General features: G+C 55.6%; 52 protein-coding genes (2 of these 52 running past the window's edge). 30 read left to right on the plus strand and 22 right to left on the minus strand.

What is annotated here, in order from left to right:
• The 6 genes from hisS to G523_RS20330 all read left to right on the plus strand — a co-directional run.
• Positions 1–425: the final stretch of a histidine--tRNA ligase gene (gene hisS, locus G523_RS0109525; RefSeq protein ID WP_407674750.1), read on the plus strand. Its footprint begins 1,048 nt before the window's first position; 425 of the gene's 1,473 nt are visible here — the last part of the coding sequence; its start codon lies off the left edge, out of view; it ends in the stop codon at positions 423–425.
• Entirely contained in the window at positions 422–1,534 is a 1,113-nt protein-coding gene (locus G523_RS0109530) for an ATP phosphoribosyltransferase regulatory subunit (protein ID WP_022694828.1), read from the plus strand. The genes hisS and G523_RS0109530 overlap by 4 nt, the downstream gene beginning before the upstream one ends.
• On the plus strand, positions 1,531–2,478 hold the full coding sequence (gene hisG / locus G523_RS0109535; protein WP_022694829.1) for an ATP phosphoribosyltransferase: 948 nt from the start codon (positions 1,531–1,533) through the stop codon (positions 2,476–2,478). Before G523_RS0109530 ends, hisG begins: the two co-directional genes overlap by 4 nt.
• 1,039 nt (positions 2,479–3,517) lie before the next feature.
• Positions 3,518–4,033: a hypothetical protein gene (locus G523_RS0109540; protein ID WP_022694830.1), complete on the plus strand. Its 516-nt coding sequence runs from the start codon at positions 3,518–3,520 to the stop codon at positions 4,031–4,033.
• Between the two features lie 39 nt (positions 4,034–4,072).
• Positions 4,073–6,046, plus strand: coding sequence for a TonB-dependent receptor plug domain-containing protein (locus G523_RS18840; RefSeq protein WP_022694831.1), 1,974 nt, complete (start codon positions 4,073–4,075; stop codon positions 6,044–6,046).
• A 108-nt stretch (positions 6,047–6,154) separates the two neighbouring features.
• Positions 6,155–7,858, plus strand: a complete 1,704-nt coding sequence (locus G523_RS20330) for a methyl-accepting chemotaxis protein (RefSeq protein ID WP_022694832.1) — start codon at positions 6,155–6,157, stop codon at positions 7,856–7,858.
• A gap of 74 nt (positions 7,859–7,932) precedes the next feature.
• Here the strand turns inward: G523_RS20330 and G523_RS0109555 are convergent, their stop codons facing one another.
• The 5 genes from G523_RS0109555 to G523_RS0109575 all read right to left on the minus strand — a co-directional run bounded on the left by G523_RS0109555 (position 7,933) and on the right by G523_RS0109575 (position 13,630).
• The gene (locus G523_RS0109555; RefSeq protein WP_022694833.1) at positions 7,933–8,694 is read right to left on the minus strand and encodes a hypothetical protein; all 762 of its coding nucleotides are present in this window, start codon (positions 8,692–8,694) and stop codon (positions 7,933–7,935) included.
• A gap of 111 nt (positions 8,695–8,805) precedes the next feature.
• Positions 8,806–10,458, minus strand: a complete 1,653-nt coding sequence (gene groL, locus G523_RS0109560) for a chaperonin GroEL (protein ID WP_022694834.1) — start codon at positions 10,456–10,458, stop codon at positions 8,806–8,808.
• 53 nt (positions 10,459–10,511) lie between these two features.
• Entirely contained in the window at positions 10,512–10,802 is a 291-nt protein-coding gene (gene groES / locus G523_RS0109565; RefSeq protein WP_022694835.1) for a co-chaperone GroES, read from the minus strand.
• Between the two features lie 319 nt (positions 10,803–11,121).
• Positions 11,122–11,889, minus strand: coding sequence for an SDR family NAD(P)-dependent oxidoreductase (locus G523_RS0109570; protein ID WP_022694836.1), 768 nt, complete (start codon positions 11,887–11,889; stop codon positions 11,122–11,124).
• Between the two features lie 79 nt (positions 11,890–11,968).
• Positions 11,969–13,630, minus strand: a complete 1,662-nt coding sequence (locus G523_RS0109575; protein ID WP_022694837.1) for a DUF262 domain-containing protein — start codon at positions 13,628–13,630, stop codon at positions 11,969–11,971.
• A 116-nt stretch (positions 13,631–13,746) separates the two neighbouring features.
• On the opposite strand from G523_RS0109575, the gene G523_RS0109580 reads away from it, so the two are divergent.
• From G523_RS0109580 to G523_RS0109595, 4 genes are all read left to right on the plus strand, one after another.
• Entirely contained in the window at positions 13,747–14,574 is an 828-nt protein-coding gene (locus G523_RS0109580) for a fumarylacetoacetate hydrolase family protein (RefSeq protein WP_233347281.1), read from the plus strand.
• A gap of 4 nt (positions 14,575–14,578) precedes the next feature.
• On the plus strand, positions 14,579–15,532 hold the full coding sequence (locus tag G523_RS0109585) for a hypothetical protein (protein ID WP_022694839.1): 954 nt from the start codon (positions 14,579–14,581) through the stop codon (positions 15,530–15,532).
• A 423-nt stretch (positions 15,533–15,955) separates the two neighbouring features.
• On the plus strand, positions 15,956–17,212 hold the full coding sequence (locus tag G523_RS0109590; protein ID WP_022694840.1) for an EAL domain-containing protein: 1,257 nt from the start codon (positions 15,956–15,958) through the stop codon (positions 17,210–17,212).
• A gap of 49 nt (positions 17,213–17,261) precedes the next feature.
• Entirely contained in the window at positions 17,262–18,122 is an 861-nt protein-coding gene (locus tag G523_RS0109595; protein WP_022694841.1) for a TIGR01459 family HAD-type hydrolase, read from the plus strand.
• 60 nt (positions 18,123–18,182) lie between these two features.
• On the opposite strand, the gene G523_RS0109600 is transcribed toward G523_RS0109595, so the two are convergent.
• Both G523_RS0109600 and G523_RS0109605 read right to left on the minus strand, forming a co-directional pair.
• Positions 18,183–18,911 carry a protein phosphatase CheZ gene (locus G523_RS0109600; protein ID WP_022694842.1) on the minus strand — a complete coding sequence of 243 codons (729 nt, stop codon included), beginning with the start codon at positions 18,909–18,911 and terminating at the stop codon, positions 18,183–18,185.
• Positions 18,912–19,008: 97 nt separating this feature from the next.
• Entirely contained in the window at positions 19,009–19,401 is a 393-nt protein-coding gene (locus G523_RS0109605) for a response regulator (protein WP_022694843.1), read from the minus strand.
• A 157-nt stretch (positions 19,402–19,558) separates the two neighbouring features.
• Here G523_RS0109605 and G523_RS0109610 point away from each other — a divergent pair, with 157 nt between their 5' ends.
• The 5 genes from G523_RS0109610 to G523_RS0109630 all read left to right on the plus strand — a co-directional run bounded on the left by G523_RS0109610 (position 19,559) and on the right by G523_RS0109630 (position 24,021).
• Positions 19,559–19,945 (plus strand): MaoC family dehydratase, encoded by a 387-nt coding sequence (locus G523_RS0109610; protein WP_051134767.1) that lies wholly within the window; start codon positions 19,559–19,561, stop codon positions 19,943–19,945.
• A 6-nt stretch (positions 19,946–19,951) separates the two neighbouring features.
• Positions 19,952–20,926 (plus strand): bifunctional riboflavin kinase/FAD synthetase, encoded by a 975-nt coding sequence (locus G523_RS0109615; RefSeq protein WP_022694845.1) that lies wholly within the window; start codon positions 19,952–19,954, stop codon positions 20,924–20,926.
• Between the two features lie 106 nt (positions 20,927–21,032).
• Positions 21,033–21,821 (plus strand): SDR family oxidoreductase, encoded by a 789-nt coding sequence (locus G523_RS0109620; protein ID WP_022694846.1) that lies wholly within the window; start codon positions 21,033–21,035, stop codon positions 21,819–21,821.
• A 19-nt stretch (positions 21,822–21,840) separates the two neighbouring features.
• Entirely contained in the window at positions 21,841–22,863 is a 1,023-nt protein-coding gene (locus G523_RS18850; RefSeq protein WP_022694847.1) for an alpha/beta hydrolase, read from the plus strand.
• Positions 22,864–22,869: 6 nt separating this feature from the next.
• Positions 22,870–24,021: an AAA family ATPase gene (locus G523_RS0109630; protein ID WP_022694848.1), complete on the plus strand. Its 1,152-nt coding sequence runs from the start codon at positions 22,870–22,872 to the stop codon at positions 24,019–24,021.
• A 193-nt stretch (positions 24,022–24,214) separates the two neighbouring features.
• Here G523_RS0109630 and G523_RS20335 read toward each other — a convergent pair whose 3' ends face one another.
• Positions 24,215–25,060, minus strand: a complete 846-nt coding sequence (locus tag G523_RS20335) for a hypothetical protein (protein ID WP_022694849.1) — start codon at positions 25,058–25,060, stop codon at positions 24,215–24,217.
• Between the two features lie 254 nt (positions 25,061–25,314).
• Here G523_RS20335 and ileS point away from each other — a divergent pair, with 254 nt between their 5' ends.
• The 9 genes from ileS to G523_RS0109680 all read left to right on the plus strand — a co-directional run bounded on the left by ileS (position 25,315) and on the right by G523_RS0109680 (position 39,767).
• Positions 25,315–28,272, plus strand: coding sequence for an isoleucine--tRNA ligase (gene ileS, locus G523_RS0109640; RefSeq protein ID WP_022694850.1), 2,958 nt, complete (start codon positions 25,315–25,317; stop codon positions 28,270–28,272).
• Positions 28,265–28,879: a signal peptidase II gene (gene lspA / locus G523_RS0109645; RefSeq protein WP_022694851.1), complete on the plus strand. Its 615-nt coding sequence runs from the start codon at positions 28,265–28,267 to the stop codon at positions 28,877–28,879. Before ileS ends, lspA begins: the two co-directional genes overlap by 8 nt.
• A gap of 53 nt (positions 28,880–28,932) precedes the next feature.
• Positions 28,933–29,490: a DUF3035 domain-containing protein gene (locus G523_RS0109650; protein WP_027441600.1), complete on the plus strand. Its 558-nt coding sequence runs from the start codon at positions 28,933–28,935 to the stop codon at positions 29,488–29,490.
• A gap of 39 nt (positions 29,491–29,529) precedes the next feature.
• Positions 29,530–30,900, plus strand: coding sequence for a M16 family metallopeptidase (locus G523_RS0109655; protein WP_022694853.1), 1,371 nt, complete (start codon positions 29,530–29,532; stop codon positions 30,898–30,900).
• A gap of 1 nt (position 30,901) precedes the next feature.
• Entirely contained in the window at positions 30,902–32,359 is a 1,458-nt protein-coding gene (locus tag G523_RS18860; protein WP_022694854.1) for a M16 family metallopeptidase, read from the plus strand.
• An 82-nt stretch (positions 32,360–32,441) separates the two neighbouring features.
• Entirely contained in the window at positions 32,442–34,406 is a 1,965-nt protein-coding gene (gene mutL, locus G523_RS0109665) for a DNA mismatch repair endonuclease MutL (protein WP_022694855.1), read from the plus strand.
• Between the two features lie 51 nt (positions 34,407–34,457).
• A complete protein-coding gene (locus tag G523_RS18865; RefSeq protein WP_051134823.1) occupies positions 34,458–35,264 on the plus strand; it encodes a pseudouridine synthase in 807 nt (268 codons plus the stop codon).
• Positions 35,265–35,386: 122 nt separating this feature from the next.
• Positions 35,387–38,665: a S41 family peptidase gene (locus G523_RS0109675; RefSeq protein ID WP_022694857.1), complete on the plus strand. Its 3,279-nt coding sequence runs from the start codon at positions 35,387–35,389 to the stop codon at positions 38,663–38,665.
• An 85-nt stretch (positions 38,666–38,750) separates the two neighbouring features.
• On the plus strand, positions 38,751–39,767 hold the full coding sequence (locus tag G523_RS0109680) for a zinc transporter ZntB (RefSeq protein ID WP_027441604.1): 1,017 nt from the start codon (positions 38,751–38,753) through the stop codon (positions 39,765–39,767).
• Here the strand turns inward: G523_RS0109680 and rnhB are convergent.
• Positions 39,764–40,348 (minus strand): ribonuclease HII, encoded by a 585-nt coding sequence (gene rnhB, locus G523_RS0109685; protein WP_027441605.1) that lies wholly within the window; start codon positions 40,346–40,348, stop codon positions 39,764–39,766. The two genes, G523_RS0109680 and rnhB, sit on opposite strands and share 4 nt — an antisense overlap.
• A 35-nt stretch (positions 40,349–40,383) precedes the next feature.
• Here rnhB and G523_RS0109690 point away from each other — a divergent pair, with 35 nt between their 5' ends.
• Positions 40,384–41,358: a quinone oxidoreductase family protein gene (locus G523_RS0109690; protein ID WP_022694858.1), complete on the plus strand. Its 975-nt coding sequence runs from the start codon at positions 40,384–40,386 to the stop codon at positions 41,356–41,358.
• On the opposite strand, the gene G523_RS18870 is transcribed toward G523_RS0109690, so the two are convergent.
• The 3 genes from G523_RS18870 to G523_RS20340 are packed head-to-tail and all read right to left on the minus strand — an operon-like array spanning position 41,355 to position 43,245.
• Complete coding sequence (locus G523_RS18870; RefSeq protein ID WP_022694859.1) at positions 41,355–42,257, minus strand: M23 family metallopeptidase; 903 nt, start codon at positions 42,255–42,257, stop codon at positions 41,355–41,357. The genes G523_RS0109690 and G523_RS18870 overlap by 4 nt on opposite strands.
• Before the next feature lie 5 nt (positions 42,258–42,262).
• On the minus strand, positions 42,263–42,481 hold the full coding sequence (locus tag G523_RS0109700) for a DUF2093 domain-containing protein (protein ID WP_022694860.1): 219 nt from the start codon (positions 42,479–42,481) through the stop codon (positions 42,263–42,265).
• Between the two features lie 14 nt (positions 42,482–42,495).
• On the minus strand, positions 42,496–43,245 hold the full coding sequence (locus G523_RS20340; RefSeq protein WP_022694861.1) for a CDP-alcohol phosphatidyltransferase family protein: 750 nt from the start codon (positions 43,243–43,245) through the stop codon (positions 42,496–42,498).
• A 197-nt stretch (positions 43,246–43,442) separates the two neighbouring features.
• On the opposite strand from G523_RS20340, the gene G523_RS0109710 reads away from it, so the two are divergent.
• Entirely contained in the window at positions 43,443–44,450 is a 1,008-nt protein-coding gene (locus G523_RS0109710) for an aldo/keto reductase (RefSeq protein WP_022694862.1), read from the plus strand.
• On the opposite strand, the gene G523_RS20680 is transcribed toward G523_RS0109710, so the two are convergent.
• A complete protein-coding gene (locus G523_RS20680) occupies positions 44,416–44,682 on the minus strand; it encodes a hypothetical protein (protein ID WP_233347282.1) in 267 nt (88 codons plus the stop codon). The genes G523_RS0109710 and G523_RS20680 overlap by 35 nt on opposite strands.
• Before the next feature lie 22 nt (positions 44,683–44,704).
• Positions 44,705–45,583, minus strand: coding sequence for a pirin family protein (locus G523_RS0109720; RefSeq protein ID WP_022694864.1), 879 nt, complete (start codon positions 45,581–45,583; stop codon positions 44,705–44,707).
• A 93-nt stretch (positions 45,584–45,676) separates the two neighbouring features.
• On the opposite strand from G523_RS0109720, the gene G523_RS0109725 reads away from it, so the two are divergent.
• A complete protein-coding gene (locus G523_RS0109725; protein ID WP_022694865.1) occupies positions 45,677–46,603 on the plus strand; it encodes a LysR substrate-binding domain-containing protein in 927 nt (308 codons plus the stop codon).
• A gap of 371 nt (positions 46,604–46,974) precedes the next feature.
• Here the strand turns inward: G523_RS0109725 and G523_RS0109730 are convergent, their stop codons facing one another.
• From G523_RS0109730 to uvrC, 5 genes are all read right to left on the minus strand, one after another.
• Entirely contained in the window at positions 46,975–47,997 is a 1,023-nt protein-coding gene (locus tag G523_RS0109730) for a hypothetical protein (RefSeq protein ID WP_022694866.1), read from the minus strand.
• A gap of 274 nt (positions 47,998–48,271) precedes the next feature.
• A complete protein-coding gene (locus G523_RS0109735; RefSeq protein ID WP_022694867.1) occupies positions 48,272–48,760 on the minus strand; it encodes a hypothetical protein in 489 nt (162 codons plus the stop codon).
• Positions 48,761–48,762: 2 nt separating this feature from the next.
• Entirely contained in the window at positions 48,763–49,137 is a 375-nt protein-coding gene (locus tag G523_RS0109740) for a helix-turn-helix domain-containing protein (protein WP_022694868.1), read from the minus strand.
• A 10-nt stretch (positions 49,138–49,147) separates the two neighbouring features.
• Positions 49,148–49,567 (minus strand): hypothetical protein, encoded by a 420-nt coding sequence (locus G523_RS0109745; RefSeq protein WP_027441606.1) that lies wholly within the window; start codon positions 49,565–49,567, stop codon positions 49,148–49,150.
• Positions 49,568–49,765: 198 nt separating this feature from the next.
• Complete coding sequence (uvrC, locus tag G523_RS0109750) at positions 49,766–51,907, minus strand: excinuclease ABC subunit UvrC (RefSeq protein ID WP_022694870.1); 2,142 nt, start codon at positions 51,905–51,907, stop codon at positions 49,766–49,768.
• A gap of 106 nt (positions 51,908–52,013) precedes the next feature.
• On the opposite strand from uvrC, the gene G523_RS0109755 reads away from it, so the two are divergent.
• Positions 52,014–52,286 carry a hypothetical protein gene (locus G523_RS0109755; RefSeq protein ID WP_022694871.1) on the plus strand — a complete coding sequence of 91 codons (273 nt, stop codon included), beginning with the start codon at positions 52,014–52,016 and terminating at the stop codon, positions 52,284–52,286.
• Here G523_RS0109755 and G523_RS0109760 read toward each other — a convergent pair.
• Entirely contained in the window at positions 52,280–53,005 is a 726-nt protein-coding gene (locus G523_RS0109760; protein WP_022694872.1) for a hypothetical protein, read from the minus strand. The genes G523_RS0109755 and G523_RS0109760 overlap by 7 nt on opposite strands.
• A gap of 275 nt (positions 53,006–53,280) precedes the next feature.
• Here G523_RS0109760 and G523_RS0109765 point away from each other — a divergent pair, with 275 nt between their 5' ends.
• The gene (locus G523_RS0109765; protein WP_022694873.1) at positions 53,281–54,489 is read left to right on the plus strand and encodes a pyridoxal phosphate-dependent aminotransferase; all 1,209 of its coding nucleotides are present in this window, start codon (positions 53,281–53,283) and stop codon (positions 54,487–54,489) included.
• 165 nt (positions 54,490–54,654) lie between these two features.
• Complete coding sequence (locus tag G523_RS0109770) at positions 54,655–55,119, plus strand: Dps family protein (protein WP_022694874.1); 465 nt, start codon at positions 54,655–54,657, stop codon at positions 55,117–55,119.
• 377 nt (positions 55,120–55,496) lie between these two features.
• Here the strand turns inward: G523_RS0109770 and G523_RS0109775 are convergent, their stop codons facing one another.
• A complete protein-coding gene (locus G523_RS0109775; protein ID WP_022694875.1) occupies positions 55,497–56,396 on the minus strand; it encodes a LysR family transcriptional regulator in 900 nt (299 codons plus the stop codon).
• A 93-nt stretch (positions 56,397–56,489) separates the two neighbouring features.
• A protein-coding gene (locus tag G523_RS0109780) for a TonB-dependent receptor (RefSeq protein WP_022694876.1) crosses the window boundary here: on the minus strand, positions 56,490–57,671 show its 3' portion. The gene runs 1,368 nt beyond the window's last position; only the last 1,182 of its 2,550 coding nucleotides appear in the window; the start codon falls outside the window, past its right edge; the stop codon is at positions 56,490–56,492.

The raw sequence follows: 57,671 nt of genomic DNA on the forward strand, positions 1-57,671 counted from the left end.
CTGCAACAGGTTTCTCTCTGGGCATTTCCCGCCTTGCAGCCGCTATGTCGCTGACGGGTGAGCTGGATGCGCTCTCTGGTCCTGTGGTCGTTCTGGTGCTTGATCGCGAGCATGTGGCTGACAGCCATGTGCTGGCGCATCAGCTGCGTGCGGCGGGTATTCGCTCTGAAGTGTATATGGGCAGCTCCGGCATGCGCCCGCAGATGAAATATGCAGACCGCCGCGGCGCGCCTGCTGTTGTCATCGTTGGCGAAGACGAGCGCCAGAAGGGGACAGTCACGATCAAGGATCTGATCGTGGGTGCCCAGAAGGCAAAAGCGATCAAAGACAATACAGAATGGCGTGAATCCCGTCCGGGGCAGGTTGAAGTCTCGCGCGACGAAATGGTTCAGACCATTAAAAGTATGCTGGAGGCAGACAATTGACCTCATTTCAGTTTGAAGCGATTGGCGGAGACTGGGTTGATCCGCCTCTGCTGATCCCTGCAGCTCTGCCGCTTGAGCTTTCAGGCGAGAGCATTCGGTCCCGCCTGATCACCAGCTCTGATACGCCGGGCGAGGAACTGGCGCTGCGTCCGGACCTGACACTGCCGGTCGCCAACCAGTATCTGGCGGAAGCAGGTGGCGAGCCGGTATCTTATCGCTATTTCGGCCGTGCGTTCCGTCAGGCACGTACAGAAGGCGAGCCGGTCGAGTTCAATCAGACAGGCTTTGAGAATTTCGGACACACCGACCGCCTCGAACGGGACGTGGCAACACTCACGACAATCTGTTCAGAGATCGCAGGCGCAGGCATCCGCAATGCGCAGCTTAATCTCGGCGATGTGTCTATCTTCCACGCTGTCGTAGACGCGCTGGCGCTCTCTGATCACTGGGACGCTCGCATCCGCCGCGCTAATAAGCGCCGTGAGGGCGTAGAGGCCGTTCTGGCGAGTGCTGAAGGCGAGACTGTGAAAGCATCTTCTGCGCTGGCCCAGACGCTTGCCAAGCTGCCTGCGGACGATGCGCGTGACCTGCTTGATGAAGTCATGTCGATTTCCGGCACAGAAGTCGTTGGCGGCCGCACGAAGGAAGAAATTCTGGAACGCCTTCAGGCCCGCGCTGAAGCGGCTAACGCCGGCGCGATGCCGGATAAGGCGCGCGCTGTGCTCGGGGCGCTCAAAGGCGTGTCTGGAACGCCTGACGTGTTCCTTGAAAAACTTCGCGCTCTCGCAAGCGAATATGCGCTGAACCTGTCATCCGTTCTTGAATACACTGAGAAACTCTTCTCGGCGCTTTCGGATCGCGACATGCCGTTCTGGGCGAATGCTTATGTCTCTGTGCAGTTCGGGCGTCGTTTCGATTATTATGACGGTCTCGTATTCGAGCTTTATCACGCCGGTTTAACGCGCGAGAAGCCGCTGGCGCTCGGTGGCCGTTATGATGGCCTCGTCTCCTGGCTTAGCAAAGGCGCGATGAACGTGCCCGCTGTTGGCGGCGTTGTGCGCCCTGATCGTGTAGACGCAGCACTTAGCCTCGAAGGAGGTGCAGCATGACACAGCTTATGCTGGCGATCCCGTCCAAAGGGCGCCTGAAAGAACAGACCGAAGCGTTCTTTGCGGACTGCGGGCTGAAGCTGAAACAGGTCGGCGGCGAGCGGGGCTATTCTGCCGTGCTTGAAGGCGCGCCTGGTATTCAGATCATGCTGCTTTCGGCGTCAGAGATTGCCAAAGGCCTTCTGGACGGCACGCTACACCTTGGTGTGACGGGCGAAGACCTGCTGCGTGAGCATGCTGACAATTTTGATTCGCAGGTTCATCTGCTCCGCGCGCTCGGCTTTGGTTATGCGGATATGGTCGTCGCCGTGCCGCAGAGCTGGGTGGATGTCGATACGATCGAAGATCTGGAAGATGTGGGCCACGCTTTCCGCGCGCGCCACGGACGCCGTATGCGTGTTGCAACCAAATATTTGCGTAGCAGCCGCCGCTTCTTCGCTGAGCGTGGACTGACACAGTATCGCCTGATCGATTCTGCGGGCGCTACAGAGGCAGCACCGGCGTCCGGTACAGCAGAGCTTATCGTCGATATCACAACAACGGGTGCGACGCTGAAGGCCAACAATCTGAAAATCCTCAGTGATGGTGTCATGCTGAAATCTCAGGCGCAGTTATCTGCGTCTTTGAATGCTGACTGGAATGAGGACGCGCTGGCAGCGATCAAGAATCTGCTGGATATTTTTGAGGCACGCCGAGTCGCGCGGGACGTCTCTGTCCTGACTGGCGGCAAGTCTCTACGGTCCGCAGCTGCATCAATTAGTGATGAGGTCACTCTACTTGGTGATTCTGTCGTTCTTTCGCGCGAAAAGGCAAAATCTGTCGCAAACGCACTGTCTGGGGCGGGCTTTGGACCGGTATCCGTAGTGAATCCGGAGTTTCTGTTTCTTGAAGACAACGTAGTCTTCGGAGAATTTTCCCGCGCGATTACGCGAAATGCCCAGTAATTTAGCAGCAAGCGCTCAGTTTGTTCCCAAATCCGGTTTTTTCTTGTTGACACTTTGATGAAGCTCGGGCCTTATCTTCTTGCAGTTCGGGAGGAAACGTCCTGCTTTATAAAGAACAAACGGCGTGGCTTATAGCTGCGCCGTTTATAATTTAAGCCTACTTCATCTAAATCAAAGTAATTGCGCGCGCTTTAGTCTTGTTTATCTTGCATCGCATTCAACAAGCGTTGAAAATTTGTGCAGGTATATTGATCTAAATTTGCTGCGCGCCTGTCCGGCGAATTTTGCCGCGTCTCACGCCCTCCGCCGTCCGACATCGTGTATCTCCTTCAAACGCAAAGAGCAGGTCCGAAGACCTGCTCTCGTGCCCTGGGGAGGCAAACGTGAAAGGGACAATGAGAGGCCGCCAGCAGCTCGGGGGTAGGGGGCAGTGATGAATTGCCAGCGACCTTTGTTGTTCCTTGTTGATAAACAATAAGGATTATCTGATAAACGTCAAGTGAAATTATCGTTATTCGATGAAGTTTCTGTAACGGGCATAGAATCATCCCATATTTCGGTGTCGTTGGGTTGATATTTCATGTTTCGCAGAAATGTTGGACGGTTTGCGCACTTTAGTGCGGATGTTGACTTGGCTGCGGCAGCACGCCGCAGAAATAATTACAGCGCCAGGTGCAAAATATTTCTACCGGGGCGAGCTATTATGGCTTGGTAAATGTAGAAGCTGTGCGTTCGCTGAAGCGAAAACTTTGGGTCCGTTAATCCTTTGATCTGGTCATGAAAGCAATTCGCTTGAAAAGGCGTGAGCGCCGGCGGGCTAGAGTTCTGATTCCACGAAGATTTGGAGTTTATTCAGGAAAAAATGAATAAAGATTTCAGTAAATCTATTAATGTTGAGTTGGGCTAAGAATTGTCTGGATCTGTGTTTCTTAAATGAATAACGGATGTCAGCTTTATTTTAACTCAACTGTTGTTTCTTTTGCCAAATATCAACGCCCTTAAAGAATGTAAGGGTATGAATGGACAAAGGAACTAACGGATGAGAAAGTCTCTTACGGCACTTTCAATCATTGCAGCTTCGATGCTGGCGACCGTACCTGCCCATGCGGCGGGTGAGCGCGATCTCCAGCTTATCGGTCGTGCGCTTAGCTTTGTAGAAGGCGGCGCGACGGGCAATGTGACGCTTGCGATTGTATACGCAGACGATGTTGCCGGATCACAGGCGGAAGCAGAAAGCATTTCCGCAATTCTTGGTTCTGGGCTCAGCGCCGGTCAAGTTACTCTGCAGCCCCAGCTTATTTCAATTTCAGATGTTTCGGGCATTGGCTCGGACGCTGCACTCTTCGTGCCGTCTGGCATGTCGGCGCACTATTCTGCGATCTCTTCAGCACCGTCCATCACGGTCAGTACTGATCGCGCGTGTGCAGACGCCGGTGCCTGTGTGGTTGCCGTTCAAAGCCAGCCAAGTGTCGAGATCTATGTGAGCCGCTCTGCGGCTGACGCGCGCTCTGTGAGCTTTGCGTCCGCGTTCCGCATGATGATCAACGAACTCTGATTACTCCAAGAAATTTCTCGTTCAGGAAAGAACAGACTGATGTCTAAATTTAATAAGAAATCATCTATCTTTGCACTGTCTGCTATTGCGATGTTCGGCCTGCCGGCAATGGCGCAGTCTATTGATTACGGCTCTCTCGAAATGTTGTTTGACGAGCCTGTCACTACGTCCGCGACGGGCGCGCCGCAGCGCTCTACAGATGCGCCGGTGACAATGGAGATCATCTCCGCAGACGAAATCCGCAACTCTGGCGCCGTCAACATTCCGACATTGCTCTCCCGGCTCGCTGGCGTTGAGGTTCAGCAGTATGGTCGTAACTTCCACGATGTTGCGATCCGCGGCTATAACCAGAACAAGACGCCTCGTCTGCTGGTTCTGGTAAACGGCCGTCAGGTCTTCCAGGATTATTACGGGTTCACGGACTGGGATGTTATTCCAGTGCAGCTGGACGAAATCCGTCAGATCGAGATCGTGAAAGGCCCGAATACAGCGCTGTTTGGCTTTAACGCGGTCGGTGGTGTGGTGAACATCATCACTTTCAATCCGCTGTATACGGAAACCAATACTCTGCGCGGCGGTGTGGACTTCAATGATGGCGTTCGTGGGTCTGGCGTGGCGACATTCCGTCCGTTCGAAAATACCGCTATTCGAATGTCAGCGGGTGGCCAGCAGGCACAGGAATTCGAAGACCTTCCATTCGAACTGCGTGGTGACCCGCAGAACGAGCAATGGGCCTTCGCTGCAGAGGCTGGCATTCAGGCGACATCCAACACACAGGTTTTCCTCGAAGGTACGGTGTCCAGTTCTATCCGCATGGAGCGTTTGCCATCGGGCGCGAACATTGTTCGTGACGGCGAGACAACCAGCCTGCGCGCCACTGTTACGCATGATGGCGACTGGGGGCTTATCAACGCAACAGCTTACCGCAATACGCAGGAATACCTGACAAACCCATTCGCGCCGACGCCAAGCTTTGATGTCGAAGCCGGTCTGACCGTTTTCAAAGTTGAAGACCTTTTCAAAGTGGGCGCGGATCATACTTTCCGGGTAGCTGGTGAGTATCGTGAAAACACGCTGGACCTGATCCTGTTTGGCAACAGCTCTTCCAACGAATACAATGTGTTCTCGGTTGGCGGCATGTGGAACTGGGCCATCAATGACCAGCTCTCTTCCACTATTGCTGTTCGTTCCGACACGATGAACTTCGAAGGTGAGACTATTTTCTCGACTAACTTTGGTGCACCTGAAGCCGAGCGTGAAATCAGCGAGATCAGCTATAACGCCGGTCTTGTGTACACGCCGACACCGCGTGATCTGTTCCGTTTTCAGATTGCTCGCGGCATCCAGACACCTAGCCTCGTTCAGCTTTTCTTCTCTCCGGATGTCGATCCGAGCATCGTGAACAATTACGCGATCGACTACGACCGTCAGATCAGTGAACTTAACGGCAAGATGCGCATCAGCGTTTTCTATCAGGACAATCAGGACCTGTTCACTGTTGCCAATGCGGCATTCGCTCCCGGTGTGAACATTCCAACTGGCGAGAACCTTGGCGACTCCGAACTTTTTGGTGTGGAACTGTCGTTCGAAGGTCGTATCGGTAACCACATTGACTGGTACGCGTCCTACGCGATCAATGACACGACAGACGGTGATTTTGCTCAGGTTGCTTCATATGACGGTCTTCGCGACATTCTGGACTTCGAGGAATCCAACCTCGGTGACCAGCTGAAAGCCGGTGCTGTTTATGACGATGGCAAATGGGTATTCGGTGCACATGCGCGCGTTGTCCCATCCCGTCAGGTCTTCGATTCATTCGATCCGGGCGACTATCAGTACCAGCGTGTAACTGTGGATAGCTATGTCGCGCTGGATATGAACCTTTCTTATCGTCTCAATGATGATGTCACGCTGTCACTTGATGCGTTTGACCTCACCAATGATGACGATGTGCAGGTTCCAGGTGGCGACATCGACTCACGCGTCTGGGCGTCTGTCCGCTTCACATTCTGACGCTAAACCAATGAAATCGGGCGCTTTATTGCGCCTGATTTTCGCCGCCGCATTAAATGAATTGCAATGCGTGCAGGCTATAATGACGAAAAGTTCTGAGGGTGCGTCATGAAGTATTCCAATATCTCCAACTGGCCGTTTACCGCCAAATTCGCAGTCCCGTCTGCTCTGTCTCTGGGAATGATCTGCGTTGTGGCAGGCGTCAGCCATTTTGCGCTGAGCGCGCAGGTGAACCGTACGACCGAGATCGTGGACGTGAACTTCCACAACGCGCTTGAGCTGGTTCAGGCCAACAGCGCCGTGCAGGATGTGAACGGGCAACTTTACCAGACACTGACCAATCAGGCCGCTAACGTGGTAGACTCATCGGCGGCTGCGTCTGAGGTGATGGCGCTGCAGGGCAGTGTCGACCAGATTGTTGCATCCCTTGAGATTTACCGTGCGAGCACGACAAGCGCTGAAGAGTCTGCGGCCGTTCAGAACATCATCGAACAGCTGACCACGTATAAAGAAACCATCGAAGTCGTTGCGACGATGATGGAAATCGACTTCGCATCAGCCGTAGCCTTCGCAGAACCGTTCGCGGAGAACTATACCGTACTCCAGACGCAGTTCCAGGAACTGGTCGACGAGGTTGTAGCCTCATCTGAAGCAAGCGCGGCTGCCGGCCAGGTTGCGGCAGGTCAGGCGAAACTGATCCTTCTGCTTGTGGCGCTGTTCGCTCTTCTCGCAGCAGGTGCGATTGCCGCTGTCGTGGCACGTTCTACGACACGCTCCATCCGCGAGATTGCGGGTGCGACTGACCGTCTGGCATCAGGTGATCTTGATACCAACATCGATGGCCTCAGCCGTGGTGACGAGCTGCAGTCTATCGTCGAGTCGCTCTCTACCTTCCGCTACAACGCAATCGAGCGTAACCGTCTCGCCGAGCGCGAGCGTGAAGAAGCGCGCCTGCGTGAAGAGCGCACAGATCGTATGGAGAAGCTTATTGCTTCGTTCGAGGCTGATAGCCGTGATCTGCTTGGTCTTGTGGCTGGTGCGTCTGATCAGCTGCGCTCAACAGCGGAGCATATGCGTGGCACGGCGGGCGAAACCACCAGCCAGTCCCAGAATGCGTCGCGTTCTGTAGATCAGGCGGCAAATGACGTCCGCTCAGTGGCGGCGGCCTCTGAAGAGCTTTCTGCCTCTATCATGGAGATTGCAGGCTCTGTTGAGGATTCTGTCACGGCGATCAATCAGGCAGCTCAGAACGCTATGAGCGCGAATGAGACCATGGCAGATCTCGCATCTGCTGCGGACCAGATTAAAGAGGTTGTCGGTCTCATCAACGATATTGCTGAGCAGACAAACCTTCTGGCGCTGAATGCGACGATTGAGGCTGCGCGTGCAGGTGAGGCGGGCAAAGGCTTCGCGGTTGTTGCGACGGAAGTCAAAACGCTCGCAAATCAGACGTCTCAGGCGACAAGCCGCGTTGCTGAAAGCGTAGCGGACATTCAACGCGTGAGCGATACGGTTGCCGGTGCGATGGGCTCTATCAACGACTCCATCAGCAAGGTCACCGAGATTTCTGCGCGTATTTCCCAGTCCATGCAGCAGCAGGGCGGGGCAACACAGGAAATCGCATCCAGCATTTCGCGCGTGTCCAGCGAAACAGAGAATGTGACCAGCTCCATGGTCAGCGTGCAGACGTCAGCGTCCGACACAGACAGCTCTGCTAATGATGTTCTGGATGCCGCATCTACGCTGCAAAAGCAGGCCGAACAAATGCAGACAAGCGTCCAGCGCTTCCTTGAAGGCATTCGTGCAGCCTGATCAGCAGGCTCAATACAAATTCAGAAAAGCGGTGCCTTACGGTGCCGCTTTTTTGTATTTGGAACGGACGCGCGTTACGAGCGGGCCTCGATATGGATGTGGTCATCGTGCCGTGCTGCGCGGCATCCTTGAAAGCGTATGACCTCATGAGTAAGCCCCAAGCGCGCTTTCAAATGCGGTTCGATGAAAATTCTGCGCACTCTCTCGTCCGCTGACAGCAGCTCCAGCGTCCTTCGTGTGCGTTCCTCTTCCAGCTGCCAGTCGGGCCATGCTGCTTGCAACCAGTCAAAATCCCAACGCAGTGACAACTGCGATGGAGCACAATCTGTCGGCCCTTCTTCAAAAGCGAAGTAACCTATTGGCGAACGCGTCCGACCGGGAAGATAGGTGCCGGTTCCATCTTCATAGAATAGAGCGATGTCCGCCTTCCTGCCATCGTGATGAGATAGATGGGGCAATAATGGAAAGTCGTTGATGTAGGGGAAACCTGCATCGAGCACGCGCAGTTTAGCATCGGGAAAGTGGGTCGTGAGGGATGCTGCGGTGTCTTGTAAGACCGCTTTCAGTTCGGGCGTTACGTAATGGCGATTAAGCGTGCAAAATAACGGAGACTGAACGCTGGCCGTGTTCGGTGATGCCCAGCAATTCAAGGGGATCCTTCCAAACTGCGGGGCGATCCAAATACTTGCAACCGAGAGCGCAGCGTAAATCCCGATGAAGGTGAGAAGCCGCCGCTTGAAGCGTAGAGCAACCAGCCAGGCAAGGCCACCGAGCTGCGTGAGCACCGTCAGGATGATCACGATCAGAATATGGCCGCCTGCTTTAATGAACTTCATCGTCGTGCACGTCCCGAGTTATCACTTTAGTCGATACGGACGTTGAAACAAAAAAACGGCGATCCGAAGACCGCCGTTCTCTTTAAGCCGTAAGGGCGAGTGAAGCGAGGCTTAGAAGCCCATGCCACCCATGCCGCCCATTCCGCCCATGCCGCCCATATCAGGCATTGCAGGTGCAGCGTCGTCTTTTGGTGCGTCTGCGATAGCAGCCTCAGTTGTGATGAGGAGACCAGCAACAGAAGCAGCGTTCTGGAGAGAAGAACGAACAACTTTAACCGGGTCGATGACACCGAAGTTGAACATGTCGCCATATTCTTCAGTCTGAGCGTTGAAGCCGAATGCGGCGTCAGAAGATTCAAGGATCTTGCCGACAACGATTGAGCCTTCAACACCAGCGTTTTCAACGATTTGGCGAACTGGTGCTTCGAGAGCTTTACGAACGATGTCGATACCAGCTTGCTCGTCAGCGTTCAGGCCAGTCACAGTGATCGCAGCAGCCGCTTTCAGGAGCGCTGTACCGCCACCAGTAACGATGCCTTCTTCAACAGCAGCGCGTGTTGCGTTCAGAGCGTCATCGACGCGGTCTTTACGCTCTTTCACTTCGACTTCTGTTGCGCCGCCAACTTTGATGACAGCTACGCCGCCAGCCAGTTTCGCGAGACGTTCCTGAAGCTTCTCTTTGTCGTACTCTGAAGTTGTTTCTTCGATCTGACGTTTGATCTGACCAACGCGGTCTTCAATGTCAGATTTCTCACCAACGCCATCAACGATTGTTGTATCGTCTTTAGTGATAGAAACGCGCTTAGCAGAACCGAGCATGTCTATTGAAACGTTCTCGAGCTTGATGCCGAGGTCTTCGGAAACAACCGTACCGCCTGTGAGGATCGCGATGTCTTCGAGCATAGCTTTACGACGATCGCCGAAGCCAGGTGCTTTAACAGCTGCGATTTTCAGGCCGCCACGCAGCTTGTTCACAACGAGTGTTGCGAGTGCTTCGCCTTCAACATCTTCAGCGATGATGAGGAGTGGACGGTTAGACTGAACAGCTGATTCCAGGATTGGAAGCATTGGCTGCAGAGAAGAAAGCTTCTTCTCGTGAAGCAGGATCAGAGGCTCTTCCATCTCAACCAGCATCTTGTCAGCATTTGTGACGAAGTATGGAGAGAGGTAGCCACGGTCGAACTGCATGCCTTCAACGACTTCGAGTTCTGTTTCGAGGGATTTAGCTTCCTCAACCGTGATGACGCCTTCATTGCCGACTTTTTCCATTGCTTTCGCAATCATGTCGCCAATTTCACGCTCGCCGTTTGCAGAGATTGTACCGACCTGAGCGATTTGCTCAGATGTGTCGACCGGCTTAGCAGAAGATTTGATCGTGTTGACGACTTCAACAACAGCTTTTTCGACGCCGCGACGCAGGTCCATCGGATTCATGCCAGCAGCAACGCGTTTCATGCCTTCGCGAACGATAGCCTGAGCGAGAACTGTAGCAGTTGTTGTACCGTCACCAGCAACGTCGTTAGCTTTAGATGCAACTTCGCGAAGCATCTGAGCGCCCATATTCTGGAACTTGTCTTCCAGTTCGATTTCTTTTGCGACTGTTACGCCGTCTTTCGTTGTGCGCGGAGCACCGAAAGATTTTTCGATAACAACGTTACGACCTTTAGGGCCGAGTGTTACCTTTACCGCGTTCGCGAGGACGTCGACGCCCTTCATCATACGTTCGCGAGCGTCAGCGGAGAATTTCACATCCTTAGCAGCCATGTGTATTTTCCTTGTTCAGAATGAATTTAAAAAAACGACCAGTGCGGTGAAGCTTATGCTTCAACAACGCCCAGAATGTCGGACTCTTTCATGATGAGGAGCTCTTCCCCACCAACGTTGACTTCTGTGCCAGACCATTTGCCGAACAGGACGCGGTCGCCAGCTTTGACGTCGAGCGCTACGAGGGAACCGTCGTCGCCGCGCACGCCTGTGCCGACTGCAACAACTTCACCTTCCTGTGGCTTTTCTTTCGCCGTATCGGGAATGATGATCCCGCCTTTGGTTTTTTCTTCTTCCTGTACGCGGCGTACAAGCACGCGGTCGTGAAGCGGACGGAATTTCATTGAATGCCCTCTCTCCAGATTGGGTTGATACAAAGAGTTTTGCCTGTTTAGCACTCACCGGAGGAGAGTGCTAACAGAGGGGCAATTAAGAACAGGGGGAGTTACCGTCAAGGGGCAAAAAACAAGATTTATTCTGTTTGTGCTGCGCCTTCTTCACTTATCCCACCGCAAAGCGTTGTGCGGAGAATTATACGAGAAATGAGGACGGTATTCGCAAATACAACCGCGCCCCGGTGAAACCGCGATTGGAATGCGCAGATAAAAAAGAAACCGGCGCGATCGAGGCGCCGGCTTCGTGAATTGGAATTCGGGCGGGTGATCAGGTGATCGTTTGACCGCCGTCAATCACCATCATCTGGCCATTCATGTAAGACCCGGCTTTAGATGCGAGGAATACCGCAGCACCTGCAATTTCTTCCGGCTCGCCGATACGCTGCATCGGCGTGTAAGCGAGGGAGCGTTTGAGGGTTTCAGGATTCTCCCAGAGTGCGCGGGCAAAGTCGGTGCGGATCAGACCCGGTGCGATGCAATTCACGCGGATATTGTCTTTGCCGTATTCCACGCAAAGGTTTCGCGCTAGCTGGAAGTCAGCGGCTTTGGAGATGTTGTAAGCACCGATAACCGGTGAGCCCTTGAGGCCGCCGATAGATGAAATGATCACGACCGCGCCATCTTTGCGCTCGCGCATTTGCGGCGCACACATCTGGATCAGCCAGTTGTTGGAGATGATGTTGTTCGAAAGAATTTTCTGGAACTGGTCGTCGTTAATGTCACCGAGAGATCCGTAGAATGGGTTCGATGCCGCGTTGCACACGACGATGTCTACTTTGCCGAACGCAGCATTTGTTTCGTCCACAAGGTTCTGAAGCTCTTCCTTGGAAGAAATGTTCGCCGGCACGGCAATCGCAGTGCCAACGCCAAAACGCTCGTTGATCTCATGCGCTGTTTCTTCGCACGGCTCTGGCTTGCGTGATGAAATCACGACGCGCGCGCCCTGTTCAGCCATAGCAATCGCGATTGCTTTACCGATGCCGCGGCTGGAGCCTGTGATAATTGCCGATTTTCCGGACAGATCAAAAAGTGACATATGTTTCTCCCTCTGGACGCTTTTGTCTTCTGATTACGATCAGATGTAGCGCCCTGAAACCAGCGAGTACAGACGCTTATTAGCCGACCGGAAGGTCCAGCTTCCATTCGCGGATGAGAAGCTTTGCCAGCCGCGCCGTCCGCTCGCGAACGATAGCGGGCGTCCATTCTTCGTATGTCGCCGCGTCACGTGTCAGAGCATATCGGCCGCCTCGCGAAGGGCGACGGAAGAACTCGTCACGCTTTTGAAGAAAATCCAGACGGTCTGCGCGCTGATTATCTCTCTGTGTCAGCAGGCAGAAATTCCCGAGCGACTCACAGATTTCCCGACGCTCAGACAGGTCCGGCCAGACGTCATACCATTCAGACCCCGGTTCCGGATTGCGTGGAAGGACATGCTCGACGGTGGCGTCGCTTGTGTCGGGTGAGGTCTCGCCGTCATCCAGAAGACTGTTGAGCTTGATGGCCAGCGCGCGTCGCTGGGTGACGGAACCAAACCGGCCATACAGTCGCTGCGTCAGCTTTTCCCGCTCCTCGCCAGTCAGCGACAATGCGCCTGATGGTGAAAAGAGTTTCTGGTCCGACATGACTTCTTCTGAAATCCGTCTGTAACGGAGGGCGCGCGTATCGCGGTCTGTAATGACGAGCTGCATGGCAAAGCCGAGGCGCTCCAGATCACAGAAGAATTCTCGCGCGGTATCCGCATCGCGTGGATGATAGACGAGGAATTGCAGGGCAGGGGCACGCCAGCCTGCATGGTCCAGTGAAATCAGGCGTGCCAGATGCTCATTGACTGCTGGCATAGGGCGCGAGAGCTGCACATCACCCTGTTTGAGTTCCAGATAGGCCTCAACAAAGCGCGGCAGTTCTTCTTCGAGAAAGCTGCGCGGCGAGGTGCCCTGAAGCACTGAGTTGCAGAAGCCGGTGACGAAATCGCCGCGTATCTGACGGTCATGCAGCGAACGTATCTGTCGCAGAAGATCGTCAAAATCCTTCGCGCCAAGGCGTGCCTCATGCAGCGTCCATGCACGGGCCAGCTGGTCAGCATCCTGAGACGACAGGTTTGCCCGCTCAAACAGTTCTGTTTTCAGAATGTCATGCGCGGTGGGTTGTCGTCCGCGCGTGTTGAGCACCTGAAAGACTTTATAACCCGCATCCCGGTTTTCGACGCAGACATGCACGATCGGGCATTGGTGAAGAATGAAATCTGCCAGCGTGTCGCGATCGGCTTCGGAGAGCAGTTTAACCTCCTCGCGAATGGCGATGAGATTGTCGATCAGCATGCTCTGCTCGGAAGTCTCCGGCACAACATTCTCTGCGTTGAAAGTTGAACCGGGCCGTTGGGCCAGCGCGCGGAACACCGGTGCATCGACATGATTGAGCGTGAGCCGCCATTCACCGAGGCGCAGATCATCGGCCAGATAGCTGTGTAGCTCGTTGCGGCGTTTCTTATCCGCCATGGCGTCACGAAGACAGGCTATAAGAAGAGAGATGGTTGTGATGCGCTGCTGCCCGTCGACAATTTCGCAGAGATCAGGAAAGCCGGTCTCGCAGGTGACGACTGCGCCAAGGAAGTGAGAGCGTTCTTCGTCCATTGCCTGAACGAGGTCGGTCAGAAGTCCATTCGCATCAGATACCTGCCAGGAGTAACTCCGCTGGTAACTCGGTATGCGATAGCTGGTGCCAGACTTCAGCAGCTCAGCGATTGATCTCGCCTCGGCTGTAACTCCCAACAAACTCATTACTTCTTCCGGTACGCGTAAAAACACTTTATCGCTGCAGTGACGGGACACGGAAAGCAAGAGGTGGCGTGATGAAGTTCGGACGGATCACAAGATTTGGGCAAGATTTTTCGGTTGTGTTTCAAAATAACCATGCCTACCGGCTGCAGTCCGAGGTGGCAGGTGAAGACAAATCGATTGAGGCCTGGCTCGCAGATCCCGAAGCGCTTGCAGAAGCCGGTAAGGCCGCTATCGCTGGCGGCGAGGCCATCGAGTTCACCGAAGACGAACTTCTCGCGCCCGTGAAAGCGCCGCGCAAAATCCTCGCTATTGCGCTCAATTATCTTGATCACGCCCGCGAAACGGGCCGCGAACCGCCAGAGCGTCAGACCTGGTTTGTAAAGCAGGTCACGGCACTGAACGCGCCTTATGGCACGATTGACATGCCGAAGGTGTCAGACCGTCTCGACTATGAAGCCGAGCTCGTCGTCGTAATCGGGCGCGGTGGTCGCCATATTCCGACAGAACGCGCTGATGAAGTGATCGCAGGCTATATGTGCGGCAATGACGTGTCCGTTCGTGACTGGCAGCGCGCAACGCCGACCATGATCATGGGCAAGGGCTTTGATACGCATGCGCCTGTTGGCCCTTGGATCGTAACGCCGGATGAAATCGGCGATGCCAATACACTTGGTGTACGAACTCTGCTCAATGGCGAAGTCCGTCAGAACGGAACCACAGCAGATCTAATTCACAAAATTCCTGACATGATCGCGCATCTGAGCGCGGCCTTCATGTTGGAGCCGGGCGATCTCATCTTTACGGGGACTCCGGCTGGGGTGGCCGTTGCTTATGATCCACCGAGGTTTATGAAAACCGGCGACCGTGTCCGTGTAGAGATTGATCGAATCGGACATATTGAGCACGTGATCGCTGACGAAGCAGGATTGACGCGCATCGGATAGTCGAGTGACGAAGAAGACAGCTCTCATTGCCCTGATTGCAGGTGCCGCGGTCGGCGCTGGGGGGCTTAGCCTGTTCGGACTTTTGGAGCCCGAAGACAGGGCTGGCGCTGAGACGCTGGTGCCGTCCCCGTTCATGGCGGAACCATGGTCCTTCATGGTAAGCTCTTGCGCAGAAAACACGAGCGCTATTGCACCCTGCGTGCTTGTGCAGGCGGGTGGCAAACGGCTGGTCTTCGGTGCGCCGCTTCATAATAACTGGCGGGGGATCGGGCCTCTGGACGCTATCTTTCTTATGGACGGGAAGCCTGAGTCTTCGGCTGGCGTGATGGGGCTTCGCTATGAAACGTGGGTTTCCGGGCGTTCCTACAGGCAGGCTCTGGTTACGGGCGAGCTCTATCTGGAAACGCTTCAGGCGCTTGATGAGGCTATGCTGATCCCTGACGCGCTGGTGCAGATGGATAGCGCCAATACGCTGGACTCGCGGCAGGCAGGCTTCTCCGTTCGGCCTGTGCCGAGTAGCGCCGAGCGCTTTTCCGTCTTTAATACGGGTGATTTGCAGGTGCTGGCGCACTCAAGGCTCAATGATCGCGGAGATCAGATCATCGCCTATCGTGTGACCTATGAAGGGCGGGCGCTGGACATTTATTCCTGTGAGGGAATGGACGCGCCGATAACGGGACTATCGCCTGATGGCGTTTTTGTGCCTGTAGTTGACCGGGTACAGCTTTCTGAAATGCGCCGTTACGCCGAACGTGAAGACCTGGTGGCGCGGCGGCGCGAAATTCTATCTGCCGGTCTGAACTGTCCGTCACTCACCGAAGCGCGGGATTACGCGCAGGAGCGTAGCGCGAGCGCCCTGATTACAGTCGGTATGGCAAATCCGGATGTGCGGCCGAATTTTCAGTCAGCAGGCCTTAGCTGGCAGCCGGTCGATACAGAGCCTGCTCTGCTGGATTAACTCTGACTGCAGGAAAAAGGGCTCTTGAAAGACGACGGGGCCCGGTGTGAACACCAGACCCCGTACTCCCCAGATCGCCCCCGTCCGGCCATCAGGCCGCGGACTTGAGCTGCCAGATGAATGCCATGTGAATGTTTTCTGGTCCAGACGCTTTTCTGCATCGAAATCAACGAGGTTCAGCTGCGTTGCGCATTTGCCACTCCTGAGGGCAACGCGATCCGGTTTTTAAGCAGAAGCTGTGAGCGCGGAGAATGAGGGAGAGGGGATAGCACAAGATCTTGTGCATCGGGCGCCGGTCTTCCCCATGAATTTGGGGGCGTGAGATTGCCATCAGCACTGAATCATAGACAATCAATGTGTTAACCAAAACAGTGTATTAATGCGATAACTGAAGTTACAACATACTGATCGCAAAGGCCCTTCATGCCAGCATTCGCGCATATTCTGATTGCTGCCTCCTACGTCGTCGTAGGTGTGTTTCTGGGTATTTGCTTTTTTCAGTTCACGTCTTACTCCTTTGAAATTGCAGTAATATCAGCTCTTGCGACAGTATCTGTGTCTGGGCTTGTGCATGTCATGGCGGTGAGCCGCGAGCGCGCGAAACTGCTGGAATCCCGCCTGCTTTCCATGCGCAATGAGCTGCGCAAAGCGCACCAGAAATCTGAAGTTCTGGAAGCGCGTATGGGGGTGATGGAAGAATCACTGCAGCGCGAAGTGTCGGAGCGTCGCCAGACGCTCGTGGCTGAAATGCGCGAGCTTGAAGACCTTATTCAGCGTCTCGGTAAAAGCTTTGAAGCCAAAATGGAGAGCGCCAGGCGCAATCCGCGCCTCGGTTCCAGCAGCGGAAAGCCGGGGGAAAGGTCGCCGGAAGAAGCGCTTCAGGCAGTTCAGGATGCGCTCGACTCCAACCGCGTTGACCTACATTTGCAGCCAATCGTCAGCCTGCCACAGCGCCGTGTCTGTTTCTATGAAGGTTTCACCCGTCTGCGTGACGAAAACGACCAGCTCATCATGCCGGGCGAATTCCTTGGCGCGGCGAAAGAGGCGGGGCTTCTTGGTGTCATCGACAATATGCTGCTCTTTCGCTGCGTACAGATTGTCCGTCGCCTCAGCGAGAAAGACCGCCGTATCGGCGTATTCTGCAACGTTGCGATTTCGTCTCTGGAAGATGAGGCTTTCTTCCCGCAATTTCTTGAATTCATCAAAGAAAACCGCGATCTTGCTGGCTCCCTGATTTTCGAGATTTCAGCGCAGGATTTTGCGCGTCGTTCGCCAACGACTGCCCGCCATATGGCGCGCCTCTCCGATCTTGGATTCCGCTTCTCGCTCGATAAGGCCGATGGCATTGATGTGAACCTGCCGGAAATGCAGGCCGAGCAGGTGAAATTCCTTAAAGTCGAAGGCAGTAAGCTTCTTGAGCAGCTCGTTGACGGCGGACCACGCCCGATTTCAGCTGTGACGCGTTCAACGGCGCCGCAGGATGTGCCGGCTGTTTTCATGCGCTATGGCGTCGATCTGATCGCGGAAAAGGTCGAAACCGAGAAAGAAGTCGTCGAAATTCTCGACTTCGATATTCCTTTTGGTCAGGGCTATGTCTTCGGCGAAGCACGTCCGATCAAAGAGAGCCTGATGGAAGAAACGGCGCCGCCAACCGATTTCATGCACCGCAACGCAATCTAAGGCGTTCAGACCCTTTTCTTGATCTGTCGATTAGGCTAACGCCTAGGCCATGACAGCACCGCTTTTTCCTGCCGGACTTTCCGAAATTCACGACCGATATGACGCCATTCTTTGCGATGTATGGGGGGTCATTCATAACGGGCGCGAAGCCTTTCATGATGCCTGCGATGCGCTTGCAGCCTTCAGGAAAGAGGGCAAGCCCGTTATTCTGGTGACGAATGCGCCTGTTCAGGCTCGCGAGGTTGAAGCGCTGTTTCCGGGTTTTGGCGTTCGCCGCGACTGCTATAACGCGATTGCCTCATCAGGAGATGCGACACGTCTGGTGATCGACGAGCGTGCACCGGGACCTGCCTATCGTCTCGGAACCGACAATTCATGGGAGCGGGATAACACGCTGTTTGTCGGGTCCGGCCTTGAGTTTTCAGAGCCTGAAGATGCCGCATTTATCGTCGCCATGGGCATGCGTGATCAGGCGAATGAGCATCCTGAAGACTATCGCGAAGAGCTGCGTCCGCTGGCAAAGCGCGGGCTGGAAATGATCTGCGCCAATCCGGATATTCAGGTGCGTGTCGGCAATACGCTGCAATGGTGCGCGGGTGCAATCGCACGCATTTATGAAGAAGAGGGCGGCCCTGTTATCTATCCGGGGAAGCCACATGATGCGATTTACGATCTCGCCGAACAGCATCTGGCGCGCCTTGGCTTCCCGGACATTCCGCGCTCTCGCCTGCTGGCAATTGGTGACGGGCCGATCACGGACATGAAAGGCGCCAACCATCGCGGTATGGACTGTATTTATGTTGGTACGGGCCTTAACCAGTCGGCCAGCAATTTCGAGGCGAGCACGACAGAGCTATTGGAGCGTAGTGGCGTGACAGCGACCTACGCCATGACCGGGCTGTATTGGTGACATTAAAAAACCCGGCCACATGGACCGGGTTTTCTGTGATTTAGGCGTTTCCTCGAAATCTTAGTCGAATAGAGCGTCGATATCGTCCTGGGAGACCTCTTCGTCTTCGGCATCATCGCCAGAAAAGAGGGCATCGATATCGTCCTGACCAGCAGGGCCTTCAGCAAACATCGCATCGATGTCGTCCTGAGCGGTTTCCGGGCCACCAATAGCCGGACCATTCAGAAGGAGATCGCGGCGACGCTGTTCTTCAGGCGTGACTTCGACTTCGTCTTCGTCCACACCCATTACTTCAGCGAAGCGTGAGATACGGTCTTCGATCTGTTTCAGAGTGTTGACGACCTTAGACACACGCTGACCAGTGAGATCCTGGAACGAGCAGGCTTCAATGATGACAAGCATCTTGTCCTGAATCTGCATTCCGAAATCTTCGGTGCTGTCGGGATCCATGGCCAGAACGTCTTCCGCCGTCTGCATGATCTTGTCCGTAGCGATTTCTGTATCGGCTACGATCGCTTCCAGCTCTTCGCCGGCGCTAGGGATCCGGTTGGTTTTGATGTCTTTCGGACGAAGGTCACCGATTTCATTACGGGCTTTCTTGATAAAGCCTGCAATATCAATGAACTCGTCTTTGATTGTTTCATCAAGTGCACTGAAGAAGTGACCCATCGCATCAGTCAGGACGCCCGAAAGCTCGAGGACGTCAACCAGCTGACGATCCTTCACATTCTGGGATTTCAGGTGGCTAATCGCCTCCTTCACCCTTAGTGCTGCATCATTCGCACCCATGTTGTTTTCCTTTTTTATTGGCACGTTCCGGTCTGACGAGGCGGGCGGTCCGTGCACTTATGTCCACATGAGCAGACGGCAAAACGAACTGCGGGATTTAGAAATCACCGATTACAGCGGCGATTTTTGACTTCAGCGTAGCAGCGTTAAACGGCTTAACGATGTAGTTGTTTACGCCGGCGCGTTTCGCGGCGACTACGTTTTCCGTTTTGGATTCTGCTGTCACCATAATGAATGGCGTCGCTTTGAGGCCGTCGTCGGCACGGACTTCGCGGAGAAGTTCGTAGCCAGTCATCGGCTCCATGTTCCAGTCTGAAATAACGAGACCGAATTTCTGGTCAGCGTTTTTCATTTTTTCCAGCGCTTCCTGACCGTCAGCTGCATCTTCGACATTCTCGAAGCCAAGCTGCTTAAGCAGGTTGCGAATAATACGTATCATGGTCTTGTAGTCATCAACTACGAGTACCGGCATAGACAGATCAACAGCCATTCTTTTTTACCCCAGGATCATCCAAATCCAATTTGTTATGTCCTAGGACTAGCGCATTGCCGCAAATAAACGGTAAACCGCGACGGTCAGATTTTTAACGTGGAGTTCAAAGGTGACTAAATACGAGGGAAAATGTTTCGAAGATCTCGAAATTGGAATGAGTCACGAGACTCATCACACGATTTCTGAAGAAGACATTGAGATGTTCGCAACAGTTTCAGGGGACAGAAATCCACTACATATGGATGAAGAGTTCGCGCAGGGCACAATCTTCAAAGGTCGTATTGCGCACGGTGCTCTGTCAGCGTCTTATATTTCAGGTATTCTTGGTAATGACCTGCCAGGCCCCGGCGCTATCTTTACCGACCTCGCGCTTCAGTTCAAACGTCCGGTTCGCATCGGCGATGAAGTGACTGCTCGTGCAGAGGTTTCGGAGATGTTTGAAAAAGGCAATCGCGTCACACTGAAAGTTCAGTGTTCGGTCAATGGCCGCAAGGTTGTTGCAGGCGAAGCCAAGGTCATGGTTCCTAGCCGCGATAAATAATTCCCGATGGCGGTGATCTCAGATTTCAGAAATGTACCGGAAGAGGCACAGGGCGCAGCAGTCGCTCTCGGCAACTTTGATGGTGTGCATGAAGGCCATGTCGCGGTGATCGACAGTGCGGGCGAAATCGCGCGCGCTAAAGATGTACCGCTTGGTGTTCTGATTTTTGAACCACCGCCGCGGATGTATTTTCAGCCGGAAGGTACGCCCTTCCGGATCATGACGCCCGAAACACGCCGCGACGCGCTGCGCGAACACGGCGTCGACATTATTTATGAGCTCCCGTTTAATAAAGAGATGTCTCAGATGTCACCTGAGGCTTTTGTGCGCGACGTGCTCGTCGAAGGCCTGAAGCTGACACATCTCTCCGTCGGCTTTGATTTCCGTTTTGGTCGTGGGCGCGAAGGCGATGTGAATACGCTTGCCACGCTCGCCAAAACCTATGGCTTCTCTTTCTCTGTGCAGGAACGGATTACAGACGGTTTCACCAAGATATCGTCGACTGCGATCCGCACAGCGCTGCAGGAAGGCAAACCGGAAACGGCGGGTCATTTGCTTGGCCGTTATTGGCGGGCAACCGGTACGGTTGAAATGGGCGAACAGCGCGGCCGTACGATTTCCTTCCCGACCGCGAATATGCGCCTCGGCGATCTCATCCAGCCAATGCACGGCGTTTATGCCGTCTGGGCGCAGATTGAGGGCGAGGACAAATGGCGGGCCGGTGTCGCCAATTTCGGTCGTACGCCAACAACAGGCCTGCGCGATCCGCTTCTCGAAACGCATTTATTCGATTTCGACGAAGAGATTTACGGCAAGCAGATGACTGTCGCGCTCGTCGATTTCCTGCGTCGTGAAAAGAAGTTCGACAGCTTTGAAGCGCTGACCCTGCAGATTGCTGCTGATGCGGCCGATGCCAAACAAAGCCTCAAAGCCATGTCGGGCGGCTCTCTATCTGTCTCGGCTCTGCCAAAGCCGGAATAAATTTCGCCTTATATGGCCCTCTCTATATATAAGGTGTCTGTTCTTCCCCGCTGCGCCGACTTAAAGATAGGCGCGCTAACATAATATCGCTCGCGGGGAGACAATCATGAGCCTGACAGTTCCAAACGTATTCAATGTAAATGGCAAAGTTGCGCTGGTCACAGGCGGTGGCCGCGGCCTTGGCAAATCTATCGCTGAGGGCTTTCTCGCAGCGGGCGCGGCCAAAGTGTATATTGCATCGCGTGACGCTGAGGCACTTGAGGCAACAGCGAAAGAACTCTCTCCTGAAGGCAAATGTATCGCTATTCCGGCAAACCTTGCGACGGTTGAGGGCGTCAAAGCGCTGGCAGACGAGATCAAGGCGCGCGCAGACAAGCTGCACATCCTCGTCAACAATTCCGGCGCGGCATGGGGCGGACCTCTGACCGGCTTTCCTGAGAAGGGCTGGGACAAGGTATTCGACCTGAATGTCAAAACACCTTTCTATCTGACAGGTGAGCTGGTTGAGCTGATGGATGCTGCTGGCACACATGAAGATCCTGCGCGCCTGATAAATATCGGCTCCATTGCTGGCGAAGTCTGCTCGACGCTTGGCGCATACCCGTATGGCCTGTCCAAAGGCGCGGTGCATCAGTTCACGCAGATGATGGCGCTGGAACTTGCGCCGAAGAACATCACGTCCAACGCTATCGCGCCGGGTCGCTTCCCGTCCAAAATGACCGAGTACGTTCAGAACGATAAAGAGCGGTATGACGCAGAGGTTCAGGCTATTCCTCTTAAGCGCTGGGGCAAAGACGAAGATATTGCTGGAACGGCGCTTTTCCTTGCTGGTCCGTCAGGGGCCTTCATCACGGGCGCGATCATCCCGGTCGATGGCGGCGCGCGTTTGCGATAAACAACTCGGGAGTATGAACATGAAGCGTTCTGCGTGTCTGAATACCTTGGCTCTGGCCGCGCTAGGTATGGCGTCCACGTTTTCCGCGAGTGCGCAGGACGCTATTCCGCTCATGGATTTTTACACGGTCGATCAGCGCTATTATCGCAATGTGGAAACCCATCCGGAGATTGAATGGCCGACGCTCACCTTCGCGCCCGGTCAGACCGTGAGTTTCGACCGCCTCTATAAAGAAGAGGATGGACGAAAACTGCATGTCGATGTGTTCGGGCCCCCTGAAGAGGCTCGAAACGCGCAGGCAGTGATCCTCGTGCATGGAGGTGCCTGGCGGTCTGGAAACAAGTCTCACATGTTTCTGCTGGCAAACCTTCTTGCGCAGCGCGGCTACACCATCTTCACGCCGGAATATCGCCTCTCTGCTGAAGCGCCTTATCCGACCGGGCTTGTCGATCTTAATGATCTGATCGTCTGGGTGAAGGACAATGCAGAGGAATTTCTCATAGACCCAGCTGCGGTCTCCATTGCGGGCGGCTCATCTGGCGGTCATATGGCCGCGCTACTCGGATTTTCGTCAGGCGAAACCCTTTTCCGATCTGACGCGGGCGACGATACCAGCCTTGCCGCTATTATCGATATGGATGGGGTGCTGGATTTTCGAACGGATCTCGCCCTCCAATATGAAAACCGTGCTGGAGCAAACTCGGGCGTAGCCCTCTGGGTAGGCGGGGCATACGAAACCGCAACGGACCTCTGGGTCGAGGCAAGCCCGGTTGTGCATCTCTCGGAGGACGCGCCACCAACGCTCATCATATCCAGCGGAAATCCACGTTTCACCGAAGGGCATCTCTCAGTCGAGGCATGGCTCACCGCGCGGGATATTCCCTACGAGTTCTACAGCTATGAAGATATGTTCCATACCTTCTGGCTGTTTGAACCTTATGCCTCTGAGGTCGCTGACCGGATTGATGGTTTCCTGGAACGCGCGGTCACAGCGGCTACGGAACAACGCGTGGTGCAACCGTCACGTTTCTGCTTTAGATAGTAAGCCATGCTGACCTCGTTTGCCGTTAAAGACTATCGCTCGCTGCGCAATATCAGGCTCCCTCTGGAGCGCCTGAATGTCATTACCGGCCCAAATGGCAGTGGTAAGTCCAGCCTGTATCGCTCACTTCAGCTCCTGGCGTCGGTCGGGCAGGGGCGGGTGATTAGCGCGCTCGCCAATGAGGGCGGCCTAAGCTCCACGATATGGGCTGGTCCTGAATCAATTGCTCAGTCAGTGAGACGCGGTGAGCATGAACTGGAAGGAACGGTTCGCAAGCAAACCATTTCGCTCAAACTCGGGTTTGCCAGCGAAGACTTTGGCTATGCCATCGATCTTGGCGTGCCGATAGGCGGAGGAACCGTTTTCCTTAGCGATCCTGACATAAAGACTGAAGTTGTCTGGGCGGGACCCGTTCTGCGCCGCGCAAATGTGCTGGCACAACGAAATGGCCCTCTGGTGACCGCGCTCGGCAGTCGTGGGGAGCGGGTCTCCATCAAGACCGATCTTGCCTCCTACGACAGTATGCTGACCTACGCCGCTGATGCTTCAACTACGCCGGAACTTATTGAGCTCCGCGAACGTATGCGTGGCTGGCGCTTCTATGATCAGCTTCGCACCGACAAATATGCGCCATGTCGGACGCCCCATGTCGGAACGCGTACTTTCGCCCTGGCAGAAGACGGATCAGACCTTGCCGCAGCTATCGCGACGATCCGGGAAATTGGCGATGGTGCTGCGTTTGAACACGCGATTGAAGATGCATTTCCGGGAAGTCGCGTAGAAATTCTCCAGCAGGGCGGTCTGTTTGACATCGTTCTGAAACAGCCCGGAATGCTGCGCTCACTTCGAACGGCAGAGTTGTCTGATGGCACGCTGCGATTTCTTCTGCTGGCAGCTGCCTTGCTCACGCCGCGTCCGCCTCAGCTTATGGTGCTGAACGAACCGGAAACCAGCTTGCATTCAGAGCTGATATCAGCACTTGGCAGGCTGATCCTGAGAGCGTCTGAGGACTGCCAGATGATTGTGGTGAGTCATAATGCCCACCTCGTCGAAATCCTTGCCGGTGAAGGCGGTCAGTTGTTGGAACTGTCTAAGGATTGGGGCGAAACGCAGGTTGAAGGCGCTGACCCTGTGACCTTCAACTGGCCATCACGCTAAAGGCGCGCGTTTGCTGTAGTTCAATACGATCTTCCTGCGTGTCCTCTACCCTCTTCAGGGAGGGGCACGGGGCACTGCAGTTTGTGGCGCCCCTGCTTTAGAGGGGGAGGGCTCGGGCAGACCGGAAACGCATGTGTCCTTGCATGCAATGTAGAGTAAGCAGTAGAGCTGACGATGCGTGCTAACGACGTCATTACGAGTCCTTGAGCGCGTTAAAGTGCGCTTGGTGATTGGGATCGGGCTTAAAGTCCGAGTATAAGTTGAGCTTTTTATAATTTGACCGTAGTTCTGTGAACTCTGGGTCGAAGCCGATGTAAAAGACTAGCATCTTTTCCTCCGGTGAAAGCATATCAAGAAGGGTGCGAGTGAGGAGTTTGCATTCCGGTGGTTCAGCGATGTCGCCAGTGTTGTTCCAGTGGAAAATGATGTGAGAGAGTAAGAGATTGAGATAATTCATGGTTACGCGGACACGGCAGCGTTGTGTTCCACCGCCGTTGTCCAAAGTTGATTTTATTATTTCCAATCGTTTTGTATTGTCTTTGGCACCCTTAAGGCGATCTTCCAATTCCTGGAGGAGACCAGAATAAGTGCTCATTTGGGTTACATGCTTTTTTCGTTCTGTCTGCAATTCTTTGAATATGTTGAAAAAAACTTGAATGAAAATGTCTTTTTCAGCTTTTCGGTTTTGCTCTTCTAGCGCCCGTTTTGAACCGGCGAGTTCACTTCTAGTGTAGCGAAGTTCCTGACGAGAGATCCTTAGCTCATTTAGTTGTAATTTTATGGTGAATAGCAGCGCTATCAAAGCCAAAAAAGACAAAATTGGATTCAGGGTTCCACCTAAATAATCTCCGAACGTTCCCCAGTCGGCTGTGGATGAACTGATAGTTTGCCCCGCAGAAAAGAAAAAGCTGACATAGATTAGGACAATGCCAACACACGCAATTGCGCCTATGACAGTAAGAATGGTGAGCAAGCGAGGCGGTTTGTTTTCTTCTATTTCGACGGTTTCGTCCCGCGCGCCGTTTGTCGAATTTTCCATGTATTTCCCCCGAAGTTCTGGAAGCAAAGCTTTATCGGCGTGATTTAGTGAGCTTGCAACGCTTGCTGCCCCAAACACCGTCGACAACCCCGACTAACCCTGCTAACGCATCGCCCATGCAATGCGCCGCTCTGATATATGTCATTCGAATTAGCGGCCCGGCCGTCAGCTGAACCACAGCTCGCGGTCGGGGTATTTGTTTTTGCTCCCAATTTTCAAAGAACAACCTGCTGCTGATTGAAGACAACCGAACTATGGCTGATACAGACAACACCTCCGAAGGCGGACGCGATTACCGCGAGACGCTGTTCCTTCCGAAAACCGAATTTCCGATGCGTGCGGGCCTTCCAAAGGCCGAGCCTCAGTGGATCGAGAAATGGGATGAGCTGAAGCTTTACGAGCGCCTGCGCGAAGAGAGCAAGGACCGCCCGAAATTCGTCTATCATGATGGCCCTCCATACGCGAATGGCGATATCCACCTCGGCACCGCGATGAACAAAATCCTGAAAGATATTGTCTGCCGCTCACACCAGATGTCCGGCTATGACGCTGGCTTCATTCCGGGTTGGGACTGTCACGGTCTGCCAATCGAGTGGAAGGTGGAAGAACAGTTCCGCGCTAAAGGCAAAACCAAAGAGCAGGTGACCGGTTCAGAATTCCGCGCGGCCTGCCGTGAATATGCTGCGCACTGGATCGATGTTCAGCGCGAGCAGTTCCGTCGTCTCGGCGTGAACGCGGAATGGTATGAAAAAGACGGTGATCCGAACACCGGACCATACCTGACCATGCGTTTTGAATCCGAAGCGAAGATCGTTTCTGAATTCCTGACGATCGCAATGTCTGGTCTTCTGTATCGCGGCGCGAAACCGATCATGTGGTCTCCGGTGGAGCAAACCGCGCTCGCTGAAGCCGAGGTCGAGTATCACGACCGCAAGGCGACAACGATCTGGGTGAAATTCCCTGTCGTGGGCGAAGACTTCCCGGTGGTCATCTGGACGACGACGCCATGGACCATTCCTGCGAACCAGGCGGTCAGTTTCAACCCGAAGATCAGCTATGGCCTCTATGAGGTGAAAGCTGTGATGTCCGAGGAAGAGCTCGGCTTCAAGCCGTTCGCAGAAGTCGGCGATCGTCTTGCGGTGGCAGACAATCTCGCAGCAGATGTCTTCGGCGCGGCGAAGGTGTCTGAATATACGCGCGTCAGCGACGTCGATCCGACAGGCTGGATGCTGAAGCACCCGTTCAACGGCGCTGAGTTCGGCGAAGGCTTCTGGGATCATGAAGTGCCAATGCTGGCTGGTGACCACGTAACTGATGACGCGGGTACAGGCTTCGTTCATACCGCGCCTGCGCACGGTGATGATGACTATATTGTCTTTCTGGGATCTGGTCGTACGGCCAAGGAAATCCGCGATATCGTTGATCCGGAAGGCGCTTACCGTCCGGACGTGCCGCGCTTTGCAGGCCTCGATATCATCCGCACATCTGGCAAGAAGCGTGGACAGGACGGCAAAGCCGGTCCTGAAGTGCTGAAAGCCCTTACTGAAGTTGGCGCTCTGCTCGGCCGTGGCATGACCACGCTGCGAGATGCGCACTCATGGCGCTCCAAAGCGCCGGTTATCCGCCGCGCGACGCCGCAATGGTTCATCGCGATGGATAAAGCCGACCGTGATGGTAAAACCCTGCGTAACAAAGCGCTGGCCGGTATCGATCAGACAGATTTTGTGCCGGCTGCTGGCCGCAATCGCATCCGCTCCATGGTGGAAGGTCGCCCGGACTGGCTGATTTCCCGTCAGCGTAACTGGGGTGTGCCGCTTACGCTGTTCGTGAATGCCGATGGCGAGCCACATACGGTTCTGCCGCAAGCCTCTGAAATCAACGACCGCATCCTCGAGACTATCCGTAATGGTGGTGTCGACGCATGGTTCACCGCTGAGAAAGCCGATCTGCTTGGCCCGGGCGTGAATGTCCATGAATGGGAGAAGGTGACAGACGTTCTGGACGTCTGGTTCGACTCCGGGACCACCCACGCCTTCACCCTGCGCGAGCGCGGTATCATTGATGACGCGACCGGTCAGGCCGACGTGTATCTGGAAGGTTCTGACCAGCACCGTGGCTGGTTCCAGTCGTCACTTCTGGAAAGCTGTGCAACACGTGGCATCGCACCGTACAAAACGGTCGTCACGCACGGCTTCATCGTGGACGGCGAAGGCCGCAAAATGTCGAAGTCTATCGGCAACACGGTGAACCCGCTCGACGTTGCCCAGAAGAACGGCATCGAAATCCTGCGCCTCTGGACGGCGACGTCTGACTTCACGGAAGATCTGCGTATCTCTGACGAGATCCTGAAGGCGAATGTGGAAAGCTATCGCCGCCTGCGGAATACGTTCCGCTATCTGCTCGGCGCGCTCGACGGCTATTCAGAAGACGAAAACGTGCCGCTGGAAGACATGCCGGGTCTGGAGCGCTGGGTGCTGCATCGCATCTCCGAGCTCGATGTTCTGGTGAAGTCGGCTTACGAGAAATTTGACTATAAGCGGATCATGTCTGCGTTGATCAATTTCTGCGGTGTGGACCTTTCTGCGGTATACTTCGATATCCGTAAGGATGCGCTCTACTGTGATCCGATCAGCTCTACGCGTCGCCGTGCGAATCGTATGGTGATGAATGAACTGCTGAAGCGCCTTTGCCTCTGGCTGGCGCCGGTTATGCCGTTCACAACTGAAGAAGCGTTCCAGACAAGCCACCTGGCTGGCATGTCCGACAGTGTGCACCTTCTGACATTCGAAGATGTGCCTGCAGACTGGAAGAATGATGAACTCGCTGAAAAGTGGGCGAAAATCTTCAAAGTCCGCCGTGTCGTGACCGGCGCGCTGGAAGTTGAACGCCGTGAAAAACGCATCGGTTCGTCGCTTGAGGCGGCTCCGGTGGTCCACATTGACGACGCTGACCTGCTTGGTGCTTTCGATGGCGAAGATGCAGCTGATCTCTTCATCACGTCCAAGGCAATTCTAACCGACGCACCAGCGCCGGGCGTTGCCTTCCGTATGGAAGACGTGCCGGGTGTTGCGGTTGTGCCGGGAATGGCCGAAGGTCGCAAATGTGCTCGCAGCTGGAAGTATTTCGATCCTGCCGAAGCGCTGGATGACTTCCCTGACATCACACCGCGTGATGCCGCGGCAGTGATGGAATGGGACCAGTCGAATGGCTAAAATGAATGTATCCCGCGTAGTCTGGGCGATTGCGGTTGCTGGCGTGATCTTTTTTCTCGACCAGCTGACCAAGCACCTTGTGCTGCGCGAGGATGTATTCAATGCGCTGGCGTGCCTCGATCGCACCCAGCCTTGCGGCAAGATCGAGATTTCCTCTGTGATGGATTTCTCAATGGTCTGGAACCGCGGTTTCAGTTTTGGCATGGCCCAGTCTGAAGGCTGGGCGCGCTGGGCGCTCGTGGCGCTCCAGTTTGGTGTGTCTGCCCTGTTCCTCGGTTGGCTGCTTCAGGCGAAGCACCGCGTCACCGCACTGTCGCTTGCAATGGTGATTGGCGGCGCGCTGGGCAATGTGATCGACCGCATCCGTTTTGGCGCTGTGGTCGATTTCTTCGACTTTTCAGGGCCATGGTTCGGGATCGAATTCACCCTTCCTGGCTTCATGGCTGGATTGGAAAGCATATTTACGCCAGAGCACCTGCTTGACGGCAGGCTCGGGCTGGGCTTTCCCTATGTGTTCAATATTGCAGATGCAGGGATTACCGTCGGCGCGATTCTGTTGCTCATCGATCAATTCTTACTGAAGCGTCATGATGTAGACGCTAGATGAGCTGGAAAATCCGCGCTAGGAAGACGTAAACCGGAATGAAAGAGGCAGGTTCGATGAAATCAAAGGCGTTCGCAGTGTGTGGTGTCGCGATAGCCGCAGTTGGTCTGGCAGGCTGTAGCTCGCTTGGTCAGTCTTCAGGGTTTTCCCGCACAACTCCTGACGAGTTCAACGTTGTGACAAAGCCGCCTCTGGTTGTTCCACCAGAATATGCGCTGCGTCCTCCGGCTGTTGGTGCCGTTCTGCCAGCTGAGCTGCAGAATCAGGGCAATCCGGGCCGCACAATTCTGTTCGGACAGGATCTGGGACAGGGCGCATCCGCAGGTGAGCGCGCTCTAGTGACCGCAGCTGGCGCAGCCGCAGCAGACCCGACAGTTCGCACTCAGGTTGATTTCGAAAGCGCACAAATCATGCGTAAGCCGAACACAATCGTCGGCCAGATCTTTGACTTTGTTCCACTGAACAACACTTCTACAGATGCAGACGGCAATCCGCTGGACGCTGACGCAGAAGCGGCGCGCTTGCGCCAGATTGATTCTGTAAACAGCGCAACCGGCGGTGGTGCTGTTGTAATTGAATACGGAGAGGCAGGTTTCAAACTGCCGGGCACTTAGGCCCATTAGACATCATCAGACAGGGAGGCCCCTTACCCGATGCGATTGATCCGTTCACTGGCCCTCGCAGGGGCCTTGTCCTGCGCTGCCCCGATGGCGCTACTCGCGCCGCAGGCTGTCGCTTCAAGCGAAACTGAAGCCTGGGCACCAGAAACCTTCACCCTCGAAAATGGTATGGAAGTTATCGTGCTTCCTGATCACCGTGCGCCGGTTGTGACGCATATGGTGTGGTACCGTGTTGGCGCAGCGGATGAGCTGCCTGGCAAATCCGGTATTGCTCACCTGTTCGAGCACCTCATGTTCAAAGCGACTGACGACATTCCTGCGGGCGAATTTTCTAAAATCGTCGCCCGTAATGGCGGTCAGGACAACGCGTTCACAAGCTGGGACTACACAGCATATTATCAGCGCGTCGCCGTCGACCGTCTTGAGACGATGATGGAAATGGAAGCGGAGCGCATGACCGACCTCATCCTCTCTGAGGATCAGGTTCTGCCAGAGCGCGACGTTGTTGTTGAAGAGCGCCGCCAGCGCATCGAGAACAATCCGGGCGCGATCCTGTTCGAAATGATGATGGATGAGCTGTTCGAAGGCCATCCGTACGAAATTCCGATCATCGGCTATATGGACGAAGTCACACAGCTGACCCTTCAGGACGCGAATGATTTCTACGGCTATTGGTATGGCCCGCAGAACGCAATTCTCGTCGTCGCAGGTGACATCACAGCTGCAGAGCTGCGCCCGCTTGCCGAAGACATTTATGGTTCAATCGAGCCAACAGCTGATCTGGAAGAGCGCGTCTGGCCGGAAGTTCAGCCACTCGCTGAGTCCATGACGCTCACACACTCTGACCCGAAAGTGCGTCAGGAAGAGTGGGATCAGTACTGGCAGTCCACGTCTTACAGCGTGAACACAGAAACGCTTGAACCGCACGCGCTTGATCTTGCTGCGCAAATCCTTGGCGGTGGCCGCACAAGCCGTCTCTACCAGGAGCTGGTTGAAGAGCAGGGCGTTGCTGTCAGCGCTTATGCATTCAGCTGGACTGACCTGCGTGCAACCGGCCTGTTTGGCATGGGTGCGTCGCCTGCAATGGGTGTGGACCTTGAAACGGTGTCCGAAGCTGCACACGCAGTTCTGGCTGATTTCATTGAGAACGGCCCAACTGAAGAAGAACTGGCGCGTGCTCAATCCAGCATGATCGCAAGCTCTATCTTCCAGCGCGACAACCAGGCGAGCATGGCTCAACTTTACGGTAGCGCTGCAGCGCGTGGTGACGACCTCGATCGTATTGCGACATGGCCACAGGAAATCGAGTCTGTGACACCAGAAATGGTTCGCGAAGCGCTTGCGCGTTACATCGCTGACCAACCGTCTATTCAAACCCAGTTGCTGGTTCCGGAGGAAAGCTAACATGAATTTGAAACCGCTTTCTCTTGGCGTTGCAGGTGCAGCGCTTCTGTCAGCCTGTGCGACAAGCACGCCTGTAAACGAGCCGGCTCCGGTTTCTGTTGCGACACCGCCTCCGGTTGTTGAGACAGTTGAAGAAGAAGCCAAAACAGGTCTTTCCAACATTCAGGTAGTTGAAGCCTCCGGTGGTTATTCTGCATGGCTGGTCAGCGAACCAGCTATTCCTATCGTGTCCATCAATATGGCATGGAGCGGCGGTGAAACGTCTGACCCTGAAGGTCTGACCGGTGCAACCGGCCTGATGACCTATATGATGAACGAAGGCGCTGGCGAACTCGACTCCAATGCGTATGCGACGCGCATGGAAGAGCTGAACATGTCCTTCGGGTGTACGTCTGGCGATGACTGGACGTCTTGCTCCATGTCCACGCTGTCTGAAAACTTCGAAGAAGCCATGGACATGGTCCGCATGGGCCTGACAGAGACACGCTTTGATGCGGCGCCGTTCGAGCGTTCCATCGAAGAAACTCTGATCGCCCTTCAGCGCGCTGAAACCAATCCGGGCACACTCGCGCGTCGTGCGCTTTATGAGACGATCTATCCTGAAGGTCACCCTTATGCGCGCTACGCGACACCGGACACAGTTCAGGCTGTAACCATCGACGATCTGCGTACACAGCGTGACAACATCATGGTTCAGGACACGCTTCTGATCACGGCTGTTGGCGACATTTCAGAAGAGCGTCTTCTGGCTGCTATGGAGTCAACTTTCTCCGGTCTGCCAATGAGCGGCACGACTGCAGTTGTTGAAGATGTCGTTCTTCGTGACGCACCTACAGAACCTGTTGTTCGTGATCTGCCTCAGCCGCAGTCTCTGGTCGCCTTCACAGCGCCTGGCGTCGACCGCGATGATCCGGACTTCTTCGCAGCTTATGTTGCGAACTACATCCTTGGCGGCGGTGGTTTCTCTGCCCGTCTCATGGATGAAATTCGCGAAAAGCGTGGCCTGACTTACGGCATTTACACGTCTCTTTCCTCTCAGGATCACCTGTCTCGCTGGAGCGGGTCGTCCCAGACGATGAACGAGCGTGCTGGCGAGCTGATCGGTCGTACACAGGCTGAGCTTTACCGCCTCGCAACCGAAGGTCCGACGGAAGCTGAACTCGAAGATGCGAAGTCCTATCTGACGGGTGCATACCCGCTCGGCTTTGACTCCAACGCGAAGATTGCCGGCCAGATGATGGGCGTGCGTCAGGACGACCTCGGCATCGACTATTTCGAGCGTCGCAATGAACTCGTGAATGCTGTGACGATTGAAGAAGTCCGCAGCGTGGCAGCAGAATATCTGATGCCTGAGAACTTCACGTTTGTTGTTGTCGGTCAGCCGGAAGAGCTCGACATGATTGGTGAGTACTTTCAAGACTCACTGGCGCCTTCTGCTGAAGAAGAAGCTGCTGAATAGCCCTGATTTCGGCTGAAACAGCTGTTAAGAGTCTACGGCCTGCCCATATCGGGCGGGCCGTATTTCTTTTAAACTAGCCGCTATGCCTGATGATTCGTCTCTCCATACGCCAGAACAATCCCGCCTGAACCGCGCGGGTGGTATTCGTCTGCTGCCACCTGATGCAGTGAACCGGATCGCTGCTGGTGAAGTGGTGGAACGCCCGGCTGCGGCCATCAAGGAACTCGTTGAGAACGCACTGGATGCGGGCGCACGCCATATTACTATTGAAGCCGAGGAAGGTGGATGTACTTTCTTCCGCGTGAGCGATGACGGTTGCGGCATGGATGCGGACGAGCTGACGCTAGCTGTGGAACGCCATGCGACATCCAAGCTCCAGTCTGACGAAAACGGCCGTGTAGACCTTCTCAACATTTCGACGCTTGGCTTTCGCGGTGAGGCTTTGCCATCCATCGGCTCGGTTGCGCGTATGACACTGCTCTCGCGGTCTGAAAGCTCTGATGATGCATTCGAGCTGAGAGTCGAGGCAGGTCGTAAGAGCGATCCGAAACCTGCCGCCTGGAAAGGGCTTCTCCCACACGGCACCAGCATCACGGTTGAAGACCTTTTCTACGCGACGCCTGCGCGCCTGAAGTTTATGAAATCCTCGCGCGCCGAAGCGATGGCCGTCTCTGACACCTGTCGCCGGCTCGCCATGTCTCGCTCCGATGTTGGCTTCGAGCTCACGCAGAACGGACGCTCTGTCTTCCGCCTGAAAGCCGAGGGCGGTAAGCCGGAAGAATCTCGTCTGGCCCGTCTCGGCGCGATTATGGGCCGTGAGTTCCGCGAAAACGCGATGCAGATCGACGCTGAAAAAGAAGGCGTGCGTATTTCCGGTTTCGCAGGGCTGCCAACCCTCAATCGTGGCAATAACCAGCATCAATATCTCTTCGTAAACGGCCGTCCCGTGAAGGACAAACTGCTCACGGGTGTTATCCGCGCGGCGTATCAGGACTTCCTCGCGCGAGACCGTCATCCGATGGCGGCTCTGTTCGTCGATCTCGATCCCGAGGCCGTGGACGTGAACGTGCATCCGGCAAAAACCGAGGTGCGCTTTCGGGATGCCGGTCTGGTGCGCGGCCTGTTGATTGGCGCGCTGCGTCATGCGCTGGCAGATGCAGGCCACCGCGCGTCTACAACAGTAGCAGGTCAGGCGCTCGGCAAAGTAAATGTCGAGCAGGAGCGCCCCACCGCAAGCCTTTGGCGCGCATCCAGCTTGCATGCCGAACCGGCGCAGCGTCCGGTCATGCCGCAACGCCCTTGGGGAGGCGATTTCGAGGCTCAACCGGTTCAGCAGGACCCATCTGTCAATTTCCGCTCTGATGCGCCGGTTCCAATGCCGGAAGGTTTTCGCGAGCCAGCGCGGACCATGGACGATCCAATGTCTGTGCGCGTTGAGCAGGACAGGTCTGCCCCCGAAGTTGAAGCGCTTCCGCTTGGCCTCGCCAAAGCCCAGCTGCACGAAACTTATGTCATCGCGCAGACCAGAGACGGTATTGTCATCGTCGATCAGCACGCAGCCCATGAGCGTCTCGTCTATGAGCGCATGAAAGCGGATATGGCCGAGAGCGGCGTGAAGCGTCAGGCGCTGCTTATCCCCGAAGTTGTCGAGCTTTCAGAAGATGAGGCAGAACGCGTTCTGTCACGTGCGCCGGAACTTGAGGCGATGGGCCTTGAGATTGAACCCTTTGGCGGCGGTGCGATTTGTGTGCGGGCGACACCGGCGCTGTTTGGCAATATGAATGTCCACGGTCTGATACAGGATCTGGCCGATGACTTCGTTGAGTATGACGCCGGCCTCTCGCTGAAGGAGCGTTTTGAAGAGGTAATGGGCAATATGGCCTGTCGCGGCTCCGTGCGGGCAGGGCGCAGACTGACCTCTGAAGAGATGAATTCCCTGCTTCGTCAAATGGAAGCGACACCGTATTCCGGTCAGTGCAATCACGGGCGTCCGACCTATGTGGAACTCAAGCTCGCTGATATTGAACGCCTGTTCGGGCGACGCTGACACGAAGCGAGATTGCTTGATCTTGGACCGGCAAGCTCGTATCGCACACTCATGAGTGATTTTGAGAAAACCTTCGACGGCGAAGAGCCGGTCCGCGTCAATAAATGGCTGGCCCAGTCCGGCGTTTGTTCGCGCCGTGAAGCCGAAGGTCTCATCACATCTGGCACGGTCTTTATAGATGGTGAAAAGGTTGAAGATGCGGGCCGCAAAATCCTTCCGGGCCAGACGCTGACGCTGAACCGAAAGGGCGCAGAAACGCTCTCGTCCAAGCGGACCATCATGCTGAACAAGCCGGTTGGGTTCGTCTCTGCGACGCCGGAAGAGGATCAGATCCCCGCCATCCGTCTGCTGACCAATGAGAACCGTGTAGGAAAAGGCGCGCCGGTGCGCGGCAATGACAGTCTCGCACCTGTCGGACGGCTCGATATGGATTCTCGTGGCCTCCTCATTCTGTCTGACGACGGCACGGTGGCTAAAGGCGTGATCGGCCCTGATGCTGATCTTGAGAAAGAATATATCGTCCGCATTCGTGGTAAGATCACGGGCAAGAAAATGGCTTTGCTCCGCGAAGGGCTGGAGCTGGACGGGCGCAAACTGAAGCCTGCGCGCGTGACAGGCATTGCCGACCAGACGCTCCGCTTCGTTCTGCGCGAAGGGCGTAACCGCCAGATCCGGCGTATGTGTGACCTTGTTGAACTGCGTGTCATTGATCTCGTCCGTGTGCGGATTGGTGCGTTGAAACTGGGCGGTCTGAAAGAAGGCTGCTGGAAAGAGCTTCGATCACACGAAATTGAAGCCCTGCTTCGCAATCCAAGCCTTGAGGAACTCAGAGGCAAAGGCCCTGAAAACAAGCGCTGATCGGGCTGTTTGCAGGGGCAGGGATTTGCGTAATACTCGGCCATATAAACAATTTGTAACCTTGATTATTATTGGTCAACGATATCAGATTGCCCCGCTGAATTGATTTTCCGGGGGTAGCTATGCGCTCATTTCTTATGTCGTCTCTTATTGGTTGCGCTGCATTCGCACTGCCAGCAGCCGCTCAGACGCAGGGGTATTACCAGACCCCGACCGCGAACGATAATGTTCTGATTTTTGCGAGCGAGGGTGACCTCTGGCAAACGAATGCGGCTGGTGGAACCGCCTTCCGCATGACGACGCATCCGGAAGCGGAAAGCTCGCCAATGCTGTCTCCGGACGGGGCATGGGTTGCGTTTCAGGCGAATTATGACGGGCCGTCCGAGATTTACATCATGCCGGTCGCCGGTGGTGCGCCGCGTCAGGTAACGTTTGGCGGCGGCGGTGTCGCCCTGCGTGGCTGGACGCCGGACGGTGAGGTTCTCATCGCGAACCGCAATATTCCTGGCCCTGTGCAGCGTATCCTGCAAACCGTTGATATCGACACGTTCGTCACGACGGATATTCCGCTGATGGAAGCCGATCAGGCCGCGTTCAACGAAGACGGCAGCACGATCTTCTTCACCCGCTATGGCCTCTCCATGTCCAACGACAACGCCGTTCAGTATCGCGGCGGCGCGATGGCGCAGCTCTGGCGCTATGACATGGATTCTGACGTTGAAGCCACACGCCTTGCCGCAGACCATGGTGCAGGCATGCGTCATCCGATGTACTGGAATGGCCGCGTCTATTTCGTTTCCGACAAATCCGGCTCGGACAATATCTGGTCCATGAATGAAACTGGCGATGATGTGCGTCAGGAAACCAGCTCTGAACGCTGGCTGATGCGCCAGCCGTATATGCATGACGGTGTGATCTATTATCACCGCGGCGCTGACATCTACAGCTATGACCTGACCTCTGGCGAGACAACTCTGGTGAGCCTCGCTCTGATTGGCGATGGCGACTATCAGCGCGAGCGCTGGCTGGATGACCCGCTGAACTATATGAGCTCTGCGCAAATCTCTCCTGAAGGCGATTCTGTCACGGTCACAGCGCGCGGTCATTTCGTGACGGCGCATCTGAATGACCGTCGCCGCATTGAATACACGCTGCCGGAAGGTACGCGCGCTCGCGATGCTGTCGTCAGCGGTGATGGCGAATGGATTTATGCCTGGGTTGGCAATGAGGACCGTCAGGAATTCTGGCGCTTCCCTGTGGATGGCTCCGGCGAGGGCGAAGTCCGCTATGCGAACCATGATGCGTTCGCGTGGGATATCGTGCCGGTTCGTGACAGCGCGAAAGTCGTCTTCCCTGACAAGGCGGGCCGCCTGATGATGCTCGACCCGGAAGCGGGTACGATGAGCGAAATCGACATGACCGAGAGCAGCAATGACAACGCGTTCTCCGGTTTCAACTTCACATCTGATGGCCGCTACATGGCCTATGAAATAGGTGACGCGCGCGATATCGCGCAGGTTGCCGTATACGACTTCGAGACTGGCACGCGCACGGTTCTGACCGATGGTCGCTTCCCGTCTTACTCTCCGGCAATCGCGGAAGATGGCAGCTGGCTCTATTTCCTCTCCAGCCGCAATTATGATCCAAATCCGGGCTCTCCTTGGGGCGACCGGAATATGGGCCCGGCCTTCAATGACCGCGATCTGGTCTACGCGCTTCAGCTTGATCCTGAGGCTGATTTCCCGTTCCAGCGTCCTGACGAACTGATGATGGAGGATGCGGACGCAGACGAAGACACAGATGAGGACGAAGCAGACGAAGAGGCTGAAGACGAAGGCATCGTCATCAATTTTGACGGTGCAGCGTCTCGCCTCTGGCAGGTGCCGGTCAGCGCAGGCAATTACTCCAATCTGTCCGTCACCGGAAAGCATCTCTATCTGATCGAGCGTTCCGGTCGTTCTGGCGCGATCAAACGTATCGAGCTGACATATGATGAACCTGAGCTGGAAACCTATACCAGCGGTGTAATGGGCTATTCGCTTTCCGGCGACCGCTCGACCATTCTGGTCGCAAAGCGCGGGGATCAGCCAAGCTTCTTCCTCGTGGACGCAGGACAAGGTTTCCCGACGGATACGGGGCCGGCGCAGGTTAATCTCTCTGACTGGAAGCTGCGTATCAATCCGGATGATGAATGGGAGCAGATGGCCAATGACGCATGGCGTCTGCACCGTGATTTCGCGTTCGACCCGAACCTTCGTGGCCTCGACTGGGAAACGGTCGGTGAGCAGTTCCTGCCTTACGCAGATCGCATTGGTCACCGGACTGAACTGAATGACCTGATCTCTCAAATGTCTGCCGAGCTTGGTATTCTGCACAGCCAGATTCGTCAGGGTGATGTGCCTGAAGATGAAGAGAGCGGTGCGCCAGCCTTCCTTGGTGCAAGCTTTGCCCGTCATGCTGATGGCCTTGAAATCGTCGATGTTTACGAGCCTGAGCGTGACCTTCTTGATACGCTCGGCCCGTTGCAGCAGCCAGGCATGGATTTCCGTGAAGGCGATGTCATCACGGCGATTAACGGCACTGCGATCCGCACTGAAGCTGATCTTTCCCGTGCACTGGATCACCGCGCAGGCGAGCAGGTGCTTGTCACCTATGAGCGCAATGGCGCCGAGATGCGGGATATCGTAGAGCCAGTTTCCCGCCGCGGCCAAAGCGGCCTTTACTATCGTGACTGGGTTCAGACGAACCGAGACCGTGTTGCCGAAGCAAGCAATGGCGAGATCGGCTATCTTCACCTGCGCGCCATGGGTAGCGGTGACGTTGCGAGCTTCGCGCGTGATTTCTACGAGCATTTCGACAAAGACGGCCTGATCATTGACGTTCGCGGCAATCGCGGCGGCAATATTGATAGCTGGATCATCGGCACGCTTCTGCGTCAGGCCTGGGCCTTCTGGCAGAGCCCGCATGGCGGCCCGGCATACACCAACATGCAGCAAGCCTTCCGTGGTCACCTCGTCGTTCTGATTGACGAGAACACCTATTCAGACGGTGAGAGCTTCTCTGCCGGTGTGAAAGCGCTCGAACTTGCGCCTCTGATCGGTACGCGTACGGCAGGTGCTGGTATCTGGCTGTCAGACCGAAACCGTCTCGTGGATGGCGGTCAGGCGCGTGTGGCTGAATACGCCCAGTATGGTCTGGATGGCCGCTGGCTCGTTGAAGGTTATGGCATCGGACCGGACATTGAGGTGGATACACCGCCGCTCGCGGCGTATCGGGGTGAAGACCACCAGCTTGATGAAGCTCTGCGGTATCTGGAGCAGCAAATTTCGTCTGATCCAATTCCGGAACTGTCTCCTCTGCCAATTCCGCCGGTTGGCACACACGGACGCGATGTCGACTAAACGTCCCTCCAAACTCTGATCGTGAGCGGGTTCTGCCAGTGCAGAATCCGCTTGCTATTACCCTGATCGCGCATAGCTTCAGACTATGACCGAAGAAACTGATCAGGATCACCGCACTGAAGATGATATCCGTCACGGCTTGCTTTACAGCCGCGTTCTGGATGGTCATGGCGGTGCGCGTGAAGTCCATTGGCACGAAGCCTGCGACTGGCAGCCGGAAAAGCCCGGTGACGTGCTCTGGATCCATCTGGACCGGTCCGCAGAAGGTATTCGCGACTGGCTGATGAGCCAGATTGGTCTGCCTGAAGCTACCGCTGATCTTATGGTGTCTCATGAAACCCATCCTCGTGCGTTTCAGGAAGAGGGCGCGCTCATAGCTGTTCTGCGCGGTATCAATTTTAACCCCGGTGCAAAGCCGGAGGATATGATTTCCATGCAGCTCTGGGCCGATGAGCACCGTGTGATCACGCTGCGCCGACGCCGCCTTCAATCGCCTCGCGATGTGATGAAGCAGCTGGATGCGGGCAATGGCCCGAAAACAGCTGGCGGACTTGTGACGGAGATTATCGAGCAGCTCGTCGCGCGAATGAACAGAGCCATTCTCGACATGAACGACAAGCTCGATCATCTTGAGCAGATCGATTTCACCAAGGAACACGAGACGGCGCTGGACGATATTGCGGTCATCCGCCGGAACTGTCTGTCCCTCAAGCGGCATATGTCGCCGCAACATGAGGCTTTGTCCGCGATTGGCCGTGATGCGCCGAAATGGTTCAGTGATATGAACCGTCGCAATGTGCGTGAAGTGATTGCACGTCTGCACCGCTATCTGGGCGATCTGGATGTCTCTAAAGAGAGCGCCATCCTTATTCAGGATGATATTGATAGCCGCGCGGCCAGCCAGTCGAACAAGACCATGTATCTTCTTTCGATTGTTGCTGCGATCTTCCTGCCGATGGGCTTTCTGACCGGCCTTCTGGGGATCAATGTTGGCGGTATGCCGGGCGTTGATAACTCACACGCATTTACGATTACGGTCATAGCGCTGGTCGCTATTATGCTGTTACAGCTCTGGGTCTTCCGAAAATTGAGATGGCTTTAGGCCAACCGTCGCGCCGCCAGTGAAACCGGTTTGAAACTCATACGGTGGACGGCGCAGGGGCCAAGCGTAGCGAGGGCCTCTGAATGCGCTTTCACGCCATAGCCTTTATGCTTTGCAAAGCCATAGCCGGGATAGGTTTCCTCCAGCTCGACCATCAGCCTGTCGCGTGCGTTTTTGGCCAGAATGGACGCGGCAGAAATCTCGGCAATTTTACCGTCACCTTTGATAATCGCTTCGGCAGGGCAAGGCAGGCCTTGCGGCAGATCATTACCGTCAATCTGGATGAAATCAGGCGTGATGCCCATTTCTTCAATGGCGCGGCGCCACGCCAGATGGGTCGCCTGGCGGATGTTCAGCTCGTCTATTTCCTGCGGGCTGGCCCAGCCAAGTCCGAACGCCAGCGCCTTCTCACGTATCTCGGTTTCGAGGGCGACGCGCTTCTTCTCGGTGAGCTTCTTTGAATCGTTGAGGCCTGTAATAGGGCGGTCCGGATGCAGGATCACCGCTGCAGCCGTGACGGGGCCGGCCCAGGGACCGCGTCCTGCTTCATCGACTCCGCAAAGAAGGTGTGATTTCGTCATGCCGAAATAAAGACGTGAGTCCCGGAGGTATTCAAATGGTGCAAGCCCGCGCAGTACGAGTTCATGAAAATGGTGGTCCTGAAGTTCTGAAGCTGGAGGACGTTGACGTCCGCACGCCGGGCGCGGGTGAGGTGCTGATCCGGCAGACTGCGATCGGCCTCAATTTCATTGATACTTATATCCGCACCGGGCTTTACCCGACCAAACTGCCTGTCACGCCGGGCTTTGAAGGCGCTGGCGTGATTGAAGCTGTGGGCGAGGGCGTTGAGGGCCTGAGCGTTGGTGATCGTGTGGCCTATCCGACAATCACAGGCGCCTATGCGACCCATGTGTGTGATGTTGCCTCTAAAGTGGTTCCTATTCCTGATGGTGTGGCCGACGAAGATGCAGCCGCTCTGATGATGAAGGGTATGACGGCGTGGATGCTGTTGTTCGAGATCAAACGCGTCATGCCGGGTGATACGCTGCTAGTATGGGCTGCGGCGGGCGGCGTTGGATCGATTGTTGTGCGCTGGGCGAAAGCTCTCGGCGCGAATGTCATCGGCGTCGTGTCTACCGAAGAGAAAGCGGCGCGTGTCCGCGAGAACGGCGCAGACCATGTGCTGCTTCAGTCGGCTGATATTCCTGCCGAGGTGAAAGCGCTGACCGGCGGCAAAGGCGTCGACATCTCTATCGACGGTGTCGGTAAGGATAGCGCAATGGCGAGCCTGAAATCCCTGCGTCCGCGTGGCCTGTTCATTACTTATGGCAATGCGTCCGGGCCAGTTGATCCGATCCCGCCAGCTCTGCTCAACCAGCGCGGATCACTGATGATGACGCGCCCGGGCCTGTTCCACTTCATCAACACACCGGAAAGCCTTGCGCGCGCTGCCAATGCCGTGTTCGGCGCACTTAAAGTCGGTGCGATCAAAGCCGATATCGGCCAGCGTTATAAGCTGGAAGACATTGCGCAGGCGCATATCGATCTGGAGAGCCGTAAAACAGTCGGCTCCACGATTATTCAGCCTTAGTAGCCAATGTCGAGCAGCAGGGCCGGGTCGATATAGAAATCACCGCCACGGTCATCGCTGGCCGTGTTGCGCCATTTGACAGACCAATGCAGGTGCGGGCCCGTGGTGCGGCCCGTATTGCCGGTTAGCGCGATTTGCTCGCCAGCTTCAACGCGTTGACCGGCTTCAACCTGAACCTCGCTCAGATGCATGAAGACAGAAACCAGCCCCTGACCATGGTCGAGGAAGATCGCGCCGCCTTCATAATAGAGGTCACCATCTGCCAGTGTGATCACGCCATCAGCCGGGGCGACGACAGGTGTGCCGACGGGTGTTGCGATGTCATAGCCGCGGTGGACTGAGACGCTGTCACACGCTTCGCCGGTTACGGCAGACACGCCGGTATAACGGCGTGTCGGGCCGAACGGAGAGGACATTGGCCCTTCGGACGGGCGCGTTACGCCATTCCAGATGCCCGCGCCTTCATTGAATTCCTGAAACGCAGCCTGTTTCTTCACCCAGCTGCGGCCCGCATGGTCGATCTGTTCCTGTGTGCGCGCGTCAACGCGGTCACAGTCGAGGCCCTCAAGAACGCGGAAGTCATCTTCGCGTGTTGCGAGGGTCAGACTTTCGGTGAAGCGTTCGCCATTGCTGGTGAAGCGCAGCGTAACGTCGGTTTCTGCATGCTGTGCGAGGCCAACGCTGGCGCGGCCATCCGCATCAAACACGGCAACGGCGCCGCCATTCATATAGACCGTTGTGCCCGGTTCGCCGGTGCAGAGCAGAAGTCCGCCCTGCTGGATCGCGCCTGCATTACAGGTCGGCGTCATTGTTTCCTGCGCCGAGGCCGTGACAGCGTTTCCGCCTTCCGGAGAGGTGGCGAGGATAGCGAGAATTGGCAGGGCAATCAGGCGCAGCATTCAAATCAACCTTCGTCTTGTTTCGTCACCATAGCCTGATTTGCGGCAGCCGCATCGGCATAAGGTTGCTGCAGATCAATGCTCCAATAGCGAAGCTCTGTCAGCGGGATCTGCTTGCCCGTAACAGCGCAGACGACAAAGTCGCCTTTTTCAACAATGTTGAAGGTCGCGTCGGTGTACCGGAGTTTAGCCTCACCCGGGAGGCGTGGGGTTTGATTTAGCATAGCGATAGTATGACCTAGTTCGTGTCGGTGTTGAAGGTGTCTTGCACAGTCGTGTCGGCGCCGGGGGCGGGGGTGATGTCCTCAGTTTCCGGCTTTTTGAACCGGAGGAAGATAATACCGGCAATGTAGACGACGCCGGTGTAAGCAGAGAGCGAAGCCGTTGCCCACAAAACCACAGTCCAGATGGACAGGTAATTGGAGAGAAACGGATCGGGCGTTTCCGCGAGTGCCATCAGAAGCAGGAAAACGGCGATCAGGATCATCTCGATAAAGGTCTTCATCTTCGCGACGAAGTTCACCTTCATGGCATCTGCGCCGAGCCCGATAAAGCGTAGCACGGTGATCAGCATATCGCGGCCGACGATCACCAGAACCGGCAGAGCGATTGGCCACGGCCAGCCGCTTGTCCATGCGAGTGTGAGCAGCGGAATGCCGACGAAAATCTTGTCCGCAATCGGATCCAGCAGACGACCGAACTTGCTCTCTACGCCCCAGCGCCGTGCCAGAAATCCGTCGAAGAAATCGGTGACCGCCGACAGCGCAAAAATCACAAACGCCACATGGCCCCAGAAGGTGCGGAAATTGGAAATCATCTCCTGATGTATGAGGCGGGTTTCCATGTCCACGCGCGGAGAGCTGACAATCTCTAAGAGGCTCGCTTCTTTTCCTGCCACCATGAAGATGATGTACGCCACCACCACGCCCAGGACGCATCGCATCAGGGTGAGGGCATTGGGAAGCCAGAAGAGAGGGTGTCTGCGCATGGCTTCTAAGTAGGCCCGATTGGGTTTCGCGAACATAGCTGATCGCAGATTTTTTTACGCTTCTTCCAGTGCCGGACGCAAATGGTGCGGTAATTGGCTTCAAAACTTTTTTACTGGTTTGCCGACGCGCAATGCGGCACCCTGTCAGCTCAATGCATTGAATGAGGCGCTGGCCCAAGCCAGCCCGTGGAGGACTTATGCAAAAGCGCGCTGTTGGACCCTTTTCTGTAAACCCGGTCGGCCTTGGCTGCATGAACATGATGCACGCCTATAACGACCCAATCTCTGAGGAGGCGTCAGACAAGCTGCTCAATCGCGCACTCGATCTTGGCTATGACTTCTTCGACACGGCGACGCTTTACGGCTTTGGCGAGAGCGAGCGCCGGATCGGTAAGTTTCTCAAACACCGTCGCGACGAGTTCGTGCTCGCCAGCAAATGCGTGCTCGGTTTCAAAGATGGACAGCGCACGCTGGACGCCCGCCCTGAAAGCATTATCGCAGCCTGTGAGGCGAGCCTTAAGCGCCTGCAGACGGACGTAATCGACCTCTATTACATGCACCGTCCGGACCCGCGCGTGCCGATTGAAGACTCCGTGGGCGCGCTGAAAACGCTGGTCGAGCAGGGCAAGATCAAGACAATTGGCCTGTCCGAAATGTCTGCCGACATGTTGCGTCAGGCGGCGGCCGTTCACCCGATTGCTGCCATGCAATCTGAATACTCTCTCATTGCCCGCAATCCGGAAATCGCAGTGATCGACGCCTGTAAGGAACTCGGCACGGCGCTGGTCTCCTTCTCGCCAGTCGGGCGCGGTATTTTCTCGCAAAAGCCGCTCGTGCCATCAGAGTTTGTCGACAGCGATATGCGCAAGGCGAACTTCTTCCCGCGCGTGAACGACCCGCACTTCTCGGAGAATATGAAGCTCGTCGCCAGCGCGCGTGAGATCGCCGACGCGGTCGGCTGCTCCTTGCCTCAGCTGGCCATTGCCTGGGTGCTCGCCAAGGATGAGGAAATCGTCACCATTCCGGGCACGAAGGATATCACCCATCTGGAAGACAATTGGGGCGCGATGAATGTCACGCTCAATGCCGCGACTGTGGCCCAGCTGGATGAGATTTTCGCACCGGAAAACATCTCCGGTCCGCGCTATAGCGAGATGGGCCAGAAGTCTGTCACGACCGAGATGTATGAGTTCGAGAAGGTCTGAGCCAGCCGCGAAACAGCCAGATCAGACCGGGCATGATCACATAGGTCATCAGAAGCACGATCGCCCCGACCGCCAGCACCGTGACCAGCAAAGGCTGGTCAGGGAACAAGGCGATCAGACACTTCGGAATGACATTCACCGGTATCAGCAAGCCGACAAAGGTAAGCACTGCCAGTTTGTGCTTCGGAAGCGGCTTGCATGACGGTATTTTGCCTGAAGATGAGCTGGACATTATCCGTCTCCTTTCGCGCCCGCTAGGGCTCGATCCGGCCAAGCAAGCCAGCCTTGTGCGCGGCGAACATCGCGTCAACTTCAGCCTGCGTGCTCATCGCGAACGGCCCTTGCTGGACGAAGTCTTCCTTCAGCGGCGTAGCCTGCAGCACAGCAATGTGCGCCTCGTCCGTTGACCAGAGGATTAGTCGCTCTTCGCTGTCTGACGGCGTGAAGGCGACAGACTGTCCGCGGCTCAGCTCTTCTGTTTTGCCGCCGAACGCGACGCGGGCTTCACCCTTGGCGGCCAGAACGAACACCGTCTCGCCCGCTGGAACGGTGTGCTCGAACCGCCCGCCATCGCGCAGGGAGACATCCAGAACCGTCATCGGCAGCGCTGGCGACACAGCGCCCTCACGGCTGCCTGAAGCCCCCAGCATCACGCGCGCTCTGTAACCCGCCCCTGTCAGCACGGGCATATCGCCAGCTTTGACATGCAGCGAGGCGGGCGCGTCATATTTCATGCTGGCAGGCAGGTTCACAAACACCTGAAGCGCATGCGTGCGCGCGCCCGGAACCGGCTTTTCGTCATGCACAGCGCCGCCGCCCGCTTTCATCCAGTAGAGATCACCCGGCATCAGATCGATATCATTGCCGAGGCTGTCCTTATTGTTGAACCGGCCCTCGCTATCCTCGAACAGGATCGACACAGCAGAGAGACCGGCGTGTGCATGCGGCCCGAAAGTCGGCTCGGTCATCACGAAATGGTCGACCATGATCAGCGGGTCCATCGCATCGGCATACATGCCATGCTTAAAGCTTAGTGCGTTAAATCCGGTCCTGACGGAAAACGGATTGCCTGAAACCGGCGCGCGGCGGGCTTCGGCATCGGTGCGTGTATCTGCGTGTGTGTCGTAAGGCATTTTGTGCTCCTCCTGTGATAAGGGGAAGATAAATGCGGAACGATGAAGCGATAAGATGCTTTACTTGAACCTTATCGTTCCATAAATAGAACTATGAGCGCTGATGCCCAACTTGACCTGAATGACTATTTTTACTTTTTCCATGTCGTGGAGAAGCGCGGGTTTGCGCCTGCCGCACGGGCGCTCGGTATTCCAAAGTCGCGGCTTAGCCGACACATCCAACAGCTGGAAACGCGGCTCGATGCCCGCCTGATCCAGCGCACCTCCAGACAGTTCGCCATCACCGATGTCGGTAAAGAGCTGTTCGGCCATGCCAGAGCAGTCGTCGAAGAAGTCAGCGCAGCCGAAGCGCGCGTGAAGCAGCGTAAAGCGGCACTGACGGGCAAAATCCGCATGTCCTGTTCTGTCGGCGTGGCGCAGTTCGCGCTGGAGGGCGTCATCGCTGACTTCATTATGGCGCATCCGGAGGTCGAAATTGGCCAGCTCGTCACAAACGACATGGTGAACCTGATTGATGCGGGCATAGACCTCGCCATTCGCGGCCATGTCGAAAACCTGCCGGATTCCAGCCTGATCCAGAAACGGCTGGCGCATGTTGACTGGCGTCTGTTCGCCTCGCCCCGCTATGTGGCGGACTTTGGCGCGCCACAAACGCCTGAAGATCTGAAAGCGCATAAGGGCATTTGCCTTGGCTGGAACCGCGATATTGCCGAATGGCATCTCCAGTCGGAAGACGGGCAGAGCCACCAGATCCAGTTCATCCCGCGGCTCAGCAGCGATGATATGGTGACACTGAAAAGCGCGTGTGCAGCGGGGCTCGGTATCGTGTCTCTGCCGGTTTATGTCTGCCAGTCTGATGTGGCCGCAGGCCGTCTGGTCGAGCTGCTGCCGGAGTGGAGCTCCGGTCAGGCCACGCTCTCTGTGCTCCAGCCATCACGTCAGGGCGTGCTGCCTGCGGTGAGCGCGTTTGTTGATCATCTTACGACAGAGCTTCCTAAGCGGGTGGTTTATAGTTCTTAGTTTTGTGCTCGGGCTTGTTGTTCGTGAACTCACTTGCCCTGCGCCTTCGCGTTGCTCGTGATGGGCACCCCACAAAGTTGTTTTTGATCTCACGCCGGTTCGCTTTGCTCACGGCTCCGATGGGGCGGGCATTGTTCTTTGTTCTCGCGAACTTTCGTTCGCATAGAACGCGCTCAGGGCTGCCGCACTGAACTGGGTTCGGAGCACCAACACAAGCGACCGCGCAGGCGTTGTTTGTTTTGTGCTCGGGCTTGTCGTTCGTGAACTCACTCGCCCTGCGCCTTCGCGTTGCTTGTGAAGAGCCCCCACAAACGCATGTGCAGGCGCAGCGTGCCCGAAGCCAAAGGCGACGGGACAGCACGCGAGCATCACTATAATAATCCCACCCTAGGTGGTTCAGGCGGTTTCCACCGTTCGAACTCCGGCAGGCGCAGCCTCGGGTCGGGGCCGGGCGGAAAGCCTGCTGCGCTGAGCCCCTCGCTCGCCATCAGATGGAGCGAGGTGAGGTCGCCTCTTTCATCCTCCAGCTCTTGCGCAGACGCCCAGAGCTCTTCCGGTGCCAGTATGGAATGCAGGGAGGAGAGGTAGAGCGGGTTAGTTTTGTTGTTTTGACCGCCCGCTTCGGCTCCGCCTTCGCGATGGGTCGCGCTCAAGGCTGTTTGCGGGTTGCTGCTCAGGCTGCCTGCACCCGCGCCTGCGCGGTCGCTGGTAAGGTCGGATGCTAGGATGGACTTATCCAGGTTTCGCTCATTCCCGCGAAGGCGGGAATCTGGACCAGTCCTGCGGAACGAGTTCCCTGCCTGCGCAGGGATGAGCGGCGAAGAAAATTTCACCGTCAGCGCACGGCCCGCAAGACGCTCCGCCAGCACATCAGCACGCAAAAGCACGCGGGAGAGGCGGCCATAGCGCGCCAGAAGATGGCGGGCATCAACGGGCTCAAAACGATCCGGCAACAGCGTGTAAGGGCGCTTGCCGCCACTGGGTTTGCGGCGCGATTTGCCCTCAATCACCGGCGTGGTGATCGAAAATGGGCTGAGGCGCACCTTACCGGAGAGCGCAAGGCGCAGCTCGCGGTCCTGACGACGAATAATGATGGACGGGCCGGTCGGGTCTGCCTCACCACGTGGGCGGAGGGTAAGCGGCTGGGGTTTTACCAGGCCGCGCTCGATCAGCTCTGCGGCCAGAAACAGGATAAAGCATCGCATCTGATGCTCCAGCCGGCGGATATGGAGGAGCAGACCGTCCATAAAACCGCGCTGGATTTTCGGCGTGTCTCCTGTGTCGTCCACATGGTCACGGGCATGGCGCTCATGGCGCGCAATATAAGTCTCCAGCCGCGCTGCAATGTCTGCAGGGGCTCGGGAGGGTGGGGTATATGCGCTCGCCTCGGTCATGAGGGGAAGTATGCGGCAGGCGCGCAGGTGTTGGATTGTTTTTGAGTCAAAATGCAGAAACCCCGGACGTCGCAGCGCGACGATCCGGGGTCCAGTATTGTTTCCGCTGGGTCCCGGTCTTGCTTGCTCTCGGCTGCGCAAACCGGGATTTCTGAGGCGAGAGAAATGGTAGGGTGGATTAGCGGTAAGCGTAATCCACCATTCTCGCCGGTTCATGTTGATGCACTACGACGTCTGTCTAATGCGCCTTGCAGAGCAACGGAGATTTGTATGGCTAATCCAATTCTTTATAGTCAACGTTTGAAATTGGAAATTTCGCCTTTTTCAAAGGTAAAGGAGGAAGATCCATCAACGCTTCGTTTGCAACGATAGCACAGAAACTACGAAAATATGGCCACACCGTCATTCTTCCAATCGTCTTCATGAAAGCTGTTAGGCAATTCACATCTAACTCGCTGAATGGTTCAACTTCGAAAATTAGAGCGTAGACTGCCTCTATTCCCATTTTTGCAGATGAGAATGAATCGTCTTCCGCCGCATCGTCGGTAACCTCGGGTGCTACCCAAATACGGCAACGAATTTGACCGATGAGAATGTTGTTCTCTTCGTCAAACTCTGGGGCGCCTGACAATTCGTTGCTCATGTACTTAGCGACGTTTTTAACGTCCGGAGACAACGATGGTGCACGCCAAGTGACAGAGCTCACTTGAAAAATTTGATTGAGCTCTGCCTTCCCGACTAGTTCGTTGAGGTCATTTGCCATTTTTAAGCTGCTACCAGTCCTGAAAAGGTGTCGTCGGAATTTGCATGACACCAGACGTCAAAGGTTTCTTTTCTCTCAGACATTGCCTTATTTCGAATTTTGCGCTGGTGGCCTACTGCATCCATTTTGCGTATCAGCTCACAGGAAAAGTCGAGTTTCTCGCCGAGATGGTAGAAAAGACTCGCTACCCTTTTGATAGAAAGATTTTGCGGCTCAGAGTCGGTCAAAATTTGAGTCACATAGGCTGGCGAGACGCCCATACGCTTCGCAAGGGCAGATTTTTTGATATTCTTTTCTCGAAGAATGCGAAGCGCCATGCTTTGAACATAAGCAATGGCTTCTTCTTCAGCCATGATTGCTTCAAAGTCTTCGTTCATGGAGCTCTCCTTAGAGTTTGGCATTTTTTATTTCTGTTTCGATGTCCTGAAGTCGGTTCGCGCAAGTATCGGCGTCGTTTGCATCAAGTTTGTCATCTTTTTTCTGAATAGCGACAGCGGCAAAAAAAGCTCGGTTGTATGAAACACTTCCCACGGATCCGTAGATTCTTAGTTGGTCGCTTTTGAAAGCGTGCAGCGGAATGTTTTTACCCTTTCTTTTCCTGCTACCTTCACTTCGAAACTCCTTTTTGTGGAGGTCGCCGAGGTTTTCTACTTGGCAAAATTTAGCCTTCATACAACTTTTAACGCGTGCCTCCATTCTGGGTTCGTTTACTTTTTTCAATTCCTTCATGCATCGATCATGCATCCACACCTCGCCATGAGGTCCGTCGTATATCTTTTTCCAGCTACCAAGGACCATATCAGCCAAGTGTCAATCCATAATTTAATATATAACTTAATTTTTAGGGTGTCGGATTACAAGGACGATTCTCACTTGAGAAGAAAAGTTAGTGGATTTCAACCGCTTTTTTGGCGGAGCCAATGATGCGGCGTGGAAGTTTAACGGAATTGGCTGAGGGTGCATCTTAAGGGAATATTCCGGTTAGGGTTCTAAATCTCACACACCCTAACTCCCATGGAAGTAATTATAAATCCGCTCGGCGAGGGCCTGGCTGACGCCATCTACCGTGGCGATGTCTGACAGCTTGGCGCGGGCAATCGCCTTGGCCGAGCCGAACCGGTGGAGGAGCGCCTTCTTCCGCGCAGGGCCGATGCCCTCAATCTCGTCCAGCGGGTTTTTGCGGATATCGGCCGAGCGGCGCGTGCGGTGCGCGCCAATCGCCCAGCGGTGCACCTCATCCCGAAGCCGCTGCAGGTAATAGAGCACCGGCGCGGTTTCCGGCAGCATGAAGGGCGCTTTGTCCGGCCGGAAGAACTTCTCGCGGCCTGCATTCCTGTCCGGCCCTTTGGCGATAGACACCAGCGTCACATCCTCATGCGACAGGCCAAGCTCCTGAAGCGTCTCCATAACGGCATGGAGCTGACCCAGACCGCCATCGATCAGCACGAGGTCGGGGTAATGAGGACTCGCTTTTAGCTTTTCTCGGCGGGTCAATGTTTTTTGCTCGCCAGCGGTCCCTCCAGCTTCGCTGTTGGGGCTGGCTGCGCCTGCGTGGTCACTTGTGGGGTGAGATGAGCTGGCGTCGGTGCTTGTGGTGTCATTTTTGTTTTGACCACCCGCTACGGCTTCGCCTTCGCGATGGGTCGCGCTCAGGGCTGTTTTATTTTCTTGCTCGGTGCTGTTGCCAGCGTCCGCTGACGCACCTGCGCCTTCGCGCTTGCTTGTGGAAGAGGGGGCATCAAGGCCCGCCTCTTTCATCAGTCGAGAGAACCTGCGGCGCATGACTTCGCGCATCATGCCATAGTCATCGCCCGGCTCTATGTCCGAATCCTTGATATTGAACTTGCGGTACTGGTTCTTCTCAAACCCTTCCGGGCCGGCGACAATCATCCCGCCCACAGCGTTCGAGCCCTGAATGTGCGAGTTATCGTAAGCCTCGATACGCTTTGGCGTTTCAGGCAGATCGAACACTTTGCGCACTTCTTCCAGAAGACGCGCCTGACTGGCCGTTTCTGCGAGCTTGCGGCTGAGCGCCTCGCGCGCATTGTTGAGCGCCTGAACCACCAGCTCCCGCTTGCCGCCGCGTGACGGCTTGCGCACCTCGATCTTGCGGTCGGCGCGCAGGGCAAGGGCATCCTCGATCAGCTCGATCTGGGCCGGTTCATGGCTCGTCAGGATGAGCTTTGGCGGCGGGCGTTCATCATAAAACTGCACGAGGAAGGCAGCGACGATCTCTTCCGGCGTCGCGTCGCGTTCATGCTTCGGATAGAAGGCCTTGGTGCCCCAGTTCTGGCCCGACCGGTAGAAGAAGACCTGCATACAGGACTGGCCACCATCCACAGCGAGGGCGAACACATCTGCCTCTTCCACGCCTTCGGGATTGATATCCTGCGTGGCGCGGACGGCCGCAATGGCGCGGATACGGTCTCGCAGGCGGGCGGCCTGTTCAAACTCAAGGTTTTCCGCCGCCTTTTCCATATCTGCGGCCAGTTCTTCATGCAGGCTGACCACCTTGCCGCGCAGGAAGTCTGCCGCCTGATCGGCCAGCGCCTGATAGTCTTTCTCTGAAATCAGATCGACGCAGGGCGCAGCGCAGCGCTTGATCTGGTGCAGCATGCAGGGGCGGGAGCGCTGCTCGAACACGGTGTCCTCGCAGGTGCGCAGCAAGAAGGCTTTCTGCAGCGTGTCCAGCGTGCGCGTGACGGAGCCTGCGCTGGCGAACGGGCCGAAATAGTCGCCTTTATGCTTTTTCGAGCCGCGATATTTCAGGATTTGCGGGGCAGGGTGGTCGCGCCGGATGAGGATGTAGGGAAAGCTCTTATCGTCGCGCAGAAGGATGTTGAAGCGGGGTTTTAGCCGCTTGATCAGGTTCGCTTCCAGCAGCAGCGCTTCTGTCTCTGTCTCGGTGACGACGAATTCCATGGAGGCGGTGAGCGAGATCATCAGCGCAATACGCTGGGTGTGCCCGCCCAGCTTGGCGTAATTGCTCACCCGGTTTTTCAGGTTCTTCGCCTTGCCCACATAGAGCACCTCACCATCGGCGCCGAACATGCGGTAAACGCCCGGCTTGCCAGGCAGCCGGGTGAGATTGTCCTTGATGACCTCAACGCCGTTCGGGCGGACGGGCTGGGAATTATTGTGAGCCATGCGTCTGGTTTATATCGCTTCGTTTCGGGCGTCACGCGCCATGGCGTTCAGATATAGGGCATGCTGACAGCTTCGGGAGAGAATTGGCTGTGATTGGGCCGAATACTTGTCCACAGGCGGCATCAGGCTTGCAGGTTTCAACCTGAAGCATTTGATTTTCTCAGTTTGGAACAGAGCGATTTTAGTCGAGATTTATCCGATATTCGCCGCTTTAGGGGTGGGGGCGTTTTCCGGAAGCCGGTTGGTTGAAGGACCGGGCAAAGGCACGTTACAGGCCCTTGCCATGGTCATGCTTCTGTCCGCTCTCGGACTATCTATCGTGTACTTTCTGCAGGCGTTCGGCGTCTTGCCGCTGGTTAGCAACAGCGCCAATCAATAGTCGGGCAGAATGGTAGTCAGGCTAGTCGGGATGACCGTGTAATCGTACGGGATGTAGAAGATCACATTCACATTGTCTGTGTTCTGCCACTGCATGCGCCCGTCAATGCCGCTCAGGATCACGCGATAATTGTTGCCTAATGTTGACGTGACGTCTTCCACCTCTTCAAGGATGAGATCGATCACTTCACCCCGGTACTGATCCGGATCAACGACGCTGACCGTCGGGCCGCCGCGTGTATCAACGGTCGCGCGGCCTTCGCCCTCAACGAGATTTGCAAACTGTTCCAGCCGTTGGACCAGCGGTTGGATGTTGGAAATATCCTGAGGGATTGGTGTGCGAAGCACTAAATTAGCAACGGATGTGTCAGGCCGTGAGCCTGAGGACAATGGTAGCTCTTCGGTGGACTCAAGCGGATAGATCAGGCCATTCACATCGATACTGATGGAAATATCATCATAGTCGTTGGCCTGAGCGAGAAGGGCATCGACTGTGGTCTCGATCTCGGTCCGGCGCAGGGCGTAGTCGCGCGAATCGCTGGCCACAATGACGTCGATGATCAGGAAGTCGCCCTGCCGTTTCAGATACACGCCCGGCGTGGAAATGCGCGCGCCTGTCACAACAACTGATTGTTGTCTGTATTCCTGCGCCGCAGCGATAGAGCCGATGCCCGACATGAACGTGCAGGCCGCCAGAATGCCGTATCCAATAAACTTCATTATTATTCCCCCCGACCTTCGGAAATTACGTGCTCACTTTGTAAGCCGTTTCGCGATGGGTCAACTGCCAGGTGAGCCCGTGGGAGAGGAGTTGTGCTACATTCAAGCAATCCGGGGGCGGATCATTTCAAACGGGATGCTGTTGCAGAATTACCCGCAATTTGCGGCCTGACGCTTCCGCGACGTAATGGCCTATGCCGAGCCTTGGTTTTTCGTTGGCGTATTCAATTACGTGAGTATAGTGCCCGCGACTTTAACGGGGAGAACTATACATCATGTCTAACCTGCAACTGAGTGAAGCCGTAAATCGTGTCCAGCCATCTGCGACGATTGCCGTCAGCAATAAGGCTATGGAACTCAAACGTCAGGGTATTGATGTTATTGGTCTCGGCGCGGGCGAGCCGGACTTCGATACGCCGGACAATATCAAGGAAGCCGCGATCAAGGCGATCCATGACGGCAAGACGAAATATACGCCTGTCGACGGTATCCCTGAACTGAAAGAAGCGATTGTCGCCAAGTTCAAGCGTGACAACGAGCTGACTTACACCAATTCTCAGGTGACTGTGGCGCCGGGCGGTAAACCGATTATCTTTAACGCCTTTCTCGCGACACTTAATGCAGGGGATGAAGTTATCATTCCTGCGCCATACTGGGTGTCTTACCCTGAAATGGCGATCATGTGTGGCGGCACGCCAGTGCCTGTCGCGTGTGGTGCGAACCAGAATTACAAACTCTCTCCGGAAGCACTGGAAGCTGCGATCACGCCGAAAACCAAATGGCTGATCCTGAACTCTCCATCTAACCCGACAGGCGCGGCTTACACGAAAGCCGAGCTGCGTGCGCTGGCGGACGTGCTTCTACGCCATCCTCAGGTCTGGATCCTCACAGACGACATGTATGAGCACCTTGTCTATGACGGGTTTGAATACTTCACCATCGCGCAGGTTGAGCCGGGCCTTTATGACCGCACGCTCACCATGAACGGTGTGTCAAAAGCCTATGCGATGACGGGCTGGCGTATTGGTTACGCTGCAGGTCCGGACAAGCTGATCGGCGCCATGCGCAAGGTGATCAGCCAGACAACGTCTAACCCGTGCTCTATCTCTCAATGGGCATCTGTTGAGGCGCTGAACGGGCCGCAGGGTTTCCTGGCAGAGCGTAACGAGGTCTTCAAAACGCGTCGTGATCTGGTGGTTGCCGAGCTGAACAAAGCAGAAGGCCTGCATTGCCCGACACCTGAGGGTGCGTTCTATGTTTACCCGTCTTGCGCCGGTGCGATCGGCAAAACCAGCCCAGGCGGCGTTGTGATCGAGAATGACGAAATCTTCGCAACCGAGCTTCTGCAGCACGGCAATGTGGCGGTTGTGTTCGGCGCGGCCTTCGGTATGGGCCCTGCCTTCCGCGTCTCTTACGCGACCTCTACCGAAGCGCTGACAGAAGCGACGAAGCGTATTCAGAACTTCTGCGCGAGCCTAAAATAAGCCCGCACTTACGGTAAGACTGAAAAGGCCCGCTATAAAGCGGGTCTTTTTGTTTCTGTCTCTCGCATTAAAAATCTTTATATTAGTAATTGCTATTATTAATTTTGAATCACGGAACTGATCCCTTATCTTGAGTGTTGAGACTTAAAGAGAAAGGGTCACACAATGTACAATCCAACAGAGCTTTCCGCCGACGACCGCGCGCGCCTCACTGCTGCGCTGAAATCCGTCATGGGCGACACCTATGCGCTGTATGTGAAGACGCACGGCTATCACTGGAATGTCACCGGACCACGCTTCAAAGCGCTGCATGATATGTTCATGGAACAGTACACAGAGCTGTGGACCGCGCTGGACGAAATTGCTGAGCGTATCCGCGCCATCGGTGAGTTCGCACCGGGCTCTACAGAGCAAATCCTCGCAAATGCGACCATCATGCCGGACAATTCTCAGCCTGATGCTGAAGACATGGTTCAAAACCTCGCAAATGGTCACGACATGCTGTCGACCACGCTGAAGAAGGCGCTTGATGTTGCCGATGAGATTGGAGACGATGTAACAGTGGACCTGTTCACACAGCGTATGACGGTCAGCCAGAAAACAGCCTGGATGCTGAGATCGAGTTTGTAGTACCTCACGCCGCGATGCGGCTCCGGTGGGGCGGACTTCGTCCGTCGCCCGGTTGGGCTCTGAGGTGCTCCTCACAAGCGACTGCGCAGGCGCAGCTTGAGCGGTTCGCAGAACCAGCGTCAAGCGAGCAAAGTTTAAGTACGTCAAACCGCGGAGGAAACTTCGCGGTTTTTTTATGTGCGCAATGTCCGAAAAAAGAAAAGCCGGGCAGCTATGAAAAGCGCCCGGCGTAAAGTGGTGTCTCGGGGAGGAAACGCCCAATCTGAGGATCAGGCTGCATGATGAGACGTCATGCACAGTCATCAATTTACTTTTTCACTCAGCTTTTGCAACACGCAATTGCGGGCTGGTGATATGCTGAAATGCATGGCTTTCCGTTATTCGTTCTCCGTTGCACGAAATTCGGAGATCTCGCTCGTTACAAAATCCCGGAAGGCGGCGATGCGATTGGAGCGCCGCAGATCGCTCGGATAGATGAAATAGAGATCGAAGTGCGGGCCCTTCATACCAGGGAGAACTTTGACCAGATTAGAGTTTTCCGGGATCATATAGTCCGGCAGGTCGGCGACGCCGAGGCCGGCTTCAGCGGCCCGGACCATGCCGATAACATTGTTTACGGTGAGACTGGCCTCACGCGGTGGCCTGTCATCGCGGCCGACACGCTGTGCCCAGTTGGCGTGGTGCATCGGGGAGATTTGTTCGCCATAAACGATGATGCGGTGGTTATCGAGGTCTTGCGGCGCTTCGGGGGTGCCGTATTTTTCCAGATAGGAGGGCGCTGCGTAGAGGCTGGTATTCACCGAGGAGAGCTTGCGTTGGATGAGGTCAGCCTTATCCGCAGCCCAAAGACGGATTGCGCACTCAGCTTCGAGCTTCAAGAGGTCGTATTCACGGTCATCCAGATAGAGATGCAGGTGAATATCGGGGTACAAGTCTGCAAACTTCTGCAGGCGGCTGACGAGCCATGTAGAGCCGAACGCAATTGGTGCCGTGACGGTGAGGTCGCCTTGCGGGCGGTCCGTCGCGTCTTTGACAACATTGTGTGCCACAGAGGCTGCGCGGGCCATGTCCGTTGTGGCGGCGTGAAGCTTGATGCCAGCGTCGGTGAGAACGAGACCACGGGCGTGTCTCTGGAAGAGTGGCACGCCGATACTCGACTCAAGAGCGGCAATTTGACGAGAGACAGCAGACTGGCTGATTTTCAGCCTGTCGCCCGCTGCAGTAAGGCTGCCAGTTTCGGCAGCAGCATGAAAAGATCGAAGTTTATCCCAGTCCATGCAAAATCGTTGCCCCCTTTGGCGCAAATTTGCAACAGAAAAGGGCGCAGTTACCTGCGCCCTTTGGAATATTAGTTATGCGTATTTGATATATCAGAAACGCTTGGTGACTGTCACGCCATAAGTTGCTGGCTGGTTCGGGTAGCCGGAAACAGAGCCTGCCTGAGCAACAGACGGGAATGTCTCGATTAGGTATTCGTCGTCAAAAATGTTGCGGCCCCAAACAGAAACACGCAGATCATTTTCAAAGTTGATACCTGCAGCGGCGTTGAAAACATTCACGTCGCGCTGCTGGCGCGGGTCGTTCACGTCCCAATCAAGGTGGGTTTCTGACTCATACTGGTAATCTGCGCGAACATATGCGTCCTGACCGGTTGGCAGGGTGAAATCATATGTGCCGGAGAATGAGAGGTATGTGTCAGAGATGCCTGCCGGTGCTTCACCAGAGACATCACCTGCAGGAGAGTTCACGAACTCATCATAGACCGGGTCAAGGAACGTACCGGCCGCGACGAGGCGCAGACCGTCGATTGGCGTCCATGTGACGTCAACTTCCAGACCGGTTGTAGACTGAACGCCTGCATTGGTGAGGGCGAAGCCTGTGCCGGTGAAGGAGTTGGACTGGAAGCCTTCGATTTCCTGATCGAAGATAGCAAGGTTCACAGCCACATTGTCGAACTGGGCTTTCAGGCCGATTTCGAACACGGTGGAGTCCTCAGGGCCAGCATAACGTGTACCCGTTGTGAGGTTCGGAACAATCAGGCCAGCAGATGTAAGCCCGGACAGGTCGCTCGCGAACGGACGTGAGTCACGTGAGAGGTTCCAGGAGCTCGCCTTAAAGCCTGTCGCGTAAGACGCATAGACGTTGATATCGTCTGTCAGGTCGTATGCTGCACGTAGTGTGTAGGTGAAGGCATCGTCCGCTGTAGAGCCGTTCTCAACCGCGTTCGGATAGTTCACGAATTGCGGGAAGAATTGCAGCGCCTGCAGACCGAGCAGCGGGTTCACTGCTGGGTTGGAGTCGTTTGCATCAGCGAAGGCCTGAGCGCCCGCCTGAATTTGCGCAAACTGTGTCGGGAAGGCGCCAGCGAAGGCCGCAACGGCTGCAGGGTCCTGCGGGTTCACGCCCACGCCTGCGAGTGTCTGAGCGAATGCTGTCTGGAACAGAACGTTGTTACCAATGCTGACAAAGTCGAGCGCAGAGAATGTGTCTGTGCTGACAACGTTTGCCGCTGCGTCTTTCTGGTCGTCTGTATAGTTGAAGCCGACAGTCAG

The organism is Ponticaulis koreensis DSM 19734, assembly GCF_000420665.1.
Lineage (GTDB): Bacteria > Pseudomonadota > Alphaproteobacteria > Caulobacterales > Hyphomonadaceae > Ponticaulis > Ponticaulis koreensis.

Excerpts from the sequence above, each read along its gene's own strand:
- hisG (WP_022694829.1), top strand. The coding sequence starts at position 1,531 with ATGACACAGCTTATGCTGGCGATCCCGTCCAAAGGGCGCCTGAAAGAA.
- G523_RS0109540 (WP_022694830.1), top strand. The coding sequence starts at position 3,518 with ATGAGAAAGTCTCTTACGGCACTTTCAATCATTGCAGCTTCGATGCTG.
- G523_RS18840 (WP_022694831.1), top strand. The coding sequence starts at position 4,073 with ATGTCTAAATTTAATAAGAAATCATCTATCTTTGCACTGTCTGCTATT.
- G523_RS20330 (WP_022694832.1), top strand. The coding sequence starts at position 6,155 with ATGAAGTATTCCAATATCTCCAACTGGCCGTTTACCGCCAAATTCGCA.
- G523_RS0109555 (WP_022694833.1), bottom strand. The coding sequence starts at position 8,694 with ATGAAGTTCATTAAAGCAGGCGGCCATATTCTGATCGTGATCATCCTG.
- groL (WP_022694834.1), bottom strand. The coding sequence starts at position 10,458 with ATGGCTGCTAAGGATGTGAAATTCTCCGCTGACGCTCGCGAACGTATG.
- groES (WP_022694835.1), bottom strand. The coding sequence starts at position 10,802 with ATGAAATTCCGTCCGCTTCACGACCGCGTGCTTGTACGCCGCGTACAG.
- G523_RS0109570 (WP_022694836.1), bottom strand. The coding sequence starts at position 11,889 with ATGTCACTTTTTGATCTGTCCGGAAAATCGGCAATTATCACAGGCTCC.
- G523_RS0109575 (WP_022694837.1), bottom strand. The coding sequence starts at position 13,630 with ATGAGTTTGTTGGGAGTTACAGCCGAGGCGAGATCAATCGCTGAGCTG.
- G523_RS0109590 (WP_022694840.1), top strand. The coding sequence starts at position 15,956 with ATGCCAGCATTCGCGCATATTCTGATTGCTGCCTCCTACGTCGTCGTA.
- G523_RS0109595 (WP_022694841.1), top strand. The coding sequence starts at position 17,262 with ATGACAGCACCGCTTTTTCCTGCCGGACTTTCCGAAATTCACGACCGA.
- G523_RS0109600 (WP_022694842.1), bottom strand. The coding sequence starts at position 18,911 with ATGGGTGCGAATGATGCAGCACTAAGGGTGAAGGAGGCGATTAGCCAC.
- G523_RS0109605 (WP_022694843.1), bottom strand. The coding sequence starts at position 19,401 with ATGGCTGTTGATCTGTCTATGCCGGTACTCGTAGTTGATGACTACAAG.
- G523_RS0109610 (WP_051134767.1), top strand. The coding sequence starts at position 19,559 with ATGAGTCACGAGACTCATCACACGATTTCTGAAGAAGACATTGAGATG.
- G523_RS0109615 (WP_022694845.1), top strand. The coding sequence starts at position 19,952 with ATGGCGGTGATCTCAGATTTCAGAAATGTACCGGAAGAGGCACAGGGC.
- G523_RS0109620 (WP_022694846.1), top strand. The coding sequence starts at position 21,033 with ATGAGCCTGACAGTTCCAAACGTATTCAATGTAAATGGCAAAGTTGCG.
- G523_RS18850 (WP_022694847.1), top strand. The coding sequence starts at position 21,841 with ATGAAGCGTTCTGCGTGTCTGAATACCTTGGCTCTGGCCGCGCTAGGT.
- G523_RS0109630 (WP_022694848.1), top strand. The coding sequence starts at position 22,870 with ATGCTGACCTCGTTTGCCGTTAAAGACTATCGCTCGCTGCGCAATATC.
- G523_RS20335 (WP_022694849.1), bottom strand. The coding sequence starts at position 25,060 with ATGGAAAATTCGACAAACGGCGCGCGGGACGAAACCGTCGAAATAGAA.
- ileS (WP_022694850.1), top strand. The coding sequence starts at position 25,315 with ATGGCTGATACAGACAACACCTCCGAAGGCGGACGCGATTACCGCGAG.
- lspA (WP_022694851.1), top strand. The coding sequence starts at position 28,265 with ATGGCTAAAATGAATGTATCCCGCGTAGTCTGGGCGATTGCGGTTGCT.
- G523_RS0109650 (WP_027441600.1), top strand. The coding sequence starts at position 28,933 with ATGAAATCAAAGGCGTTCGCAGTGTGTGGTGTCGCGATAGCCGCAGTT.
- G523_RS0109655 (WP_022694853.1), top strand. The coding sequence starts at position 29,530 with ATGCGATTGATCCGTTCACTGGCCCTCGCAGGGGCCTTGTCCTGCGCT.
- G523_RS18860 (WP_022694854.1), top strand. The coding sequence starts at position 30,902 with ATGAATTTGAAACCGCTTTCTCTTGGCGTTGCAGGTGCAGCGCTTCTG.
- mutL (WP_022694855.1), top strand. The coding sequence starts at position 32,442 with ATGCCTGATGATTCGTCTCTCCATACGCCAGAACAATCCCGCCTGAAC.
- G523_RS18865 (WP_051134823.1), top strand. The coding sequence starts at position 34,458 with ATGAGTGATTTTGAGAAAACCTTCGACGGCGAAGAGCCGGTCCGCGTC.
- G523_RS0109675 (WP_022694857.1), top strand. The coding sequence starts at position 35,387 with ATGCGCTCATTTCTTATGTCGTCTCTTATTGGTTGCGCTGCATTCGCA.
- G523_RS0109680 (WP_027441604.1), top strand. The coding sequence starts at position 38,751 with ATGACCGAAGAAACTGATCAGGATCACCGCACTGAAGATGATATCCGT.
- rnhB (WP_027441605.1), bottom strand. The coding sequence starts at position 40,348 with ATGACGAAATCACACCTTCTTTGCGGAGTCGATGAAGCAGGACGCGGT.
- G523_RS0109690 (WP_022694858.1), top strand. The coding sequence starts at position 40,384 with ATGGTGCAAGCCCGCGCAGTACGAGTTCATGAAAATGGTGGTCCTGAA.
- G523_RS18870 (WP_022694859.1), bottom strand. The coding sequence starts at position 42,257 with ATGCTGCGCCTGATTGCCCTGCCAATTCTCGCTATCCTCGCCACCTCT.
- G523_RS0109700 (WP_022694860.1), bottom strand. The coding sequence starts at position 42,481 with ATGCTAAATCAAACCCCACGCCTCCCGGGTGAGGCTAAACTCCGGTAC.
- G523_RS20340 (WP_022694861.1), bottom strand. The coding sequence starts at position 43,245 with ATGCGCAGACACCCTCTCTTCTGGCTTCCCAATGCCCTCACCCTGATG.
- G523_RS0109710 (WP_022694862.1), top strand. The coding sequence starts at position 43,443 with ATGCAAAAGCGCGCTGTTGGACCCTTTTCTGTAAACCCGGTCGGCCTT.
- G523_RS20680 (WP_233347282.1), bottom strand. The coding sequence starts at position 44,682 with ATGTCCAGCTCATCTTCAGGCAAAATACCGTCATGCAAGCCGCTTCCG.
- G523_RS0109720 (WP_022694864.1), bottom strand. The coding sequence starts at position 45,583 with ATGCCTTACGACACACACGCAGATACACGCACCGATGCCGAAGCCCGC.
- G523_RS0109725 (WP_022694865.1), top strand. The coding sequence starts at position 45,677 with ATGAGCGCTGATGCCCAACTTGACCTGAATGACTATTTTTACTTTTTC.
- G523_RS0109730 (WP_022694866.1), bottom strand. The coding sequence starts at position 47,997 with ATGACCGAGGCGAGCGCATATACCCCACCCTCCCGAGCCCCTGCAGAC.
- G523_RS0109735 (WP_022694867.1), bottom strand. The coding sequence starts at position 48,760 with ATGGCAAATGACCTCAACGAACTAGTCGGGAAGGCAGAGCTCAATCAA.
- G523_RS0109740 (WP_022694868.1), bottom strand. The coding sequence starts at position 49,137 with ATGAACGAAGACTTTGAAGCAATCATGGCTGAAGAAGAAGCCATTGCT.
- uvrC (WP_022694870.1), bottom strand. The coding sequence starts at position 51,907 with ATGGCTCACAATAATTCCCAGCCCGTCCGCCCGAACGGCGTTGAGGTC.
- G523_RS0109760 (WP_022694872.1), bottom strand. The coding sequence starts at position 53,005 with ATGAAGTTTATTGGATACGGCATTCTGGCGGCCTGCACGTTCATGTCG.
- G523_RS0109765 (WP_022694873.1), top strand. The coding sequence starts at position 53,281 with ATGTCTAACCTGCAACTGAGTGAAGCCGTAAATCGTGTCCAGCCATCT.
- G523_RS0109770 (WP_022694874.1), top strand. The coding sequence starts at position 54,655 with ATGTACAATCCAACAGAGCTTTCCGCCGACGACCGCGCGCGCCTCACT.
- G523_RS0109775 (WP_022694875.1), bottom strand. The coding sequence starts at position 56,396 with ATGGACTGGGATAAACTTCGATCTTTTCATGCTGCTGCCGAAACTGGC.